Below are 57671 nucleotides of genomic sequence, written 5' to 3' on the forward strand. Positions count from 1 at the left end.
GGGGGAGAGGGGGAGAGGGGGAGAGGATTTGACAATTTTTGATTGTCATCAAAATATACAATGTTTATTTGCACAACAGCTTACCTAGTTTTGACAGCAAAATCCCAGCCAAACTGTGTTTAGCTGGGAAAAATTGAACATATTGAAAAGTAGTCGAAAAACTTGGCGCTGTTGCTTGAGGCAAATGTCTTTGCTTACCTCGCTAGAAACTATCCGATCGCCCGATCACGGGTCTTTTTGATTGCCTTTGGGTGGGGTACCTTCAAAAGGCTGAACTCCTGTATTGGGATAATCGTCATCGTTCCGTTTAAAAATTCTCATCGCCGCTTCGGAAACGTAACGCATCGCATCTGCCAAAGATTTAGAAAGATTCATTACATCCGCCTCTCTTGTCATTGCTTCTCATACTTTTTATATTACTATTAATTTCGGTCTTTGGGTTTCTTTAGCAATATTTGTTTGAATTACTTATTAGTCCGCAACATCGAAGCAACCTGAAGCTTTTAAGATAGTCCTAGACGCAAAAAACGCGGTTTCTCTGAAAAATAGTCGCTCGATCCGAGAAATGCTTGATTCAGAAACCGGGTTTTTGACCCCGCGTGCGTCCAGGAATGTAAAAATTGCGGAGCTTGGACGATCGCCCTCAAACCCCAAAAATACTTTCCAAAAAACTCCCGATCCACCCGCGCCCCTCTAACTCAACACGATCGCGCGCTGCACACCCTACAAACTCAAATTTGCTGTTTTTATTAAAAATACCATAATCTTAATCCGCAAATTAACCTGAAACCCTCTATGCAAGGGCGCAATCAAGAAAAAAGCAATATAGTATCAGCAATCTTTATCAAAGATTTACAAAAAGATATGGTGTTTATCACTATAATTAAATAAATAAGTTTGTCCGGGGTTTTTCGCTATGAAAACTGCGACAGAAAGCCTGCACCTCACAGGTTTTGAGAAAATCTTAGAAGACCAGGAACTCACCGTTTCCCCAGCAGATTACAGCCTGTTGACCGATCTCTACCAGCTAACGATGACGGCTTGTTATGTCGGGGAAGCGATCGACGATCGCCCTGCGAGTTTTGAATTATTCGCCCGCCGCCTACCAGAGAATTTTGGCTACGCGATCGCGATGGGCTTGGCTCAAGTTCTCGACTATCTGGAGAAATTTCGGTTTTCCCAGTCGCAAATTCAAGCTTTGCACTCCACCGGAATTTTTGCTGGCGCACCGGAGCGATTTTGGACACTGCTCGCCACAGCTCGCTTTACTGGCGATGTTTGGGCCGTTGCGGAGGGGACGGCGGTATTTGCTAACGAGCCTCTGCTGCGAATTGAGGCTCCTCTGTGGCAAGCTCAGTTGGTAGAAACTTATTTGTTGAATGCGATCAATTATCAAACTTTAATCGCGACGCGGGCGGCACGGCTCCGGGATGTGGCGGGCCCTGACGCTAAGTTGCTGGAATTCGGGACGCGCAGGGCTTTTGGGCCGCAAGCTGCTGTGTGGGCGGCGAGGGCTGCTCTGGCTGCTGGGTTCGATGGCACTTCTAATGTTTTGGCTGCTTTGAAGTTGGGCCGCAAACCTGTCGGTACTATGGCTCACGCTTTGGTGATGGCTGTGGCGGCTCTCGAAGGCAGCGAGAATCAGGCGTTTGCAGCATTTCACCGCTGTTTTCCTGGTGCGCCGCTATTAATCGATACTTACGATACTGTGGCGGCGGCGCGGATGTTGGCCGATCGAGTCAACAGCGGTGAAATGCTGTTGGAAGGGGTGCGGCTGGATTCGGGGGATTTGGTGGCGCTTTCTCGCGAAGTGCGATCGATCCTGCCTGGTGTGCCAATTATTGTGAGCGGCGATTTGGACGATCGAGAAATTGCTAAATTAAAAAATGCGGGCGCTTGCATTGACGGTTACGGTTTGGGAACCAAGTTGGTCAGCGGCTCGCCTGTAAACGGTGTTTATAAATTGGTGGAAATTGAAGGAATTCCGGTGATGAAGGAGGCAAGTGGCAAAGTAACATATCCGGGGAAAAAGCAAATTTTTAGACATCTCCAAAACGGACAAATTCTCGGAGATTGTTTGGCACTGTGTGGGGAAGAAAATCAACTTTCGGAATTTCATATACCATTAATGGAATTGGTTTTCAAGGATGGGAAACGAGTGCAGAAACCAGAAATTTTGGAAGATATTGCCAAACGAACTACGGCTTCTGTCGCCAGTTTGCCGGCCCAAACCCGCCAATTAGATAACCCGATTTCGCCTCCGGTGGAAATTTCTACAGATTTATTGAGTCTTACCCAAAAAACTAAAAAGAGTCATTAGTTATCAGTCATCAGTTATTAGTATCAACATCAGACTAACATCCATGATAAATCTCGCTTCTAGCTTAGCCTCGATCCCCCTAAATCCCCCTTGAGGAGACTAACTTTTGGAGCTGACAGTTACCCCTTTTTTAAGAGACATTTTGAGCGCTCCAGTTTCTGCTTTGTAGGACTTATATCGCTCTTTTCCTCCCCTTTTGTAGAGGAGTTAGGGGGGATAGAGAGGTCAACAATCAAGCAACTGGCTGGAACTACGTTTGATATTAAGTTGATACTAACAGTGATGAGTATGTAATTTAATTCCCAATGACTACTGACTAATGACTACTGACTACTGACTAATGACTACTGACTACCGACTACTGACTACTGACTACTGACTACCGACTAATTACTTATGCAGAAAATTGCCTTGTTTGGAACCAGTGCCGATCCGCCTACAGCAGGACACAAAACAATCCTGAGTTGGCTTTCCCAGCATTTTGATTGGGTAGCAGTTTGGGCGTCGGACAATCCTTTTAAGTCGCACTCCACATCCCTAGAACACCGATCGGCAATGCTGCTGTTAATCATTCAAGAAATTAATTCGCCCAGACACAATCTTTGTCTGCATCCAGAGCTCAGCAGTCCGAAAACGCTAGAAACTGTGGAACAAGCAAAATTGCATTGGCCGGATGCAGAGTTGACTCTGGTAATAGGTTCGGATTTGGTGGGACAACTGCCTCGCTGGTACAAATTTGAAGAATTGTTAACACAAGTGGAGTTGCTGATCGTACCGCGGCCTGGTTATCCGTCAGAACAGTTAGATTTGTGGCAGTTGAGGCGCAGCGGTGCAGAAGTGGCGATCGCATCTTTGAATGCTCCCAATGTTTCTTCTACCTCCTATCGCGAAACAGGAGACACCGAAGCCCTAACTCCGACCATTGAAGATTACATCAATCGGGAGCATTTGTACGCATGGCACGAGGCACAAAAAAGAGAGAAAGTTGCTCATTAGCTGACTTTAAAGTAGGAGTAGATAATGTGATTTTCTCCGTCGATACCGTGCAGAACCGCTTGTTGGTGCTGTTGGTAATGCGGCAAGACGAACCCTTTATCGACTGTTGGAGTCTTCCCGGTACTTTGGTGCGGCACGGAGAGTCTCTCGAACAAGCAGCTTACCGAATTTTGTCTGAAAAAATCCGGGTTAAAAATTTGTATTTGGAGCAACTGTATACTTTTGGAGAAGCGGGGCGCGATCCTCGGGAATTTACCAGGGGCGATCGCTATCTTTCGGTGAGTTATTTTGCTTTGGTTCGGTTTGAAGAAGCTGAATTAATTGCTGGGAGTGTAGTTGCCGGTGTCAGCCACCGCGTCGGCGGCATTGCTTGGTATCCCGTCCAACAAGTTCCTAAGCTAGCTTTCGATCACAATCAAATTCTCGAATACGGATACCGGCGACTGCGTAACAAACTTGAATACAGTCCCGTAGCTTTTGAAGTTTTGCCGGAGCTTTTTACCTTGAGCGATTTGTATCAACTCTATACTACTATTTTAGGAGAAAATTTTTCGGATTATTCTAATTTTAGAGCTAGATTGTTGAAATTGGGTTTTTTGTGCGATACCAAAGTTAAAGTTTCGCGGGGGGCCGGCCGCCCTGCTAGTTTGTACCGCTTTGATGCGGCAGCTTTTGCTCCTTTCAAAAATAAGCCACTGGTGTTTATCTAAATGTTTCTTGGATGACAAAGCCCAAAAACGACAGCCCCCGACTTATAGCCTTTTTCAAAAAGGTGAGAAGTATTTGTATGGTGTGTCGCTATCCAAAATTATGCCATTCGTAGTGCGGGCGACCGTCCGCACTACGAACCTTTATCAACCTTGCTGATTGCGGTCAATCGAACGGACAGGATATTACTTATCGGCAAGAATAAACGAGCCTAACAATTGTTTCGTTCCGCGATTTTTGAAAAATGACATTAATACTAATTTCATAAAGTAGTGCTAGATATTACCCCCCCAACCCCCCCGCGATTTCGGGGGGATAAGACTTCATCCATAGCACATATGAAAGAAAAATGGTATAAGTAGTGGAAAGCCCAATTTTCACTTCTTGTTCAATGTCCCAGATTCATCTATGGAATCAATCTAAAATTCTTCAATCTAAAATCTAAAATAGACTGACATTGGGGGATCGATTTAGTAAGATAAGAATAGAAGCTATTAAGGAGTGACGGTGATGAAAGACCCTGATGAATGCGCCAATATTCACGAAGTGCGGGAGGAAATCGATATCATCGATCGAGAAGTTATCGACGCTTTGAGCAAGAGATTTAAATACGTCATCGCAGCAGCCAGGTTCAAAACGAGTGAAGCTAACGTTAGAGCCGCCGATCGCTTTCATGATATGTTACAGCAGCGGCGCGAGTGGGCTAAAGAATCGGGTTTGAACCCTGATGTGGTTGAAAATATTTACCGCGATTTGGTAAATTATTATATTGAAGAAGAGTTGAAACATTACAAGTCTGACTAATCCTTCCCTAAATTCACATCTAGAACTATTAGAAAATTGAGTCCGCGCCGGCGGACTGTTAGCAATATTTATGAGGTGAATTGGTAATATGAAAATTGCGATCGCACAACTCAACCCTACTATTGGTGATATCTTGGGCAACTCCAATCTAATTCTGGAGTGTGCGAAAAAAGCCAGGGTGGAAGGTGCAAATTTATTGCTAACACCGGAACTTTCCCTGATTGGTTATCCGCCGCGCGATTTATTGATCGAACCGAGTTTTATTGCAGCCGCCGCCGCACAGTTGCAGCAACTGGCGCGGAATTTGCCGCCGGATTTGACGGTTGTAGTCGGTACTGTTGTACCTAATGCTCATGCTGTTCAATTAGGCGGAAAAGCATTGTTTAATAGCGCTGTTTTGTTGCAAGATGGTGCTATTAAACAAGTTTTTCATAAACGCTTGTTGCCTACTTATGATGTATTTGATGAAGATAGATATTTTGAACCGGGAGAAAGTAGCAATTACTTTACTGTTGGCGAGTTGAAAATTGGCGTGACAATTTGTGAAGATTTGTGGAACGATCGGGAGTTTTGGGGTAAACGCAGTTACGCGGGCGATCCGATTGCTGATTTGGCAAAAATGGAGGTGGATTTGGTGGTGAATTTGTCGGCATCGCCATATTCTGTCGGGAAGCGGAAAGTGCGATCGGCGATGTTGCAGCATAGTGTCATTCGCTGGGGAATACCGATTGTTTATGCTAATCAGGTAGGGGGAAATGATGATATTATTTTTGATGGCAGCAGTTTGGCGGTGAATCGAAAGGGTGATTTGATTCAGGTATTGAATTCTTTTGAAACGGATTTTGCCGTGCTGGAATATGACGAAAAAAAACAAGATTTAATTAGCAGCGGGAAGGGGCAAAATTCCGGTTTTGCAACTGATTTAAGTTTCGATCCGCCCTTGGAAGATCCAGAAATTTGGGCTGCTTTGGTTTTGGGAGTGCGAGATTATGTTCGCAAGTGCGGTTTTTCTAAGGTTGTACTCGGTTTGAGCGGCGGGATAGATTCGGCTTTGGTGGCGGCGATCGCCTGTTGCGCGATCGGGCCGGAAAATGTGCTGGGGGTATTAATGCCTTCTCCTTACAGTTCGGATCATTCGGTTAATGATGCTTTGGAATTAGCCCGAAATCTGGGTATGGCGATCGAATTGTTGCCGATCGGCGACTTGATGAAATCCTACGATCGCACTCTCGCCGATTTGTTTGTCAATACAACTTTCGGGATTGCTGAGGAAAATATTCAATCCCGGATTCGAGGTAATCTGTTGATGGCAATTTCTAATAAGTTCGGACATTTGCTGCTTTCCACTGGTAATAAATCAGAAATGTCGGTTGGTTACTGCACTCTCTACGGCGATATGAATGGCGGATTGGCGGTGATTTCTGACCTGCAGAAAAGTCAAGTTTATTCGCTTTGTCGGTGGCTGAATGCTGGCGGATATGCAGGGAAACTACCTCCGTCTCCTTCCCCTAATAAAAAAATAATTCCGGTTAATATTATTAGTAAAGCCCCTAGTGCTGAACTGAAACCGGGACAAGTTGACCGAGATTCTTTGCCGGATTATGATATTTTGGATGATATCTTGCAGCGATCGATCGAATATCACCAATCTGTCCCAGAAATTGTGGCGGCGGGACACGATGCAGCGGTGGTTAAATTTGTAGTAAAATTAGTCAGGCAATCGGAGTTTAAACGGCGACAAGCAGCCCCTGGCTTGAAAATTAGCGATCGAGCTTTTGGTACCGGTTGGCGAATGCCGATCGCCAAAGCTTCCTTTTATTAAAGCCATCATTAGAAACTAAATGGTTAACATAGGCGGTACTTTCGGCTTCGATTTTCTCCTAGGAAGCCCCAGCAGCGATACGATTACAGGATTTGCTGGTAATGACACTATTCAAGGTTTGGCGGGAAATGACCTGATTTTTGGCGGTAGCGACAACGACTTGCTCGCCGGAAATGAAGGCGCTGACACGCTCTCAGGAGGCCGGGGAAGCGATACAATCTATGGAGGACAAGATTCGGATTGGATTAATGGCGATCGGGGTAGCGATTTACTAATCGGCGGTGAAGGTAAGGATATCTTGACAGGAGGCGCGGGCGATGATTTATTTGTGATTGACACAACCTCCGCCGCACCTACTATTAATGAAGCTGATGTAATTACAGATTTTGGCAGCGGCAATGATAAAATTGTCTTGACTGATAACATAAAGTTTAGCGATTTGAACATTTTTGTTTCAGACAACCAAACTGTCATGCAAAATAAAAATTCTGGCAACTATTTAGGAGTTGTTTTGGGAAAACCTAACCTGACAGAAACCAACTTTATATCGCTGTTTGGCGGGATGGATATGGGTCAACTTTTGCCAATTTCTGCTAATACTATTGTGGGCGATCGCCCCTTGGGACTAGAAGTGGCGAAAACTCCCGAAGAACAAGCAATTGGCTTAATGTTTCGCACAGAATTGCCCGAAGACAGGGGAATGCTTTTCCCGATCGCCCCGGCGCGAAACGTGCGTTTCTGGATGAAAAACGTGTCAGTCGAACTCGATATGGTTTTTCTGCGCGAAGGCGTAGTGCAGGCGATAATTCCTAACGTACCGCCGTGTTTAAGCGACACCTGCCCCAACTACGGCCCGGATGTCCCCGTGGACGGAGTTATTGAACTCAAAGGCGGAAGGGCGGCTCAATTGGGATTGAAAGTGGGCGATATTATTCCCAATTTACCCTAAAAAGCATATTATTTTACAACAGCATTCAACATTATGTGCATCCCATGAATCCTATTGAATTAAAAATCATCCCCAATCAAACTCAAGACGGTTTAGCTTACCAACATTTGCGTTTGCGAATTGCCACTCAAGACGGTATTATCACACCCGATGATTTACAAGGTTTGAAAATTCCCGAAGGCGTTCAATTCAGCCAAGGAATTGTCATTGAAGGTAGAGGAGCGATTTGGCTGTACGGGTATTTAGTGCACGAATGTCATCCTGCAGCTTGGGTTGGATGTTACGATCCGCGATTGGAAGGTGCGGTGGTGGTAGCAACTCACAAGCACGAAGTATCAGTCGGACAGGTATTGAAATTGAGTTTGCCAAATTAATAAATTAGATAATGTTGGGTAAATTACCTGTAGTATTTATAGGGGCGGGTTTTACCAACAATCTTTCAATCACATCCACAATATTTATCAACCCGCCCCCTCTCCCCCACCTCATGTTAATTATTTGTAATAACTCACATCTTGCACCATTCTCCATAAGCTCTTAAAAACCGGGTTTCTGAACGAAAGATATAGGTTGTGACGCTAAATTGGTGGTCAGAAACCCGGTTTTTGCCACAGGTGCAACATCTCATACCATTTTTCTAAAGATGTGATATGGATGAAGTCTTAGCCCCCCCAAAGCATCGGGGGGGTTGGGGGGGTAATGTCTAGCGCTACTTTATGAAATTGGTATCAGTAATAGCCTACTGACTAAACTGCTGTAATTAAAATTTATCCTTTCACCGGCAAAACGATCGCAAATTCAGTCCCAACTCCGGCTTCCGCACTCACCTCAATGCTGCCGCCATGTTTTTCTACCGCAATCTGATGGGCAATGGTCAACCCTAATCCAGTGCCTTTTCCGACACATTTCGTCGTAAACAAATGGTCGAATATATACTTTTTAATTTCCTCTTGCATCCCAGTGCCGTTATCAGCAATTTTAATTTGAATCTGCCCTTCCCCCAGTACCTCAGTGCAAATAGTGATGCGGTTGGGATTGGTGGCAATTTCGCTAAAACTGCGTCCTAAGTTTGACTCTTCTAAGGCATCAATCGCATTGGCCAGCAGGTTCATAAAAACTTGATTTAATTGACCTGGGAAACATTGAATTTTAGGGAGATTGCCGTATTTAGTTATTACTTCGATTTGCGGGCGGTATTCGTTGGCTTTGAGGCGGTGTTTCAAAATCAAAATAGCGCTATTAATACCATCATGAATATTAAAAGGAACTTTGTAGTCTTTGTCTCCTCGGGAAAAGGTGCGGAGGCTGGTACTGATGCTAGAAATGCGATCGCACCCGACTTGCATTGAATCGATCATCTTCGGTAAATCTTCCAAAAGATAATCGATGTCTATCTCTTCAGCATGATTAGCCATCTCCGATTTTGGTGCATCGGATCGATACAATTCTAAATGTTCTATAACATCTGCCAAGCTTCTTTTAGCTTCGCTTAAATTGCCAGAAATAAATCCAATTGGATTGTTGATTTCGTGGGCGACTCCGGCGACTAAATTGCCCAAAGCCGACATTTTCTCGCTTTGCACTATTTGCAGTTGCGCTTGCTGCAAATCTTTTAAAGTTTGTTCTAGTTGTTGATTTTGCTTTTGCAAAAGTTCATCTGCTTGCTTGCGATCCGTGGCATCAACACCCAAACCAATAATCCCAACCGTCTCGCCTTGGGAATTTTTTAACTGCACTTTCGTGACTTCTATATAGTGTTGTTTGCCGTCAACTAATGTGAGAGTCTCGCTGGAGTAATGCGGCGAATCTTGGGCAAGACAGGCGGCATCTGAAACCAAACAGTTTGCTGCATTTTCCCCCAGTATATCCTTGTAATGCTCGGCAGCTAAAAAAGCGCTTAGAGGCGAGCCCACATCTTTGCAAAAGGTATTGTTAAAAAAATGTACTTTACCCTTTGGATTCACCATCCAAATCCAAATCGGAGCGACATCAAGTATCGCTTGTAACATTTGTTTCTGCTCGGCAAGCTGATTTTCAGTACGGCTAAATTTTGTTAGCAATCGCTCTAATTGTTGACCGTAATCTTGAGATTTTTGATAAAGTATAGCGTTTGATAAACTGATTGCTGCTTGGGAACACAGGAGATTGAGAAATTGCAAGCGATCGCGCGTAAAAACTCCTGCAGTTAACCGATTTTCTAGATACAAGATGCCGACTAAGTTGTCTCGCTCGAGAATCGGCCAACATAACAGGCTCTGCGGTTGGTATTTCTGGATGTAGGAGTCGGAATCGCGATCGCCATTTTCAGCAATGTTCCGCACAATCACAGGTTTCAACAAGTTTTTAACGCAGTCAACAATTTTTAGGGGCAGGATATCGCTGTTTTTATCGAGTGCTGCTGATGGTAAGCCGATCGCCCTTTCGACGCCCAAACTGTCGATCGCGCTTGCTGCAGCCACTTCCCATTTACTGCCGTTTGGTAACAGCAGCGCTACTTTGTCAGCTTCTATATTTGCGATCGCCAGTTGCATCAGTTTGGCAATCAGTCGATCGAGTTCAATTTCACTAGAAAGCGCTTGACAAGCTTTTAGCAGAGTTGAAAAAACTCCGAAATCCGAAAGTTGACGCGACACAGATGAATGAATAAATGGATGCACCGAGTGATTTTGATTAGGAGGTATGACGGCAGTTGCTAATGGATTTGCAGCGACTGTTGCTGGTGGCAAAATCGGCGATAACAATTGAGGATAGCGTTTTTTTAAGTCTTCAATTTTGACTGCATCTCCGCAGCGAGCATAGCAATCGCAGGCATCTATCATGTAGACTAGGGCAATTTTTTCTCTACCGTGGGAGAGGTAAAACTTAGCAGCGAGTTCGCAGGCGAGAGCTTCTTCATTAACATATTCGTTAGCTTTAGCTCCAGTAATAGCTCGATCGTACAATTCCATTGCTTCTGCTTTCTGCCCCAAAAGGCCCCGCAATTCTGCCTCAACCAGATCGAACTTGTGCTGGTAATCGATCGGGGTAAGGTGCGCGGATTCTTTGAGTTTTTTCTGACTCGTCTCAACGCGCTTCAGGATTTGTTGGCGCTCCGTCGGTGCGGCATCTGTATAGGTTGCCAAATGTGCCAGCGCATCGTAAAAGTCGTGCATCATTGTTACTAGCATCACAACAAAATTTTCCAAATAAAGTTTGTCTGCATCCCCCTATCGATCTGCTTCAGATTGCGCCGACAATATATCGCGCATCTTTCGCATTTTTTAAACCGATTTTATACCGCTCTATCTGGCTGAAAACAGTCAAGATAAATTGAAATATTTGGAGAGTTTATAGATTAGTAAATAACTCTGATTGTTTCTAGTTAGTCGAGAATGTCTGTTCGCTTAAGGACTATTTTGAGCAATGCAATTAACAACTGCGATGCAACTCAGTTTTGCATTGATAGTCAGAACACTTCAAGAATTCGCGTATTTTACAGATTGCGAGATCCCGAGGGCACTGTAAAAAAATGCTTCTTGCAAAACACAGATGCTCCCGTTTGCTGCTAGCCGGTTGCGAGTGTTTTTCGGGTGCCGCCGAGACAGCAGCCGATCGACAATCGGCGTATAATTGCGCGATCGGGCAATCTCCAGGCCTTACTGTCAAATTTACTACCTCTACTGTTGCAGCCATTTTGGCCGATCCCAGTGGAGAGTTTAACTTGACAATAGTTAATGTATCTATCTTAGGGTATAAACAGCATAATTTTCTAGTTGCCGATCGCAAATTATAGTTATCTACCAAACAACATTTTATACTTAGGCGATCGAATTGAGAGTCTTTTACTTACGTGTAAATTGCTGCGTTTAATCTCAAATGCAGTTAAATTAATGCCAAATTCAGTAGAATCATGTAAAAATTGTGTCTCAAAGAATACTCTATATAATTAAGTAATTTAATATAGCTCGATCGTGAAACCAGTAAAATGGCTCCTGCAAAAAGATACAGCGTATCCCAGGTTTATATGAGGTGTACATCATAAACCTGGAACACGCTGTATATTGCTGGTTCTTTGCGAACAACGAAGCAATGCCAAAAAATAATATTGCTTCGTTTCTCAACGTTATTTGAAATTAGTCGATCGCATCTGCTGCTCTTTCTGCTGCTCGTTGAGTTCTGTCAATATCCCGATTCACTTTCGAGCGAAAATTGTCCGAGGCATCTTCAGCGTTCTATTTTGCATTTCGCGCTGCATCTGTGACATTTTCTTGGCCGCCGCTGGTATTATATCTCAGAGACTCAGTACCCTCTGCTGCTCTTTCTTTTGCTCCCTCGGTGGCTTCTTTAACAATTTCTTTTGCTCCCTTCAAGCCGTCGCGAGTGTTTTCTTTAAGGTTAGCAAAGCCTTCCTTGGTTTTGTCGCCAAAGTTATCAGCTTTGCGCTGAACCGTGCGAGAATTCTCATTCACCTTGTCGCCAATTTCGTCAAGTTTGTCGGACGCATCTTCTTTTACCCGCCGCACATTTTCGCCCACATCGCTGCTAGATTTGGTGTCGATGCGGCGCTGGGCTCGATCTTTGAGAAGCTGAGCTTTTGCTTCTGCTGCTGTAACAGTTGTGTTTCTTGGATCGTCATCGCTGTATTGATTCTGGCCGCCTTTATATACCGAAGTTACAGCCTCAGAAGGCACTTCTTCTCTAATTTGGTCGGAGGTTTTTGCTGCCATCACATCAGTTTTTGTTGCGCTCATATCCGTTTTTGTTGCGCTCACATCAGGGCGACTGCAGGCCGTACTCACTAATACTAAAATGCCAGCCAGAAACACTGTTAAAATTTGTACAGCTCGAATTTTTTTCAGAAATGCAGTTAGTCTGTTCATAAAAATGATCCTTTCTATTTCTATTGTGATATGCTCTAATTCCTGGTAGTTGTGTAGATGGCTAGCATTACAAACTAGAGGAACTTAAACACTTTTTAAAATATATAAATAATAACAGGAGCTTTTCATCTACCTCAAGTTAGATTCCTCAAGTTGTACCAGGTATAGATGGAAAAAGGAAGATGGAAGATGGAAGAGTGGACAGCAAACTGCAAATAGCAAACAGTTGATAACTTGCCCGAAAAGCCCGTCGTTAGGTTGACAGTAGATTGATACAAGAAGGAAGATGGAACAAAAAACGGACAATCCTCCATCTCATACCAATTTTTATTAACAATCGTCGTAGTTGTGTGCGCCGGATACGGCAATGCCTTTTCCCTGCTTGGCTGAGCGTTTGGCGGGAAGTGCGCGCCCTGGGTTGAAAGGTTTTGCGTTTTGGGAGCAAAAAAAACCTTCCGGTCAAGAACCAGAAGGAAGGAGGTGTTTGATCTCAAGTACAACAAAGTCTTTAATCCCAATTGTGGCGACACGGGGCGATCGCCCGCATCTGTCTAATGGCTGAAAGTATTTGCACAGTTGCTATCATTGAATCGCTGTTTTTAAGCTCTTGCAGAATTCGCCTACCGCTGCTAAACCCTCTTCTGGAGTGCCTTGGGCCAAGCGTTTAACAAAAGCACTGCCAACAATCACAGCGTCTGCACCCCATTCTTTGACTTGTCGAGCGTGTTCCGGTGTCGAGATACCAAAACCGACACCGATGGGTTTGTCGGTGATGCTGCGAATTTCTTGCAGCAACTCTTTTGCTCGCGTTTCTAAGCCTTCGCGCACTCCCGTAACCCCGGTTACGCTGACTAAGTAAATAAATCCTTGAGACTGGCGGGCGATCGCTTCTATGCGATTTTTGGGACTTGTCGGAGCAACTAATAATGTTAGTTCAATCCCTAATTTGTTGGCAGGTTGGATGAGACTGTCGGCTTCTTCTAAGGGCAAATCGGGTACAACCAATCCCTGAACTCCAGCACTTTTGATTTGCTGCAAGAAGGTTTCTATACCTCTGTACAAAATCGGGTTGTAGTAGGTGAATAGAATAATGGGCGATCGCAAATTTGGACTAACTTTGGCTACCATTTCCAGCACCGGATCTAACCGCGTTCCCCGCTGCAGGGCCCTAGTAGCGGCGGCTTGAATCACCGGCCCGTCAGCTAGCGGGTCAGAATAGGGAACACCAAGCTCGATCGCGTCAGCACCGCTATCATCCAAAACTTGCAGTGCTTTAGCCGTTGTCTCCAAATCTGGGTCGCCAGCAGTAATAAAAGGAATTAATGCACATTTGTTGCTCTTACGCAACGTTTCAAAACAATTAGAAATAGTCATTAGTTATTAGTCATTGGTCATTGGTCATTAGTCATCAGTCAATAGTCATTGGTCAATAGTCATTAGTCATCAGTGCTGTCATCGCTCGCGAACCTTGTCATTAGTGCGAGATTAAGAACTCGCTTTCCATCCTCAATCATTAGTCATCAGTCGTCAGTTGCCCGAAGCGAGCGACATCCTCGCACGCCTAAAAAACACTAATAACTAATGACTGTTGACTAATGACTATTGACTAATTATCTTTTTCCTGCTCAATTTCGGCTTGAAGTTTGGCTAACTCTTCAGGAGTGAGTGCATCAAGCTGCTTCTGCAAGACAGCATCTTTGTACTCTTTCAGTTGCTCGCTGTAGGTCATACTTTGAGTCAGGGCTCGAAATAAATAAGTCACCAGCCAGCCAATCAAGCCAGCAACCAAAAATAACTGACTCCAAATCCCTGCATTCATGCTGTCGAGTCCGGCGAATTGCAGTAGCAAGTAGACTATGCCACCTGCTACAAAAAAGCCGAGACTGATTCCAATTACGTCAATACGTCGCATTTAGGCTTCTATCTGCCGCCGTTTGGGGCGAAAATTCAAAAAGGGAGCTAGGAGAAACATACCGGGGAAGAAGAAGAACATCAAGAAGTACATGAAGCCGCGCTCAAAAGAGGTTGCCACGTACCAGCGGCTGTTCAGGTAAGCGTAGGTGGCGGCGGGTACTACGAGGAGGTAGGCTCCTGCTAACACGGCGTAAAGAAGCAAGGTAATATACATAGATTTGCTTTAGGGGAATAATAACAACGGTAAGGGGGCACAGACGCTCCGCTAGCTGGTTAACTATTGTACCCCTTGGCGAGATGCAGCGCGAGTTTTGAGAATTTTTAGATTAGGGGTTGCGTAAATTGGGGTTTTGGTTGTAGAATAAAAGGCTGTTGCTGTCAGTGAATCAAATCCACAGCAATTTGACTAAAGGGGGGTGTGGCGGAATGGTAGACGCTACGGACTTAAAATCCGTTGACCCGAAACGGTCGTGTGGGTTCAAGTCCCTCCACCCCCATCAAATTTAGGTTGAAAGTGCGATACACACCGATTCTCGACTTGTGAAAAAAATCGTGAATTTGTGTGTATCGTGTTTTAGGCAGCCACAAGCAAAGCAATCACAAATTCCGTACCCTGTCCGATTTGGGGATGGATCTCAATTTTGCCTTGATGCTGGGCAAGAATTGCAGAGGAAAGGGATAAAAAATTTTACGTGGCAATTAGTATTTTCGCTTAATTCGGGGCTGTGGGCCCAACTATGGGCTGACCTTGTTTTTCGGTTTCTGCCAGTTCTAGGTTCAATTCCAGCAGTTTTGCTAAAATATCGTCGCTGTCAGTAAATCCGTAAGCTGCATTACATTCGCGATCGAGCGCTTCATGGAGTTTATAAAGTTGACTTGTTGGTTCTTCAAAAAATTTATTGTAAAGTTGAGTAATTCCCCACTGTTTGACTAGCGTTTGTTGAGTGCGGTAAAGTGAAGTAGTAATACCATTTTTCTAAAGATGTGCTATGGATGAAGTCTTAGCCCCCCCCTTAATAAGGGGGGGGTAATATCTAGCGCTACTTTATAAAATTGGTATAAGATGAAGCGCCATAGCCTTTCTCATTCCTAAACATTTTCCGTTTTAATACTGTAACAACAGGTTTTAATCATGGTAAAGTCTCAGTATGAGGGATATTCCGCCGACGAGCAACACACAGTCGCACGCGGAGAGAACTTTGGAACTGCCAAAGTGTATGCACAAAATGCACAGTCATTGCTCAACAAAGCGACTGGATTTATCAGCGCTTACGATTTCACGCTGAATCCTTATCGCGGCTGTCAGTACGGATGCAGTTATTGTTATGCTGCTGCTTTTAGCCCTAATTCACAGATGCGCCAGGATTGGGGGAATTGGGTAATTATAAAGCAAAATGCAGCGGAAATTTTAAAGAAAGATTTGCATATTTGGTACAAGAAAAACCCCGAACGACCACCTAGCATTTACATGAGTAGTGTCACAGATCCGTATCAGCCCATTGAATCTAAAAAACTATTAACTAGGTACTTGTTACCAGTGATGCTTCCCTATCAGCCGACGCTGGTTATCCAAACTCGCAGTCCTATGATAACTAGAGATATCGATATTTTACAGCAATTTCAGCGGTTGCGAATTAACATGAGCATTCCCACTGGTAGCGAAAAAGTGAGGAAAGATTTTGAACCAAAATCGCCGAGTATTCCTGCAAGACTCAAAGCTATGGCAAAATTAAGAGATAGTTTTCCTTACCGAGAAAATTGCGAAGTCAGATTTTCTATAACTGTGACGCCACTACTTCCTACATTACCGGAAGATGAAGCTAATTTTATTAGCAAGCTGGAAGTTGTAGATCGAGTGGTGATTCAGGATTTTCATGCCAGCAACGGGCGATCGCTAATTGCGTCAACTCGCGAGGAAGCATTAGCTCTCAAACAAAAATACGCTTGGTGGTACAATAGCGAACAAGACAGTTATCGCAAGTTTAAAAATAAATTAATTGCGATGCTCCCGGATGTTGAAATTATGGAAGGTAAAGAGGGATTTGGCTATGAGTAATCTGCTAGTAAATTGGTGGCGTTCCCATAAGTTTAATGAAGCCGTTAAGAGTCAAAATAATCGACTTGCCAAACAACTGTTAAAACAAATAGAAAATTCCGGGGCAAAACTCTCATGGCAGCAGAAGCTATTTAAAGAACGTCTACAGCTTGAGAAGTTATTGCAGAAAAAAAATGACCGGATCAAAGAAGGCGATCGGCATTTAGCAGAATTAGAAATACAACTAAGCTTCGGGCAACTTGACGATTCTCTGGCGCGGATGGATGAATCAACCTTGTTTCCCGACACAAAGTTGATTGAATATATTTCCAAAGCTTTCAAGTTGATAGAATGTGATGCAAGTATGATTCAATGCACTGGCATTGATGAGAAAGTTTTTAATAAGTTTGAACAACATCTGGCGGGCTTTATCAAGAACGAAATTAATAAGTTAACCCGCGAAAAAACCAATATTGATTATTTACTTAAACAAGCTGTTGACGACATACAAAAACTGAAAGAAGGACAAGATCCTCAATACAGTTTTGAGCTAAGTCCTCACATCTATTTAATGAGATATTTCCTAGATAACGTCTATTGTGCATATCTAGCTTGGTTCCTGGTTTACAAAGCAGGGTTGTTGCCAACTAAACTTAATATCCTCGATATTGCGGCGGGGCCGGGTACTGTTGCTTACGGACTTGGTTTGTTGCTACAAAGCAGTAGCGACTTTTTTTCAATGCCACCAATGCACATATCCTACTACTCTCTGGAACAGCAAAAAGCTTTTCAATATCGCGGACTCCAGTTTTGGCGGCAGTACATGGAACCCCAGGCGATGAATGCTTACTTTCGTTTTGACACTTCTAGTATCTTTGATGGGGAAAATCAATCTAAAAGACTGCCCAAAAAATTTTTTGATTTTATAGTGATTTCTCACTGTTTTTTTAACGATGAGGAGAGAAGAGAAAAATCCCTTCAAATTTACAAGGATATATTTACAAGCACCCTGAATGATTCGGGTTGCGTTTTGCTAATTATTCAAGAAAAAAAGTTGCTGATACCGTACAATGTTAGTCGAGTTGATGATTGCCAACAAGAGCTAAGTGTAGTACAACAATTTGTTGATGAGCTGGGCTTAAACTTAGTTTGGTATAAATATTTAAGTTCAACTGGTATCAGGACATCCCATCCTAATTATGCAAAGTTTGCTAGAAAAAATCTACCTGTCAAGGAATTTATTAGTCCACTTTTTCGCCAGCACTTTAAGTTACATTATGACTCCAATTATGCACTTGATGACTATGTGATATTGGCAAAAAAATGAGGAATGTACATCTTAAAAAACTTGAGAGACGTTTCAAATTTAACACTTAATTATAAAAATCTGTGATTCAAAACTCGACTGAAAAACCTACAAATAACATTCAAACTGGATGGCACGGCAGCCTCAATTTAGTCTACGCCAACCGCAGCGGCGCAACTCAAATCATCCACAATCAAATGCAAGCGCCCCTCAAGGTGCAGCGCCCGTTTTATCCTGAAGGGAAAGAGGTTTGTCACAGCGTCATTTTGCACACGGCTGGGGGAGTTGTCGGGGGCGATCGCCTTTCCAGCAATTTTCACCTCCAACCCAACACCAAAGCCTTGATTACCAGCGCCGCTGCTAGTAAAATCTATCGCAGCAGCGGACTAAAATCACAACAAAATATCGATATCAAACTAGAATCTGGCGCTAATTTAGAATGGCTACCGCAGGAAACAATCGTTTTTGACGGCGCAATTTATCAGCAAAATATGCGGGTAGAATTAGCACCGACAGCGAGGATTTTGCTGTGGGAAATTACGCGGTTCGGACGCAGTGCTAGGGGCGAAAAGTTCTTATCGGGAGAATGGATCTCGCACACCGAAGTCTGGCAACAAAACAGCCCTCTGTGGATTGACAGACAATTGCTCAAAGGTGGCTCAGAAATGCTCGAAAGTCCTCACGGTTTAGCAGGAAAACCCGTAGTTGCTACCCTCGCTTGGATCGGCGAACCAGTTACTACAGAAATAGTAAAAAAAGTGCGAAATTTACCCTCTGAGGCAACAATTTATCCGGGTAATTCCACCGTCGGCGTGACTCGTATTCCTAACGGTTTGCTGTGCCGATATCGCGGTTCATCAACCACCGCAGCGAGAGACTGGTTTGTCAGCATTTGGCACTTGCTGCGCTTATCTTTTTCCGAACGCCCTTGCTGTTTGCCCAGAGTTTGGATAAAATAGGATGATATTTGAGTTTCAATGTATAGTTGCCATCCTAACTAGATTATTCATCTCTCTCTTCTCTGACTCTGCGCCCTCTGCGCCCTTTGCGGTTCAATCATTCACCAACAACCGTAAACGATATCACAACCAAATAATGCGATCGCCCTTACCAGAATAAAAATGCAACTCACCCCCCAAGAAAAAGACAAACTGCTGATTTTCACCGCTGCCCTCGTAGCAGAGCGCCGGAAACAAAGAGGCTTAAAATTAAACTATCCAGAAGCACTAGCCTACATTTCCGCCGCGATTTTAGAAGGAGCTAGAGACGGCCTCACCGTCGCAGATTTAATGAGCTACGGGACAACTCTCCTGACGCGGGAAGATGTCATGGAAGGGATACCGGAAATGGTGCACGAAGTGCAGGTTGAGGCGACTTTTCCCGACGGCACTAAGTTGGTGACAGTCCACGATCCGATTCGTTAAATATTCCGCCGTAACAACTCGCAGGAGATAGATATGATTCCGGGAGAAATGATTGTTTCAGCAGGCGAAATTGAATTAAATGCAGGGCGTAAAACAGTGCGTTTGCTAGTAGGCAATACGGGCGATCGACCGATTCAAATCGGTTCCCACTATCACTTTTATGAAGCGAACGAAGCCTTGGCATTTAATCGAGAACAAGCAAAAGGAATGCGGCTGGATATCCCGGCGGGAACAGCAGTCCGATTTGAACCCGGAGATGAAAGGGAAGTGCAATTAGTACCGTTTGTCGGCAGTCGTGAAGTCTACGGCTTTAATGGGAAAGTGAACGGTAAGTTAGATGGATGAGAGACTGTTTGAGTATTATCGACAATATTGCGTGAACAATAAATAATCAAGTAAGGAGCTAATTAATATGAGTTACAGAATGGATCGTCGCGCTTACGCGGAAACTTTCGGGCCGACTGTGGGCGATCGCGTCCGGTTAGCCGATACAGAATTATTCATTGAAGTTGAACAAGACTTCACCACCTACGGAGATGAAGTTAAATTTGGCGGCGGCAAAGTTATTCGCGATGGCATGGGACAGTCGCCTATTTCTAATGCTGACGGTGCTGTTGACACGGTAATTACTAATGCTTTAATATTGGATTGGTGGGGAATTGTTAAAGCAGATGTCGGGCTTCAAGACGGCAAAATTTACAAAATTGGTAAAGCCGGAAATCCTTACATTCAAGATAGGGTTGATATTATTATCGGGCCGGGTACAGAAGTTATTGCCGGTGAAGGAATGATTCTCACGGCTGGGGGAATTGACTCTCACATTCACTTTATTTGCCCGCAACAAATAGAAGTGGCGATCGCCTCTGGAATCACGACAATGATCGGCGGCGGCACTGGCCCTGCAACGGGTACAAACGCCACAACTTGCACTCCCGGCCCTTGGCATATGTACAGAATGCTGCAAGCAGCCGACGCTTTCCCGGTGAATTTGGGATTTTTAGGTAAAGGAAATAGCAGTCAACCTCAAGGATTAGTCGAACAAATATTCGCCGGTGCAATGGGTTTGAAACTCCACGAAGATTGGGGAACTACGCCATCGACGATCGACAATTGTTTGAGTGTGGCTGACGAGTACGACGTGCAAGTTGCAATTCACACCGATACTCTCAATGAAGCGGGATTTGTGGAAGCGACAATTGCGGCTTTTAAAAATCGGGCAATCCACACTTACCACACTGAAGGTGCTGGCGGCGGACACGCACCGGATATTATTAAAGTCTGCGGCCAAGCTAATGTTTTGCCTTCGTCTACTAACCCGACTCGCCCTTACACTGTCAATACTTTGGAAGAACATTTAGATATGTTGATGGTTTGTCACCATTTGGATCGGGGGATTCCTGAAGATGTGGCTTTTGCTGAGTCGAGAATTAGAAGGGAGACAATTGCTGCTGAGGATATTTTGCACGATTTAGGTGCGTTTAGCATGATTTCTTCTGACTCGCAGGCGATGGGAAGGGTTGGGGAAGTGATTATTCGGACTTGGCAAACGGCTCATAAAATGAAGGTGCAAAGGGGGAATTTACCCCCCCTAACCCCCCCTTACCAAGGGGGGGGAATAAGAGGGATAACCCCCCCTTACCAAGGGGGGGGAACAAGAGGGATAACCCCCCCTTACCAAGGGGGGGGAACAAGAGGGATAACCCCCCCTTATCAAGGGGGGGGAACAAGAGGGATAACCCCCCCTTATCAAGGGGAAATAGAGGGGGGAAATGACAATTTTCGGGCGAAGCGGTACATTGCAAAATATACAATTAATCCGGCGATTACTCATGGAATCAGTCAGTATGTGGGTTCGGTGGAAGAGGGGAAATTGGCGGATTTGTGTTTGTGGCGGCCGGCGTTTTTTGGGGTGAAACCGGAACTGGTAATTAAGGGAGGGGCGATCGCCTACGGGCAGATGGGAGATGCTAACGCTAGCATTCCCACGCCGCAGCCGGTGCATATGCGGCCGATGTTTGGCAGCTTTGGGGGGGCGATTGGGGCGACTTGTTTGACGTTTGTAAGTCAGGCGGCGCGCGATCGAGATATTGCCGCACAGCTCGGTTTGCAAAAGCCCACTGTAGCAGTTTCGGGCACGCGGCAAATTAGTAAAATAGATATGAAACTGAACGATTATTTGCCGCAGATGGAAGTCGATCCAGAAACCTATGAAGTGAGGGCGGATGGGGAATTGTTAACTTGCGAACCGGCAACTGTTTTGCCAATGGCGCAGCGATATTTTCTGTTTTAACTGACAGAAGAGCACCATTGTCAGCAAGCTCTTAAAAACCGGGTTTATGAACTTCAGATATAGGTTTTGATGCTAAATTTGCGGTCATAAACCCGGTTTTTGCCACAGGTGCAAGATATCAGTTTTAACCGATTATACAATCATGTAGGGGCGGGTTTTACCAACAATGTTTGCCAAAAACCGACAATCTCAAAAACCAGCCCCCACACCTTCATTTTGGATTTGATTTATTGTTATAAAAATCGATCGCACGATCGAACCCTGACACACAAACCAAAAATAAAGTGCAATATTAATCCCGCTCAACAGCTTGGGGATTCCCTCCAACAAGCTCGAAACAATCTCGTTTTTTAAAGGCAGCACTTCTGCACAAAAGGCAACAAATAACAACCCAACGCCGCTCAACAGTAAAGGATAGGGAGTTAATTTAATTTGCTTCCTAAAAGCTAACCCGTATGCAATTGCCAGCACAAGGTAAAATATGACAATTGTCACTTTCGGAAAACCAGCACGTCCCAGATGAACGTGGGTGCGAAAAACTTCATTGAACAGAAAGCAACCTGCAAACATTGCCGAATATAAAATAAATCGATTTTCCGGGCGATTTGGCTGAAGAATTCTCAGCAATCCCAAGGTAAAAGCACACACCATTACTGATAAATAAAATAACATTTGAAACGCCAAGAAAAAGAAACCAGCACCCGGATACGTGGCAGAGCAAGGCGGCAAAAATAATCCTTTTACCGAGGAACCGAATAAACTCAGACACGCCGTCACTAGCCCAACTAATAGTAAGGTTAGGCTGTTGAACAAAAAAACTGTTTTATAATTTCCCATGACTCATGAGTGAAAACTACTGTCAAGCTCAGCTACTGTGGATTTAAATTGCACCTTGCAGGATGCGTCAGCTAGCTGTTTGACAGCATTGATAAACTAATCGCTGAGCCACCCTAAAAATTACCAATTCCCCTTACCAATTCCCAATTACTATCCGTGCAATTCTCCACTTGGCATAATTGTACTGCGCCACTGAGCTCCCGCTAAATTAGCAGTGGTCAAATCGGCTCTCATCAAATTTGTGCGGTGCAAAATTGCCTCCCGCAAATCTGTTCTAGCCAGGTAAGCATCAGTCAGATCGGTTTCAGTCAAATTTGCTTGATTAAAATTAGCTCGACTTAAATCTGCCCTCACCAAATTAGCTCGACTCAAATCAGCCATAACTAAATTAGCATTGCTCAATTTAACATCAGGAAGAAATGCACCGCGCAAATTAGCACCAGCCAATTCAGCATCAATTAATATAGCTCTTTCTAACTTAGCATTTGTCATAACAGCCCAAGAAAAATTTGTTTCTACCAAAGTTGCTTCAGTCAAAAATGTGCCATTTAAAATAGCTTCGCTCAAGTTCGCCTGAGTCAAATTTGCTTCCCGCAGAGATGCTTCAGTCAAATTCGCTTGACTGAGATTAGCTTTAGTCAAATCTGCACCTAGCAAATTGACGCCCCGCAAATCTGCACCTTGCAAATTTGCACTCCGCAAATTTGCACCCTCAAAAATTCGCGGCTCCTTACGCAAATTTGCACCGCGCAAGCAAGCGCCTCGCAAGTCTGTAGCTTGCAAATTGACTCCTCGCATATCTGCATCGCTCAAATTTGCATCGATAAAAATTGCTAAAGAGATGTTGGCTTTGCGAAAGTCTGCACCTTGCAAAGTCGCTCCGTGGAAGTCTGCATCGGACAAATTTGCTCCGCTCAAGTTGGCCTGATTTAAGTTAGCACCGCACAACTTGGCATTAGTTAAATTTGCGCTCTGAAGGTTAATTCTGCTCAGGTAGGACATCGTTAAGTTTGCACCCCAGAGGTCAGCACTGCTTAAATTTACGCCAATTAAATCCGCGCCGCTGAGGTATACGCCTCTGAGGTTCATACCTTGAAAATCTAGTTCTCCTGATGTATATCGCCTTAAAATTTCGCTGGCATTCATATTTGTTTTGAATCTGAGTAAAATATGCTATTACTTGAATTTTTGAATTTCAGTCTTTGTCTTGCAAACTTAGTTTTTGTGGCCGCAAACTTCTGTCGGGAGCATCTCAGTTTAGCCTTTTATAGTGCGAGCATCCCCGATCGGGGACGCTCGCAGGCTCAACAAAAAAACGCTTTTTGCCAAACTGAGATGCTTCGATTCTGTCGAGGGAATGTAATGAGTTTAATTCACAAATTCTTGAGTCCAAGCGACTGTTTTGTTACCTACCTGTCGCCCGTGAATTTTCACGCGAGTCAGATATTTTGATTTTAAAGTACACAGTTTTTTGTGAATGTATGTAGCTGTAGTCTCTTGGTTTGGTGATTCGGCAGACTCCAAAATAACGTGGAGCCAACCGTCTTTAAATCCGGCTATAGCGGTAATTCCTTTAGGCTTTAGCAATTGATTGATCAATAGGGCGATCGCCTTTGGCTTGCCTTGTTGTGCCATTTCCACAAGCTGATACTGATTTAATTTCTCTGGGGAATTTGGCGGCTCTGTTGCTGAACTGTGTTCGGCAATATTTTCCGAGGTTTCAGAAGGAGAGTACCCGCTTTCTTTTGACTCTACTTCCTTCAGGATTTCAATTAATTTGTCGGTAAATCCCTGAACTTGTTCTACATAATCTCTGAGATTTTTATATTTCAAATACAAACGTTCCTCTGGACTTTCCGTAGAAAATTTGCCGTTCAAGGCAGCTTCTAACTCGCTGAAGATCTTTTCTATTTGATCCGTTGCTGAGTTAGCGCTTTGACTGACCAATCCTGTCATTTCTTCTTCCAATCCCAACTTACGCTTGATGGAATCGCTAATATTGATAGTAACTGGAACGGTCGGATCGTAAATTTCGATAACTGTCGGGGTTTCGGAAACTGGTAAAGTTTCTACCAAGTCTTTTCCGAAATTTGCCGTAGAATTATTGCTGCTGGTTTCGGGTTGTTTAAACTTGGTATTTTCTGCCGTGTCTGGCACTAAGCAAGTCTGCTCTGGGTCATAATAATAGTGAGTGGGAGCCGCTTGAATGATGTGAGTAATATCGCCAGACTCAAAATAATCGTTGTCCCTGTCAACCGGCTCGTTTTCTTGATAAAAGCTGTTGTTTAAATGGGTTCGATCGTAATCTTCGGTAACGGAATCTTCGGCTCTATCGTGTTCTTTCTGTGGAAATTTTGCGTAACAATAATTCATCGCTTTGATAATCACGCTAGCCACTTGGTCGGATTCGTCTGTGTTGTCTAGACTGCCGGCCGTTCTGTACAACTGAGATTCGAGTTCGGGCAGGCTGCTGCAGACTTTAAACAGTTGTCGCAGCAGATTGTCAAGTTCTTGGCTTTTTAGCAGCATCCAGTCGCGCTCGCTAAAAGTGAACTGGTGATAAAGAGTAGAAAAAATGAGGATTTTCGCCCTCAGCGGATTTGTTTGCTGTAAAATTTTTTGTCGGACATCAAATAGATCTCCGGGGTCTCTTTCATTCAACTCCTCTGGTGGCAGTTCCGAACTAAAGTGTTCGTCAAATGCAGGTGCTTCGTAACCGCCAAAATTAGATATGTTTGTTTCTAATTTTGTGAAGTCTTGGTATTCGTAAAGCCTGCTCAGTTGGCAGACGATTTGATCTGCCATTAAAGCGTACTCGGTTTTTTTATTTACCTTGGCAACTAGACTGCTTAAAACTGCTTCAATATCTTCTAACTTGTTGTATTTAGCGCAGAGTTCTTGGATTAAACTCTTTACATCGGCGCTGGCGAGTTTGGTCGAATCGTTTTCCCAACACTCTTTACAAGCAAAAAATATAATTTTTTTTATGCGCGAGAGATTGATGTCTTGTTCTAATTCGCGAACAACTTCATCTAAAATAGATAAAGCTTGCATAGTTTTCCTCTCCAAAAAATACCCTGTCAGTCGATTTGAGCTTTGAGATTTGAGATTTGAGATTTACTTGCATTGCCAGTGATTCACCGGCACCCCAACTTGAGTCTAAAATTTTAGGAGTTCCACGACTATCCTGCGGGGGCTGCCGTTTTTGGGCGGGTCAAGATGCAGTGGATTTTCCATTTTAGATTTTTCGACTTGGCGAGCGTACAAGTTTGAGATTTTGGATTGACTTGCAGCTTTGCGAATCACCGGATTTCAGCAAGGGTCTAAAATTTTGCGATAATTCACTACTTATAGCAGTTCTCACTCTCGATGAGGTATCGATAGATCCCTCAATCTAAAATCTCAAATCTAAGCCTTTTGCTCACCTTTTTGAAATAGGCTATAAGTCGGGGCTTGTACTTGTTTCTTGCGGGTCAGCAATAAATAATACAATTATACCACATTTGATAAATGCAAGACTTTGATGCGATCGTAATTGGTAGCGGTATTGGCGGCTTAGTCGCAGGCTCGATGCTTTCTCGCTACGGGAAGCGGGTACTCGTCTGCGAGAGCCACACCATAGCGGGCGGGGCGGCTCACAGCTTTTGGCGCGGGGGATTTCACTTTGATTCTGGGCCTTCTTTTTATTGCGGTTTGAGCGATTCGCAGTCGCTCAATCCTTTGTCGCAAGTCTTGAATGTGTTGGAGGAATCGATCGCAGTAATTGCCTACGATCCGCTGGGCCATTACCATTTCCCTGAAGGAAGTTTGCCAGTTTATGCTAATGCGAGAAATTACTTAGATGCTGTAGCTCAATTCACACCGCAAGGCGCTATAGAATTGCAGCAATTTCAACAAAATCTATTAGTTGTGTATGACGCTTTGCGTGGAATTCCGGCTTTGGCGCTGAGATCGGACTGGCAGTTGATACCTGTGTTGCTGTCTCGGTACTCGCCTGCTTTGCTGAAGCTGTTACCGTCCGCCGGGGCGATCGGCAGTTCGGCTGGTACATTAATGGATAGAGACGTGCGCGATCCTTGGGTGCGGCGTTTGATAGATTTGGAATGCTTTTTGCTGTCGGGCTTGAAAGCCCACGAAACTGTCGCGCCAGAAATTGCTTTTATGATTGGCGAACGATCGCGAGTGGCGATCGAATATCCTGTAGGAGGCAGCGGTGCGATCGTCGATGCCTTAGTTCGAGGCTTGCAGCGGTGGGGAGGAAAATTGCGATTGGGAACACCAGTCGAGCAAATATTAGTTGAATCCGGCAAAACCACGGGCATTCGCTTGAAAAACGGCGAAATTATCCGCGCCCCAATTGTCATTTCAAATGCCACCGTTTGGGATACTTATACAAAGTTACTGCGGCCTGAAGATTTGCCAGGGAACTACCGAAAAACGGCTTTGTCGGTGCCAGCAATAAACAGTTTTATGCACCTGCATTTAGGCATTAAAGCCGACAAACTCGAAGGATTGACCGGCCACCACGTCGTCGTTCACGACAGTACAATTGACATTACAGTACCCGGAAATACCTGCATGATTTCAATTCCGACAGTGTGGGATAAAACTCTAGCGCCGCCCGGACATCATGCCATTCACGCTTATACATTGGAACCTTACGCAGGTTGGGAATACGGCGGCGGTTATCAGGAAAAGAAACAAGGGCGATCGCAATCTCTGTTCAAAGCTTTAGAAAAAATTATACCGGATTTGCGATCGCGAATAGTCTTAGAGTCGATCGGCACACCGCTAACCCACGCCCGATATTTGCGCCGATATCAAGGAACCTACGGGCCTGCAATCGCCGCCGGAAAAGGCACATTTCCCGGGCCGCAAACCCCAGTCAAAGGCTTGTATCGGGTGGGAGACAGCACCATGCCGGGAATTGGCGTTCCCGCCGTCGCAGCATCGGGTATTTTGTGCGCCAACACCCTGGTAAATTCCGATATTACTGCACAATTTTTGTAAACTAGCAGCAACAAATTTGTAGTGAAGACTTTAGTCCTCTTTAAAATTATCAGAGGACTAAAATCTGCAGGATCGAACACTTTATCCACCAGCGGCAAAACTGCCCATAATTGCGATCGACAAAGCCAAACCTGGCAACAGCAGCACTACTAACATCAAAGCATCGTGCGAACTCATAACTTTCTCCTGATACCAACGTTCGACATCCTATCACAAGCGCCCAGATTTCGCCACGTCCTTAACAATTAAAACCGACATATAGATTCAGGATTGACAGGACAAATCTTATTCACAATCGGATTTCCGCGCAAGTCAAGCGCCGTCAACCTTTGCAAATATTGCAGCCAACCGATTTCAGAAATTTGATTATTGTACAAATCGAGCAAAAATAAATTATTCAAAGCTTGTAGCGCCCCAGCCTCCGAAATCCGATTGTTGAACAGATAAAGTTGAGTCAAATTAGTTAACGATTTCAGCGGACTGATGTCTGATATTTGATTGTTACCTAGGTTTAGTTCAACTAAAGCAGTTAAATCTGCCAAAGGACTAATATCAGATATTTGATTTTGGAATAAAACTAATCTTTTTAAATTAGTTAAAGCTTGTAGCGGAGTTAAATCAGATACTTTATTCTCGAACAAAAATAGCGTGTGTAGATTTTTCAAAGAAGCCAGCGGGCTGATGTCTGAGATTTTGTTTTGGTAAAGATAGAGGATTTTGAGTTCAGTTAAATTTGCTAAAGGAGCGAGATTATTAATTTGATTTGTGTAGATAATTAGCGTTTTTAACTTAGTTAAATTTTCCAAGGAACTGATATCGGATATTTGATTGTCAAACAAGACAAGTTCCGTAAGATTAGTTAAAGCAGCTAGGGGAGTGATGTCTGATATTTGATTGGTATCTAGAACGAGTCTAGTCAGATTAGTAAGAGATGAAAGTGCGCTGATATCTGATATATGATTGACATCCATTACCAGAGTTTTCAGTTTAGTTAAAAATTGCAGGGGAGTGATGTCAGATATTTGATTGCTGTCGAGTATGAGACTCGTAAGTTGAGTGAAAGATGAAAGGGGACTGATATCGGTAATTTGAAGTTGTTTGAGGTTGAGTTCTGTTATACTAGAAAGCAGTTCGTTAGCTCGATCGCATTCGGCAGTATCTGATATTTGCAACAGTATATCTACGGTATGTTTCGCACCGGGAGAAAGATTTTCTTTATGCTTGCACCAATCAGGAAAATTACTATAAGTTGTTGTCATGAAATTTGATATAGCAATCCTTGCAGGAGTCGTCAATATTTTTACCCCACCCCAACCCTCCCCGCGAGTTCGGGGAGGGAGTAAGAAATTCACAAATGATTTAGGATTGCTATATAGCCTTTCTGAGAAAGATGAGGTACTATCCGGGATAGGGCATAGGGGATAGGGCATAGGGAATAGGGCATAGGGGATACTTCACCACGCTTGAGAACCGCTAGATTTCGGATTTTAGATGTCATTCCTAAACGCATCAGCACCTTCCAAATATAGTTTTCTAAGGTTCGTAGTGCGGTTAATCGATCGCACATGACATAAGTCTTAGATTTGGGATCAGTATAGCAACTATTTTTAATTTGTGAATTAAATTTTTGGCATATTTTGATAATTTTTAGCAAAAATTGTGTAAAGTAATCTTAACAGTCTTGATTCTATCGCATTTTGCAGGAGCAAATACCAAACTATGACACCAGAACTAATTTTCGATGCGGGTAATCTGTTTGTTTTACCTTTTTGGGCAATTATGATTTTATTACCCAACTGGGGAATTACCAGAAAAGTAATGAATTCCTTTATTCCGTTTGTGGTGCTCGCCCTCTTGTACATATATTTATTTGGTAGCAGTCTGACGGCGGAAAATGCGGCGGCTTTGTCCAATCCAAAACTAGCAGATATTGCTAAATTTTTGGGAGAAGAAACGGCGGCGGCTACGGGATGGATTCATTTTTTAGTGATGGATTTGTTTGTCGGGCGATGGATTTATTTGGAAGGACAGCGGACAGGAGTTTGGACGGTTCATTCTTTGGCTTTGTGTTTGTTTGCAGGGCCGATGGGATTGCTTTCCCATATTGTAACTGCTTGGATTACTGCCAAGTTTTTTCCGAATTCTGAGGCGGCGGCAAGTGTTATATCAAATCCGTTAGCATCGGAATAGTAAATTCAGGCGTTGACTGTTGACTGTTGACTGTTAACAGTCAACTTCATGAGGATTGCAACCGGAATTGATATCACTTCACAGGACATTATCTGCGTTTATCGGTGTTGCATCTACCTGACATCTGCGGTTGCTGTATCAATCCCGTGATTTATGCAATTGTTCGTTTATTCAACAGTAGACACAAGGCGCGCCCTAGGAAGTCAACAGAATTTTAAGAAGTGGCTAGGGGCAGGACTAAGCGGGCGACAATTGCATTATTTTCTAACCTTTCTAAGGAAAATTCTCCCCCCATTAAGCGTACCACTCGCTGACAAATTAAAAGATTTTGGACGATCGACCTATGTGACGAAACGGCCAGTATATCGTGGTGGGAACCGCCGTTGAAAGCAGCAATTAACTGTCGATCGCACTTTCGACCGCTATCGAGCACAGACACCTCTAACAAATCTTCCCCCAACAGTACAGAACGAATCTCAATCTTGTCACCAACTCCAGAGCGCCTGCAAGCCAACGCCAGCAATTCGCACAGGATCAAATCCAGCTTGATGCTGTCAGCGCGAACGCTCAAAGTCTTGCCCGCAGACACCGACACAGCAGCCTCCGTGTTGACTTCCAGCAAGACTTGCGACTGTTTGATACCGGCGGCCGCGCGATCGAGCGATCGCCTCAACCAAGCGCTCACAGACACCGCATCTTGTGCAAATTGCAGCCGCCACTGTTCGTGCTTCAACATCAAATGAGTTGACCCCAAAGCATTGCCCATTTGTCGCAAAACCTGTTGGTAGCGCAAAGTTTTCAGAGCATCCTTTTGTTCCTTCGCCGACTGCAAAATCGACTGGCTCAACTCCCCCAACTCCTTCATCCCCGCTCCCACAGTGCGGTAAAAATCCTCGAAACGGCGCAGCTTGTACCAGTTGAGCATTTCCAGATCCAATCGCTGCGACTCAGTGGCAGATTGCACCGCCAAATACCTGTGCCACCAAGCCAACTGAGACACCATCGAACTCAGTAAATTCACCGACAACTCAGACCACTGGCGGCCCTGAGCGTCGGCAACCACCACAATGCCCGTCGGAGCGTGTTCTGGGGCTGTCTGCAGTGCCACCGCCATAATTTCGCCAATTCCCGGACTGCGGAGCCACCGCTTCGTCGCCAGCGGGACTTGGCTCAAGTTCAGTTGCAGCAACCCTCTTTGCGCCAGGGTTTGCTGGATCAAAGCATCCGTTTGCACGGGAATCTCGGCATCGGGATTGAGGGCAAATACGGGATTGGCCGCTACCGCTGCAGAGATTGAGCCCAACTCCTGGCCCGGATGCCAAGTAATGATGGCTACTAAAGGACAGGAAATTATCTGGGAAATTTGTTGAGCAAAGTTACCGTCGAGCTTTTGCAGCGGCAACTCTGGGAAAATTACAGGCGAAGCAGATTTCTGTTGCCCGAATTGCACCTCGCCAGAATGCTGCAAAACCGCTAACCCAGATTTGAGCGATCGCGAGAATTGCTGATATTTATCGATTTGGGAACTTTGCTGCCAAGAGTGCAAGATTAATCCTAGCTGTTGGCTGACTATTTCAACTAATTCTCGCTCCGCGCGCTTCCAAGTACGAGTGGCGCTGTGCCCAACAACCAGCAAACCCTCGATCGATTTTTGATTTTCGACGGGCGATTTGGGATCGCTGTTTTCGGACTTTGCCGTTTTCCCCCTAGTGTTCGATGCCAAAAGCGATCGCACCCCCGACTCCGCCAGCACTTCCCGCCAAGCTCCCAACCGCCCGTCTTCCTCCCAATTTTCAATCCCCAGAGGTTCCCCGCACTCTTGCAGCAGCAGCCTGTCAGCCGCATCGAGAGCTTTGAGCGGCGAAGGCACTGGCCTGCGGTTGCGGGGCAGATTTTGGGAGACAATTTCAAAGCAATTTTGTTCTTCACCGTACAGCAACAGCAAAAAATATTCGCATTTGAGCCGAGAGCACAACTTTTCGGCAGTATTTTTCAAAGTCGCCTCCCAGTCAGCATCGCTGTAGATGGCGCGAGCAATGCCGGCAGTTAAATCTCGATCGAGCTGTGTTTGCTCAATTTTCTCCTCCATCTCCGACAGAGGAGCAGTCAAAGCCACCAACTCCGCCACTCCCCGCAAGTAATGTTTTTCATTGTCTTGCCAAATCCGCGCCTCCGTCGCTTCCACGGCCAGAAATCCCAACAATTCGCCTTCGGAAACAATCGGCGCAGCCAACAGAGAGCGAGCGCGGATTTGCTGCATCAACCGCCCAGTCAGCTCAGTTTTCAAAGAACTGTGAGATTCACCGATCCAAACCATTTGTTCTGCAGTCAAAGCCTGATAAAATTCGCCCAAGTCTTGCACCGTGATGCCCGAAGCCGGTCGCTGGGGGCCCAAACCCGGAGACACTTGGCGGTTGCTGACTCTGCGCCAAAAATAGCGCCGCTCTGCCTCGAACCAATAAACATTAGTCCGCGCCGGCTCGATAAATTCATGGGCCTGTTCTACTACCGCTTGCAAGTATTGATCGAGCGATCGCAATTCCCGCAACTGCGAAATCAGCGCTAATAGAGACTCATCCGGGTGTTTGACTTGTTCTCGCTGCCAATCTTTTTCTATTTGATAAAGAGCAGTTGCCAGCGCTCCAAATACGATCGCCAACTGCGTTTTTTCCTCCGACTTTGGCGACGCTCCCCACTGATCCGTCCCCAGCAAAATCACGCCGTAGCAGCGGTCTTTGTAGCGCAGCGGAAACAGAGTCGTGCCTTGAACGTTGAAAGTTTGAGCTGCCTTGCGCCATTCTCCCGCTCTATTTTCCGATCGCAAATCCGGGACTCCCACCGGGCGCAGTTGAATCACCACTTGTTCGAGCAAATCCCCCGGATTCAGGGCAAACCGCTGTTTGAGAAAAGACAAGTCGCCGTTAGGAGTCATGCCGCCTTTCCCGAACAATCGGTGAGCTTGTCGATCGTACAACCCGATCCAAATCAACCGCCAATCAAATTCCGCCTGCAAGTAACCCAGAGTGGTTTCCAGCAACACTTCCACATTCTCCTCTTCTCGCAGAGTTTGGAGAACGCGCTCCAGGCCCGCCATTTGTTCGTCTAAATCCTTCGATCTTTGCTCATGCCCCATTTTCCAACTTCCCCACACCTTTGTCCAATTTCAAATTACCAACTTAAAAAAATTAAAAATTAAAATTAAAAACAATCAACCTATAATATAATCGTCTCAATTATGATTCAATCTCAAACATTAGATAAAGTCGATCGCAAGTTGAAGTAAAAATCTTCGCTTCATTGTCGTCGGCTTTTGAATATTTTTATTTCCCTTCTAATTTCTCATTTGTCAAGTGCCCCAGGACAAGTCATTGGATATCTATCAATCTAGCGTGCGCCCGCTGTTGTTTTCCGTATTGAAAACCGACGCCGAGTGGCTGCACAACCGCACTCTCCAAATTCTCGAACTCGCAGCCAGAACCCAGTCAAACCCAGCAACCAGCCAAATGCTCTGGCGATTGCAAAAATCTTTGGGAGTGCAAGATTCTCGCCTCGAACAATCGAAGTGGGGAATAAGCTTCAAAAACCCTGTCGGTTTGGCCGCCGGATTTGATAAAAACGGCCAAGCAGCAGACATTTGGGCAAATTTTGGCTTTGGCTTTGCCGAGATGGGTACAGTCACCAGCCAAGCGCAGCCGGGAAACCCCCAACCTCGCTTGTTTCGCTTAGAGGCTGACAGCGCAGCCCTCAACCGCATGGGCTTTAACAATCAAGGAGCCGCAGCAATGGCCGCCCGGTTTGAAGCTTCCCAGAAACACTCAAAATCCGAGGCATCGCGTTCCATGCCTCAGTCACCTTACCCGATCGGCATCAATCTCGGTAAATCTAAGGTAACACCGTTAGAGCAGGCAGCCGCCGATTATTTGGAGAGTTTTAAGCTGCTCAAAGATTGGGGGGATTATTTTGTAGTCAACGTTTCATCTCCAAATACGCCTGGATTGCGATCGCTCCAAGATGCTGCGGGGCTTAGCACAATTTTGGAAATTTTGCAACAAGAAAACCGGGGAATCAAGCCAATTTTAGTCAAAATTGCGCCGGATTTGGAGATGGAGGATATCGCATCAATCCTCGACATCGCCAAAACCTACCAACTAGCAGGAATTATCGCCACAAACACCACCATCCGGCGCGACGGATTGACAACCCAAATATTGCCAGAAACCGGCAAACCAATCACCGAAGAAGCCGGCGGAATTAGCGGAATACCAGTGCGGGGGCGATCGACAGAAATCATCCGATTTATCTGGCAATATACAAAAGGCGAACTACCCATAATAGGAGTTGGCGGCATTTTCACCGCCCAAGATGCTTGGGAAAAAATCGCCGCCGGCGCGAGTTTAATTCAAGTCTACACCGGCTGGGTATACGAAGGCCCTTGGATGGTGCGCCGAATTTTGGAAGGTTTGCTGCAAAAATTAGATGAAAAAGGATTTAATTCAATTTCCGAAGCCGTTGGTTGCGAAAATATTAAATAATTCCTCGTTACCAGGCTCTAGCTGATAATGCAGATAGGCAAGGCTCTGCCTCTATTTGCCGGATACAATATCAATTTTCTGCATCTTATTAAAATCAGAAAAATAATTATGAACACACAAGAAACTGGAGTTCCCCGAAACACCATGTCAGGCAGCTTGTTGCTGGCTAAAAACTTAGGTTTTGAGCCTAAAACAGTCATAGATGTCGGTGCAGCATTGGGAACTTTTAACCTCTACGAAACCTTCCCGAATTCGCGACACTTACTAATTGAACCCATCGCCGAAAATGAACCTTATCTCGCCAAAATTTGCCGGAAACTCCCAAGTGCAGAATATATTATTGCTGCCGCCACCAAAAAATCGGGAGTTTTCACACTCAATGTCAGTCCCGATATGGTGCACTCTTCAATTTCCGAAAATCGCGTTACCGACAGCAGCAATCCTTATTTGAGAAACATACCTGCAATTACGCTGGACGGAATATGCAGAGAAAGAAATTTACCAGGCCCGTATTTAATTAAAGTCGATGTAGACGGACAGGAATTAGATGTTTTAGCGGGAGCAACGGAAATTTTGCAGCAGACTGAATATGTAATTATTGAAGTTACTTTATTTGGTCAAATGTATGATGTCATGAGTTTTATGAAGTCCCAAGGATTCGCAGCTTACGATATTGTTGATTTGGGATATCGTCCGATTGATGCAGCATTGTGGCAAGTTGACATGGCTTTTGTCAAAGAATCTGGTCGCTTTAGAAGAGATAGTCATTACGCGACAGGAGAGCAGGATATCGAACAAGTTAACTCGTATCTCAAAGCTTATCGGGAAAATTTCATCAAGCATATTGAAACTAATTACAGCGATGCTGTAGAGCCGGAACCGCAGGTGAGTCAAGCTGTTTTGAGCGATGAATATGTAATCATTTAACTCAAGTTTCTCGGAATGGGGAATTAATATCATTTCCGGTTGAATCGGCATTGTTCAAACAGCCAACAGCCAACAATCAACAGTCAACAGTCAACAATCAACAGTCAACAGCTTACAAACTTAAAAAAGGTATATTGACTACTTCTCCGGCAATTTCTCCTAATTGCACTTTTAGCCCTGGACCGCCCGCTTTTGTGCGGATGTAAGCAAGACCAAAAAAACCGGATTCGGTTTGCACAAAACTGGTGAGTTTGCCGACTTTTTCTTCTGCGATTGTGATGACTGTTCCGGGTGCAACTGCGCCGCTCAATTCCACGCCCCAAAGTTCCTGTTTTACTCCTTTGTAGGTGTTCAATCTGGCAATTGTTTCTTGACCGATGTAGCAACCTTTGTCGTAGGAAATGGTGTTTGACAAACGGGCTTCTAGGGGGTTGTAATCGCCGGTGAGTTCAAAATCGGGGGCGGGGCGGCCTTGTTCGATTCGCAGTTGTTCCCACACGCGATCGCCCATCGGTACGGCCCCAGCTTTGACCAATGCTTTCCACAAGTGGGCTGCATCGCTGGCTGGCGCAATTAATGTGTATCCGGGAGTGGCTAAACCGCTACCAACAGCAACTCGAACGCCTCCTCGATCTCCCTCTTGGTAAGGGGGAGAAAGAGGGGAGTTTTTGATCGTTTTGTGAGTAGCGTAGGGTTGATTTTCCAGTTCGCTAACTCCGAGTTTTTCTAATAGTTGAGTGCTTTCCGGGCCGAGGAGACTGAAAGCGATTGTTGTATCGGTTAAATCTGTTAATTCTACGCTATCCATTGGGAAAATGTAGCGATCGAGCAATTCGAGGAGTTGGCGGCGGCGGTTGGCTGAAACTAGCAGCAGTACAGCATCTTCTGTAGCATAGGCGGTGGCGAGGTCGATCGTCCGGGCGGTGGATGTGAGGAAAACGGTGTCGCAACCTTGACCGGGTTTGAGTATGTTAAAGTTATTGGTGCTTTGATTGTGCAGGAATCGCAGGCGATCGCTATCTGAGATTTGAATGCGTCCCCAGTGAGTGCGATCGTACAAAGCCGCACCTTGTTTTGTTGCTGCGATGGCGGCTGCGTCGTTACCAAAACTGACGGGGACTGTTTCTGCGGTTGTTAATTCTGCAAATGTAGCGCCGGCTGCGGCTTGAATGTCGTGCAATTCTTGAATCATAAGATTTTGTTTGTTGGCTGTTGACTGTTGGCTGTTAAGAGGGCGGGCACGGGGGCACAGCCCCTACTGGCTAATGACTACTGACTACTGACTACTGACTACTGACTACTGACTACTGACTCAAATTAGCGAAGATTTCTTGTATTAATTGACTGGCTTTGGTATCAAGACGATTCCAATCTACATCGCCAGTGTCTTCTTCAATCAAGCTAGTATCAATGACAACTTCTTGGCTTTGCATTGGAGTGTGGCCTGGTGGGTAGTTGACAAAACAGATTTGATAGCAAAGTTCCCAAATATCGACGGATTTTTGCTCGCCTTGATGCTCTAAAATTAGTTGATAGCCGGGAATTGGAACTTCCACGTTTTGATAAGTTCCCGTCCAGGGGGACTCCTCTAATTGTTTGCGGATGTTGTCGAGGACTCGGATCATGGCGGGCTGCATGAGAAGTTCAGCTTGCTTCCAGGCGATCGGGCTAGTTATTTTAGGCTTCATATACATCGTTCTAAAAAAATTTATAAATTAATTTTCCTGCATTGGGTACTAAATTCTGGGACATCTGCCACAAAATGTTAAATTCACTTTAATACAAAAGACAGGGCTGTTGAAACTGCGTTTATCACAACAAAACCCACCTGCTGTGGGTTGAATGCGATCGCCCTTAAAATTACGTTACTCTCTTTACACCGCGACTGAAGGTTCGGCGATCGAGCGTAGCCGAAGCAAGTAGAAAGGTCGATTCGCGAACCAAAGTTTCTGTAAACCAGGTTTCAACAGCCGTTTTATCTTCTTTTCAATTGGGTATGGGCGATGTAGGATTTGAACCTACGGCATCCTGCGTGTAAAGCAGGCGCTCTACCACTGAGCTAATCGCCCAATTGCGCTTACAGGGATTTATCATATCACAGTATCCCAGAAAGATCAACTAAAAAAATCATAAACTTTCAATGCCCTCTGGCCGCACGCACGATCGAATCACTCTATGGAGTTTGCCCTTGGTGGCAGCCCTCACCTTTGGCCATACTCAGAGCAGCAACCTGACTTTGCTCGTTTCCGGCAGCTTTTTATTCGGCGGGCTGATGTTTGGCCCCGACTTGGATATCTACTCCTGCCAGTATCAGCGCTGGGGATGGTTCAAGCCGATTTGGCTCCCCTACCAAAAAAGCTTGCGCCACCGCTCTTTTTTGTCCCACGGGCCTCTAATCGGCACTGCTTTGCGAATCTTGTATCTCGCGATTTGGATCGCGGTTTTCGGAGTGTTGGGATTGGTAATTGCTGAAAAAATTGGAAATTTAGCCGGAAATTGGCAGTCAGCGGTTTTGGGTTACGGGCGATCGATCTCGGAACACTACATCGAAATTTTAGCAGTTTACATCGGTCTCGAATTGGGCGCGATGAGTCACTATTTGAGCGATTGGGGCGGCTCGGCTTACAAAAGATTCAAAAAAAAAGGATTGAGCGGGTTGCGCCCTCCTAAGACGATTAAAAGGCGCAAAATCAAAGCTCCCCGCCGCACATCTAGCAAATCTAACAGGTGAACAAGTAAATCCACTTATAGATTAAACGTAAAATATGGCTAGCGCTCAAGCTTGCTGTCTTCCGTCTTCCGTCTTCCGTCTTCCTTCTTCCTTCTTCCCTCGGACTTCTTCCGACGGACTTACATCCGTGACATCCGTGACATCCGTGACATCCCGTACATTGCTCGTTGCCGAACTTCCTTCTTCCGTCTTCCTTCTTCCATCTTCCATCTTCCATCTTCCTTCTTCCTTCTTCCTTCTTCCATCTTCCTTCTACTTAAGGTAAATTTTAATGTCTAATTCCCACAGTCGATCGCTCGCTGCACTCGAAAACTTGATAGAAGTTGTGGCGGCGTTGCGATCGCCCGACGGCGGATGTCCTTGGGATTTAGCCCAAACTCCCCAAACCCTAATTCCTCACATCATCGAAGAAGCCTATGAAACCGCCGACGCGATTCGCAAAGGAGATCGAGAGGCGATCGTCGAAGAATTGGGCGACTTGCTGTTGCAGGTAATTCTGCAAGCTCAAATTGCCAGCGAATCCCATCAATTTACCTTCGCCGAAATCGCTGGGGGAATTACCGAAAAACTGATTCGGCGACATCCCCACGTTTTCGGGGATGTAGAAGTTAACAGCGTGGATGAAGTTAACGAAAACTGGGAAAAAATCAAAGCAGCAGAAAAAGGCACAAATTCGGAAAAGCCACCAACCTTAGCCTCGAAAATGAGCCGTTATGCTAGCACTTTGCCTCCCATCGCCGCTGCGGCAAAAATCTCTCAAAAAGCTGCGGAAGTGAGTTTTGATTGGGACGATGTAGACGGTGTTTGGGATAAGTTTCATGAAGAAATGGCAGAATTTGAACACGCTCTCAAACACGAGGACAAGGCAGCACAGGAGTCGGAATTGGGAGATATTATGTTTGTGTTGATTCAATTGGCTCGCTGGCACAATTTAGATGCGTCGGCTGCTTTGCACGGAACGAGCGATCGCTTCGTGCAGCGGTTTGCTAAAGTTGAGGCTGCGTGCGATCGACCTTTGTCGGATTATCCACCCGAAGAGTTAGACGCTTTGTGGCAGCAAGCTAAGGCAATTCTGGCGAAACAAAAGGGCCAGAGGTAATCAATCACCGCAGATAAACACAGATCAAATGACATCAGCGTTCATCCGCTAATATCTGCGGTTCAAAACTCCCCATCTCAATAATTTGGTTGCATCAGTTCAGATGTCAGCAATCAACTACTCATAAAGCTTTGCATCGTTGTACGGCGGATGTTCGCACGCAATGTAAAGCGCGTTTGTGGGTTCTAGCGCTTCCGCTGTCACCGGATCGATCGGCTTGAGGACAAAGCATAACAGAGAGAGCGATCGCCAATCCAAACTTTCTAACTTCCCGCGTTCGTAGCGACTAACAGTAGCATTACTAATACCGACATCTTTTGGTACAGGATCTCCTGCTGTCCGAAACAGAGCGGCCTCATATTCTTTTGTGACCATTTCTGTTTCAATAATTGACCAGCCCCGAATCTCTCTAGCTGCTTTCAGAAGTTTGCCCAATCTACCGAGTCCTGTATCTGTAAATCGCACAGGGCGCAGTTTTTCCCGATCGACGACAGCCTTAAAGTCAAGAAATCCTGGCATTTTACAGATCCAATTTAACTATTATGTCAATCCTACGCCTCGACGTTTGGGTCCCAAAATTCAGTTCCGACCAAAAGTAAGTCTTCTAGAGTAAGCAACCGCTTTTCAACCGGGTGAACTGGTTCGAGAACATCGAGGAACAGCCACAAAAGATCGGGTGCAGGCTTGTTGTAATAGCCATTTTCGATTCTCGAAATGCCTGCAATGCTGACCCCCAAAACTTTCGGCAAAGGCTCTCCCCCTAGATTGTAAAATTGAGCCTCATGCTGCTTGGTCTTTTCGCTCAGTTCGTGAACGCTCCACCCCCTAGCTTCCCGCCACGAACGCAGGAATTTACCCAACCGCCGCAGGCCGGTATCAGTAAATCTCCGTCTCAAGTATTCTTTTTCTCGCTTAGCTTCTGCTACAACCATCAGTCATCACCTATCTGCATAAAGCTAAGCTATCACGCCTGACTTTCTAGTTTCATTTTTTAAGTTTGCAAGTAAAGCATATTGTGTTACAATGTTGGAACAAAGATAAATAGACAGCCATGACAGCATTATTTCGCCGCATCCAACCCTCGAAAAAGCTCCGGATCACCGTCAGGTCGCTCGCCCAATTCCTCAAAATCAACCACAATCTGATTAAGCGAGTCGAATCCTGGGCTTATGTGGTGTTTGTGCATCGGCGAGACAAAGGCGGACTATTTATTTCGTACCGCAGGCTGGAAGAGTGGCAAAATGCGATCGCCCACCAAATCCAAACTTGCCCCACCCTTTCGCAACTTTCACAGCTCAAAACTTCGATTCAGTACGACACCCGGAAATTCAAAAAACAATACCTTCAAAAAACCCTTGACTTTTTGAATCAGATGTGTGTTGAAAGACAAGACGTTCTCGAAATGTGGGAAAGCTCAAACAGCATTGCTTCGTAGCAGAAATCAGGCAGATTCCCTAACAATAGCAACCGCGCCCAACGGTGAAGACGGTGTTAATTGCTCAAACCATTGCGTTCGATTCCTTCTTCCCTCGGACTTCTTCCGACGGACTTACATCCGTTACATCCGTTACATCCCGTACATTGCTCGTTGCCGAACTTCCCTCGGACTTCTTCCCTCGGACTTCTTCCCTCGGACTTCTTCCTTCTTCCCTCTTCCTTCTGCAAAAACAAAAGCGAAACATTTGCGAGCAATTGCGAGATAAAATCACCCCAAAAATCACCCGCAAACGATCCGCTACATCGATCGCGATTTCGATCGGCAAAGCAATTAAGACATCGCTTGAGCGATATAATCAAAATAAGGAGCAGCTTCCTTAGCATCATCTTGATTTAGCAAAGCCAAAGCAGCTTCCTTCAAACAGCGGATAGCTTCCACCATGCCAGGAACAGGAACGCCCAGAGAATTGTACATTTCCCGAACGCCAATCAAACCAATACTTTCGATTGGCTCTTTGTCACCTGCCAAGATACCGTAGGTAATCAGGCGCAAGTACCAGCCGTAGTCGCGCAGACACAAAGCCCGTTCGCGCTGGCCGTAAGCATTACCACCGGGAGAGATAAAATCAGGGCGTTTTTTCCAGAGTTTTTTGCTAGCTTCTTCAACAATTTTTTTCTCACTGTCAGACAGCGCAGTAGCAATACGCACCCGCTGTTCTCCCGTCTTAAAAAAATCATTGATGCTTTGGAGTTCGCCGGTACTGGGATAACGAAGTTCGTCATCGGCTTGGAGAATTAATTGGCTAACTACGCTCATTGTTATTCAAATTTGAGGATATTTGAGAAAAACATTCATTGACATTCCCATCTTTTTAAGATGAGATTCCTACTGAGGATACTTACCTTGCTGCTAACATTTATCAATCTTAGAAGTAGGCGGTAAATCTCAGTAAGCGTTATGCTTAGTGACTAAGCCAGTTTCCTTGTGTCCCAAGGTACTGTGGGAAAAATTCAAAAACTGCGATTGAGAGTTTGAATGCCGGCAGACATTTAGACTGTTTGACGAGTTTTGGCTGCTTGGCCCTAATAGCATATCGCACAGGTTCGATCGAGGGCAATCTACCGGCGTTACAGCAGCCGGGGCTCGGAAGCAGGAATACACTCTGCAATTGAGCTTGAGTGCGATGGCTTACTTCAATCTGAGACAGCGATCGTGCGTTACTATCTGAAATTTTACCACGACTGCTTCTAACGGCTTCCAAAACTACTCAGGTATTTGTTAATGACCAAATCTAAATTTTCCACGCGCAACTCGACGAAAGTGGCCAACCCTTGTCAGCAAGGTCAACTGGTTGAGATAGAAATTACCGACTTGACAGACACCGGCGACGGCGTTGGCCGAAGCGGCGAACTCGTGGTGTTTGTGCCCGATACCGTGACGGGCGATCGCATCCTAGCGCGCCTCGTGCAAGTCAAATCCACCTATGCTACAGGTAAGCTGGACACACTTCTGGAAGCATCCGAACACCGAATCCGAGCCAACTGCATTGTCGCAGATAAGTGCGGCGGCTGTCAGTGGCAGCACGTAGACTATGAATATCAGCTTGCAGCCAAGCAAAATCAAATTATTCAAGCCTTAGAACGGATTGGCGGATTTAGCAATCTGCAAGTCGATGAAATATTAACGGGAAAAATCGAAGGATTTCCCCAATTTTTGGGATACCGCAACAAAGCAACTTATCCGGTAGCAATTTCTGCCACAGGTCAAGTGCAAGCAGGTTACTATCAAAAAAGCACGCACAAATTAGTCAATCTCAATCAGTGTCCGGTGCAAGACCCGCGCCTCAATCCGTTATTAAAAGAAGTCAAAGAAGACATACACTGGAGAGATTGGCCAGTCTACGACGAAAAGAAACATACAGGAGAACTGCGTCATTTGTCCTTGCGAATCGGACGGCGCACGGGAGAAATGCTGCTAACTTTAATAGTTCGCACGGGAGACTTGCCGGGAATTGAAGCACAAGCGGCTGAGTGGCTGAAACAGTATCCTCAACTTGTAGGTGTTTGTTTGAATGTGAATTCAGCTCAAACTAATGTAATTTTTGGTGCGGAAACTCGCTGCATTGCCGGTCAGTCCGATCTGCGAGAAAAATTTGCGGGTTTGAACTTTCAACTAAGGGCAGATACTTTTTTCCAGGTAAATACTGAGGCGGCCGAAGGGTTGTTGCAGGTGATTGTCGGGGAATTGAATTTGCAGGGAAATGAGGTTTTGGTTGATGCTTACTGCGGAATTGGGACTTTTACTTTACCGCTGGCCAAACAAGTCAAAATAGCGATCGGTTTAGAAGTGCAACCTGTGGCGATCGAGCAAGCTAAGCTAAATGCTGAATTAAATGATGTGAAAAATGTCGATTTTCAGGTGGGAACTGTAGAGAGTTTGCTGCCTGCTTTGGGATTGATACCGGATATTGTGTTGTTAGATCCGCCGCGTAAAGGGTGCGATCGCGCGGTGTTGGAAACAATTAAGGAAATCAAGCCAAATCGGATTGTGTATGTTAGCTGCAAGCCTGCTACTTTGGCTCGCGACCTGAAGATTTTGTGCGAAAATGGGGATTATAAGTTAGCGCGGGTGCAGCCGGCGGATTTCTTTCCTCAGACTTCTCATGTGGAGTGTGCGGCGTTTTTGGTGAGGTGAATGAAAGGGCGATCGTTTTTTAGTTAAATTCAATCATCAGCATCGGTGAACAGGGCTGACAAATCTCGATAACCACTGACTACTCGAAAAATCTCTACATCTGGTCCGATCGGCATATAGAGGATGAGATAGTTGTCTGTAGAGAGACTGCGAAGCAAGGGTAAAATTTCGTTTCTTTGTCGTCCAATATTGGGAAATTGAGCAATTTTGGCGAATTTAGCGTCAAGATTGCTTAAAAAGCGATCGGCTCGATCGAGTCCCGATCGACTAGCGATGTAGTCTGCAATTTGCTCAATGTCTTGAATTGCGGGTTGGGTGAGGCTTGCATTGTGGACTCATGCTTCTGAGGAAGTGTAACGCGAACGCAAATTAGCTCGAATTTGTGCCATTGCGGTTGCACCGTCTACGACTTCACCGTGTTGAGATGCTTGCTGACCAATCAGTGCGTCTTGTTGGAGTTCTTGCAGTCGTCCTTGATAAATGTCTTGCTGTTGTTCGAGTAGTTTAATGGCTGCGAGGATAACGTCGATCGCACTGTTGTATTTACCAGTCGTGAGTTGGCGCTGCACTAGGGCTTCGGCTTCAGGTGGCAAAACAATTTGCATGGTGTTTGAGATGAGGGGTGTTTATTTTATTGTAGGCGATCGCCCTTCAGTTAGATTGGTTTGTTGAGGGGCGATCTTTTGTATCCATGTCTTCTGTCATTGTTGCTTCTGAAAGCGAAGGTAATGTTAGTTGGAGGTGAATGTCAATTGTTATGGTATGAGTTTGATTATTCAAACCTATGTTAACTATGTTTACTAACGGAATTTGGGGTGAATAATTGCTTGAGTGAGATTTAACAGAGGGCATAGTTTTATATCCAGCTTCCTCTAGCCAGTTATGAATATTTCTCCAGTTGCTTACCTTTTCGTTAGGTACATCTGTAATTTTTTTGAAGTATTGATATAAAGTTTTAGATACATAAACCTCAACACCTTTACGACTTTGATGGAGTTGGCTAGCTATTTCCGCAGGACTGTGACCGCAGAGCAAACCTCGGAGAAAAAGCTTTTCTCGTTCTGTAAGTCCCTTTCTGGCACGAGGAGATACTTGCCACTTGGCTTCTGCCATAGCTTTGTAGAGCCTTTCCAAGTCCCAGTTATTCGCAGCTTCGGCAAACATCTCGTCGCTGGATGTCATCGCAGTATGTCTCGCTTAGTTGATAGCTAAAGCCTAACTAAAATTATAGCTTTGGCTAGTTGCTATCTGAGTATAACTTAGTTTATCATTGCTGAAACCGGTGTGGCGATCGCTCTGCTGTAAAAAGAGCGGGCTATGTGTCAAGAGTTTAGGGTGCAGATACAGCAGCGGTTAATGGGCTAGTGTAAAGATTTGTAACAATACGCCAAATTCTGCGTAAAAATTCGGGATTGAAGCCGAATACATATATAGGAGGAAGATTTTGCTTGGTGCGGGACTGAGTTGGTACTGGATGCTTAGGCGTTGCGGTATCTATTTGGGGTGAGTGCGATCGGGCAATACACGCTTTTCTGTATCAAAAATTGAACGGATAGTAATATGAATAATTATGATGACCATATACAATTTGCCGAGAATGTAATTGAGCGATCGCAACTTCCCCAATCTCAAAGAGATGGGTTACGTCAGCTAATCCAGCGCATTCAGCAAAGACAAAACGATCCAAATCTTTATTTAGCAGTGATTGGAGAATTTTCTAGTGGTAAGAGTACCTTTATCAATGCCTTACTCCGTGATAATTTGCTGAAAACATCAGCTTTAGTGACAACTGCTGCTGCTACTAGATTACGCTATGGTCAAGAAATTAACATAGAAATAAATTTTAGGCAAGTTCCAGAAATAATTAAACCCAGAAGATTTTGGGCTAGAAATGCGATATCAGCTATTATTAGATTTCTCGATAGTTTAGGTTTAGACTTTGACATAATAACTGCTATTGAAGTTTTTTTTAATGATGTCGTTGCTTTTTTATTCAGCCTTTTTAACATATCAAATAATCTTACAAATATAATTACATCTGAAGACATTAGGGCTAAGGGTATAGATATTAGGGAGTTTATTCACAAAGTTACGTCTGAAGAAGAGATAGCTAAAGAAGTTATTGATGTTAATATTAATCATCCAGCCACTTTTCTACAAAATAATATCGTGATTATTGACCTACCTGGTACTAATGCTACCAATACCAGACACGCACAAATTACACGAGAAATTGTAGAAAATGAAGCTGATGTTGCTATTGTTATAATTCCTGCTACACAACCTGTAAGTGACACTTTGGCGGAATTTTTGAGCTCGACAATACAATCTTCGCTAGATCGCTGTATATTTGTTGTTAGCCGCATGGATCAAATTCGCCAGAGAGAACATAATAGAATGTTGGCTAATGTGAGAGAGAGATTGGTAGATCAGCTAGAAGTTAATCCTAATAAATTGTATTCATGTTCTGCTCAGGTTGTTATAGATGATGTCACAGGAGAGCAGCAAGCAGTAAATAACCCGGAATTTTGGATCGAGCAATTTACGCAAATGCAGGTTGAAATCATAGAACGCTTAAAAGCTGAACGGAACGCAATTATTAGTGAAAATATCCAAGGTTTATTTGGTCAGCTATTTAATCAAATCAAAAGTTATTTACAATCTCAATGGAATCAATACAAGGAAAAAGAATCTAAAATTCAGAAAGAAACGATTCAAGACATTGAATTTTTTAAAAATCAACAATATAGAGAGTGTATTAATATGATCGATAGAACTGCTAGTCGCTCGGAAAATAAAATCAACGATCATGTTGACACTTTTAGAGATCGAACTACTGCTAAAGTAAAAGAAGCTATTTTTGGCGCAAGTGATTGGGACGGTCTCAAGTATGTTGTTAATACTAAGGTTGCGACAATTTTACGAGATCAACAAAACTTACTAAGTGATAGTATTCAAAATGAATGCCATAATCTTTCTCAGTCTGCACAGGAAGTTGGGCAATATTTTGATAAAAAATTTACTGAAGTCTATCGAAGCTTACAAGCATTAGGTGGGCGTGTTGAAACTAATTCGGTGTTCGCCAGTAGTAATATTTCAATCAATACATATTCAGTTATTTCTTCTGCACAACAACTCAATAGTTCAAATTTTGGTAATGCAATGGCAGGCTTTTTTTCTCATGTATTTCGTGGTTTACTTGACGATCGCAAGCAAAAGATTTGGAATGAAATTCGACCTAAAATTTATAACTGTTTTGCTGAAATCAAACAACAGGTGCAACCAACAGTAAAGAAAGATGCAGACAATCTGAAGACAGCCATCAATCAGCGGATTAATGCTTACATTACTCACTACAAATCTGTTGTAGATGGTATGTTGAACGAACAAAAAATGGAATTGCAGCGATTGACACAGTTGCAAGCGACCATTCAAGCTGACTTAGCGGAGATTGAGCGAAGGCAACTGCAAATAAAAGTCAATTTACGTTGATGTATTAAATCAGTTACCTAACTCAATCTCTCTAATCTCACTGGCTAACTCTATCTAATAGTCAAAAGGAGACTACTATGAACTCTAACGATCGACAATATCAGTTATTTCAACAAAAACGTAACGCCCTAGCTGTTTTAGTAAAGCAGCAAATAGATGTGTTACATTCTCTTAACATGACCGAAACAGAAGCAAATATTTGTAAGCTAGAGGAGCGAATTTTAACCGATGGCTTCAAAGTGCTTGTAGTGGGTGAGTTTAAGCGGGGAAAAAGCACTTTTATTAATGCTTTGTTGCGACAAGAAGTGCTACCTGCTTATTCAACCCCAACTACTGCAATCATCAATGAAGTTAAATGGGGAGATAAGCAGAAAGCGATGCTATATCACAAAAAGCCTGCTTCTGGTTCACCGCGACCGCCCCAGGAAATACCTGTGGACAAAATTGAGGAGTATGTTGTTATTAAAGACTCTGGTAAAAAAGAAGGCCAAGAAAGCCCCTATGAAAAGGTGGAATTATTTTGGCCTTTAGAACTTTGTCGCAATGGTGTAGAAATTATTGATTCTCCCGGACTCAATGAAAATGAAGTACGCCAGCAAGTCACGGTAGATTACTTGTCAAGAGTCGATGCTGTGCTTTTTGTTCTGTCTTGCGAACAACTTGGTCCTTCAATTTCTGAACAGAAGATGATTGAACTGTTGAGTAATTGCGGTCATGAGGATATCTTTTTTATCTGCAATCGCTTCAATGATATTCGCAGAAAAGAAGAGCAAGAGCGAGTCAGACAACACGGCTTATCTCAGTTTAGTAATCTAACCAAACAAGGAACCAAGGGTATCTTTTTCATCACGGCTGTGGATGCTTTGGAAGGTTATTTAGAGAACGATGTGAACCGGATTAAGGCTTCTGGTATAGAACTTGTAGAGCAAGCACTAGCAACATTTTTAGCTAAGGAAAGAGGGCGGGTAAAAATTGTTCGTTCAGAAAAGATTTTCCGAATGTCTGTTGAGGAATCCAGAAAAATTATTCCTCAGCGAGAATCGATGCTGAGAACTGATTTGCAAACTTTGGAAAAACGCTATGCTGATGCTCAAGAGTCATTGCGATCCCTAGAAAAGGAGCGTGAAAGCATAGTTAGACGGATATCGAACTTCCGCGAAGATATTAAAGAGTTAGTTCGGGGTAAAGCTCGCGAGCTTCTCAATAAAGTCAATGAAAAACTTGATGACTGGGTGAGTGAATATACAATCCAAGAAAGCGTAAAACTATTCTCTAAAGATATCTTCAACATGGAAGCGGCAGCTAAAAGAGTTGTCGAAGAGGTAACTCAATATCTTTCTAGCAAAGTAGAGAAAGAGTTTACCCAATGGCAACGTCACGAGTTACAGCCTTTTTTGGGAAGCCGTTTGGACGATCTATTCCGAGAATTAGAAGACAAGGCAGGTAATTTTTTCTCCGATTTAGATCGAGTGCGTGTTGAGGTTTCTGGAACTAAGATATCAAAACTAGATGTAGAAGTAGAAGACACTAAAATTTCTCCTATTAATCGCATTCTCTCTGGTATTGCTGGTTTTGTATTCATGGACTATGGTTCAGCCGCGATAGGAGGGTTATTTGGCTACAAAGAAATGCTCAAGAGTCTGATTCCTCAAATTGCTACCGTTGCAGTAACAATAGCGTTTGCTGGACTCAATCCTTGGGTATTAATTCCAGCAATATTTGGTAGTAGTACACTACAAGCCTTTATTAAGGTTAACGGAATTAACGATAAGGTTAAACAACAAGTAGGCAAAGAATATGGATCTACATTGCAAGCATCAAACCAGCCAAATGAAGTAGCTAATGCTGTTGCAGCTAAGATTAAAGAAATTGAGGACGGTGTAGATGGAGGACTTGGTAGCGAGATTCAAAGTGTTCGGACTCAAGTTAACTCAATTTTGGCTGAAAAGCAAAAAGGTCAAGTCAATGTTGACCAAAAGATTCAGGAGTTAAAATTGCTCTCGGAGCAATTAAATGCTATTGATGGGGAACTGAATGAGTTGATGAGACAAGTTGCTCAGATGTAGCAGTTTTTTGTTTTTCCCAGAGCGATAGCCCCTCTCCCCTCCTCAATCTTAAAGTGCGATCGCCCTTATTTTCCGAAAGTGCGATCGCCTTAAAATCATGTCAAATATATTCAATCCTCCCCATCATTTCTTCAGGCGCATACACTTCATAAATTAAAATAAAACTACGGATAATCTCGCCAACAAAACGAGAATTAGGAGGACAATAGACAATCCCCGGATAATCTGTGGTATCGCTTGCCATAATTAAAAAATCGTCATTGTGAGTTAATATCACGCGCTGCTCTTCGCGAATAAACGCTAGGTGTGACTCATCGCTTTTAGTACGCAACCCTGCATCAACTGTTGTCGTCACATCTATCCCGTAACGACGTAAACCGCGCGCAATATTAGAGTCAATATGTTCGTCTAAATGAAAACGAATTTGCTCACTCACCTCTAATTGCCCTCAATTTTTCTTGTAACGGAGATGGTGGACTATTACGCTTTAATTCTTCCACAATAGCTCGACTTTCAGCAGTGTGACGATCGATTTCTTCTCGACGATCGTAATAATAGGTCATTGCTGCATGAACTGAGGCAAGTGGTAAGTCATACTTGCCGGCAATTTCTTCTATAGAAATTCCCATTTTCAGATACATTTCGGCGATGTGTGCTACAGCAATTCGATGACCAGCAATGCGTGGCTTACCACCAAGTACCCCAGGCGTAATTTCGATATGTTCTGTGATGACGGATTCCTTAGACATTATAGTTAAAGGCTATTAATTGGTAATTTTTAAGCTCTTTAATATTAGCACAAATAGTCACAGTTAAACCAAATTGTAGGGTGCGTTAGACATTAATTCTTTCGATTTCAACCGGTTTGAAGGATCTGACGCACCCTACGAACAGTATTTCGATCGCCCTCACCACCAACTAGATGCAAACTAGATCCAGTCCGGCCTGAATCGGGGGGAGTCCAGAAGTATAGAATAGAGGTTGCCGAACCGGCACACCGCCCGATCGCTCGCCGCCAGCAATTTGTTACCCTAAAAATAGAATCAAACCTCCCTCAACTCCCTGTCATGAACAACGCCTCTCCCCTAATTCAAACCGTCACACCCGAACGCTGGGCCGGGTTTAGTATGGACTTTATCGGGGCGGGTTACACGGGGCTGTTGGTCAAAAACGGCCGCGCCGTGCGTACCCTGAAATCCGGGCGGCATTTCAGCTTCGCCCTTCCCCTGCTGGAACAGTGTCAAATTGTCATCGTAGACACCAAACTCCGCAATTTGGATGTACAGTCGCACGGAGATTTTTTGTCTAAGGATAGATTTTTAATTGATGCGACTCTGACTGTTATTTATCAAGTTATAGATCCGAAACGAGTAGCTTTGGAATTGTCCGATCCTCTAGCTGTTTTAGCAAGTGCAGTTAAGGATTGTATGGGATTAGCGATCGGGCAAATACCCCTACAACAGCTTATCACCCAAGGCCGGCTCTTGCTGCGCCAAAATTTGCTCGATCGCGTTCAAGACTTTTATACACTGGGTTTTAACTTAGAAGACGTGCGAATTGGCGATGTCAGCTTTCCCGAAACCAACGGAGTTATTCGCCAAGTTGAGGGAATGAGTGCTCGACAGGAAGCAGAAAATGCCGCCGCCCTGCAAATGAGAATTGCCGAAGCCGGCCGCCCGATCGCGCCTCAAGCGCCAGTACAGCAGTTAAACTTAATTTCAGGTCATTCTCCCGCGAGTCTTCCAGCTTCTGACACAGCAGCAGCATTCGATCGCGATTTACAACAACTGACAGAACAACTCGCCCAAAACAGTCTCCCACCTGCGAGAAATTCACCTTCACTTGCACCGACGATACTCGCCAGCAGCGATCGCAAAAACACCGCATATTTAATCTACAAATTTTCGGGACAGGCGATCGGTCTAACGGCAAATCCTTTTACAATTGGACGCGAACCAACTAACACTTTAGTATTGCAAGATCCGCAAAGTTCGCGCTACCACGCCCAGATTCGCAGGGCCACTGACGAAGTTGGCAAACAGCGATATCAACTTGTCGATAGCGGCAGTTCCAACGGCACTTTTGTGGGCGGACAGAGGTTGGCTGCTAACGACCCTTTTTGGTTAGCGAACGGTTGCGAAATTGCGATCGGCGACCAAAAATGGGTGTTTCAAGATTCGTGATTGAAAGATATGAAGATTTGTTTAAACTGCAGATAAACACAGATAAATCCCATCAGCGTTCATCTGTGTTTATCTGTTAATATCTGCTGTTTAAAAATCCCAATCTAAGTAACTTGCTTTAATCACGATATACAATTAATAGATGAAGATTTGTTTAAACAGCAGATCGACGCAGATCAACACAGATTAATTCCATCGCCTTTCATCTGTCAGGTTTCTGTAGGGGCGTTGTCAAGAGTCCCCGCCTTTCGGACAAAGATTGACAAATTGTCCCTCCCCAATTCCCTGTACTCCCAGGTAGAAGTCTCTTCCCAATCTTAGGGGGGATATCTCCACAAGCGTTTCGAGCGATAATTTGTCAAGATTGAAAATATAACGAGAGGACAACCCCATGAACTTTTCTATACAATCTGTTTACAACTGGTATCGCGACACGCTCCGCAACCCCAAGTACCGCTGGTGGATTATTCTGGGAACGTTGGCATATCTAGTAAGCCCGATCGACATTGCGCCCGATTTTCTCCCCGTAATCGGACAAATTGACGACTTGGCGATCGCAGTATTGCTGATTTCGGAAGTCTCGCAAATGGCTACCGACTATTTTAAATCCCGCCAAACAGAGACAGCCACAGCATCCCAAGCCACCGGCAGCCCTTCTGAAGCCAAAGGCAGCACCGTTGACGTAGATGCAGTTTCTGTACAATAATTGCCCAAAACAATCGATCCCTGCAACCTCGATTTCTGTCAGAAGTCGGGGTTTTTGTTTTTTCAATGCCAACTGCTCGGATCGTGCTCCAAAGCTGGTACTTTTAACTATGATCCATCTGTGTTAACAACAAATTTTTATAAATGAAGTTTAGCGAAATAGTAGAAAAACTGAATTTAGCCAACAACCACAGCCTCAAATTCTCCAGCGCGGACGATCGAGAAATTACAGGCCCCGCCCCAGTTGATGAAGCTGCACCCGGTACGATCGGTTACATAGAAGGAGCTAAATTTGCGCGTCATACAGCCACTACAAACGCTTCCGCCTTAATTTTACCCTTAGACGAAAACCTGCAAGCTCAATGCAGCGATCGCAACATCGCTTGGATAGCCGCAGCAGATCCCCGATTGTTATTTGCTCAAACCATCGCCCTTTTCTATCAACCGTTTCGCCCAGCATCCGAAATACATCCCTCAGCCGTCGTTCACCCCTCCGCAGAAATTGGTGAAAATGTTTATATCGGGCCCCACAGCGTAATTCAAGCCAAAGTCAAAATTGGCAGCAACGCTTGCATTCACCCAAATGTCGTAATTTACCCGGATGCGGAAATAGGCGAAAACACTGTTTTACACGCTAACTGCGTGATTCACGAACGTACTCGCATCGGGGCAAATTGCGTGATTCACAGCGGTGCGGCGATCGGCAGCGAAGGTTTTGGGTTCGTGCCGACAGCCACAGGATGGGTGAAAATGGAGCAGTCTGGCTGCACCGTATTAGAAGAGGGCGTTGAGGTTGGCTGCAACAGCACGATCGACCGGCCCGCCGTCGGAGAAACCCGCATCGGCCAGAATACAAAAATCGACAATTTAGTACAGGTAGGTCACGGCTGTCAAGTCGGGAAAAATTGCGCGTTTGCCGCTCACGTCGGCATGGCTGGCGGGGTGAAAATTGGCAACAATGTAATTTTGGCAGGTCAAGTTGGCATTGCCAATCAAGCTAAAATCGGAGATGGGGCGATCGCCACAGCCAAAGCCGGAATTCACAACGACGTACCCGCAGGTGCGATCGTCACCGGCACTCCAGCAATTCCCCACAAACTATTTCTCAAAGCCACAGCTATTTACAACCGTTTGCCCGAAATGTACCAGTCTCTAAGGCAAATTCAGCGCAAGATCGATCGGTAGTCAGTAGTCAGTTGGCAGTTGGCAGTTGGCAGTTGGCAGTTGGCAGTAGTTGTTGGGAATTTGTTAGTAGTTGTTGGGAATTTGTTAGTAGTTATTGGTTATTGGTTATTGGTTACTTGCTACGAATTCCCAATTGCCAATTCTCGATCCCCAATAACAACTAACAACTAACAGTTAACAGTTAACAGTCAACAGTCAACAGTCAACCATCAACAATCAAAAATCAAAAGTATTATAGTTGCAACCCATTAAATGTGGAATAGTATCAACAACCTGCGACTGATGTCGCCATCAATACCAGCAATTATCAAAATAATCTTGTTTTTCGCAACTTGGATTGCTGTGTGGCTACCCGTAGCAACGGTGGTGGCGATCGCCCTCAAATGGCATCCGCCCCAACCCCTGGGAAACAAAAAACTACCTTTACTCGCCTCCCTATACCTGATTGTACCCTTCATTTTGTGGGCGACAAGTTGGATCGAAAACACATCTTTTGCTAGCTGGGGTTGGGATTGGCAACCCGCAGTTTTGATGTCATTACTGGAGGGATTAGGATTAGGAATAATCAGCTTAGTAATTTTATTCGGTCTACAATTAACCGCAGGCTGGATCGAGTTAAAAAAAAGTGAAACTTCCACCGAAACAGGCGAAAACAACATTAATTTCTGGGCATTAATCATTAATCCTGCTAGTCTGCTGACTCTGTTATTAGGACTGTGGATTAGTGCCACAGAAGAGTTAATCTTTCGCGGCTGCTTGCAAACAATCCTCCAGCAAGATTACTCAATATTAATAGCAGGTGCGATCGCCAGTTTCATTTTCGCGATCGCCCACCTAATTTGGGCCGCCAAAGAAACCCTACCGCAACTGCCCGGATTGTGGCTGATGGGCATGGTTTTAACCTTAGCCCGCATCGCCGACAATGGTAGTTTAGGATTGGCGACGGGCATTCACGCAGCTTGGATTTGGGGTATAACTACCGTAGATACAGAAGGCGCAATTAAACCAACTTCTAAGGTACCGGAATGGATTACAGGAATTGCCGCAAAACCTCTAGCCGGTGCAGCCGGAATATTGCTACTGCTAGCAACAGCAGCCGTACTTTTGTTAATTAAAAATTAAAACCTAATACCCCCAACCCCTTTAAAATTACCTATTCTCTTCCTCTGCGCCCTCTGCGCCCTCTGCGGTAAAAAAAAGATTAGATTCAATCAAGCGGGAACAAAAACTACAACCAAAACATAGATAACACAGCCATTAATCTGCGGTTAAAAATCAGACATTAATTCAAATGTCGATCGATAGTCACAATCGAAATTGGATTCAGCGCCTCAAAACGAGTCAAACTGCCCGCAGAAATAGAACGCGACAACTGCACTTGCAGAATTCGGTAACTCCAGTGCGGTTCCCGGCGCACCCGATCGCCAATCCAGCTCAAAACAGTAGCAATATCCTCAAAAACATCCAAAGCTAGGACGATCGAGCCTCCAGCGAGCAGCCGCAGGGCGCAAACGCCCAAAATTTTGGTCAGCCCTTCACCGCAGCAGCCAATAAAAATCCGGTGCGGCGGGCGCAAGCGGTGCAAAATTTCCGGTGCCCTGCCATGAATCGAAAGCACGTTTTGCAGCTCAAAACGACTACAATTAAGTTCGATCGCAGAAGTACCAGAAACCGTTTGTTCGATCGCGTATACCTCAGACTGCGGGAATAAACGAGCAATCTCGATCGACACAGAACCGTTACCAGCACCCACATCCCAGACAACTTGTTCCGGCCGCAAAGCCAACTGTGCCAGCACCAACACCCGCACCTCCCGTTCCACCGTCAAACCAAGCCTGTCGCCGCCACCGATAAAAGCTGCATCGGGAATCCCCAACGAAGGCAAACTTGCCAAATCCAAAGCTTCTGCAGGCGGGAACACCCTCTGCATTACAACCACGCTCAGAAGTGAAAAAGACTCTCGCAGCAAAGCTTCTAGAGAATACAAGCCAACCTTCTCCTCTGGAGAACCCAAATTTTCGCAAACCCAAAACTGATAGCGTGCCGGCAAATCTAGAGCTTTCACCAAATTTGCTAAAGCCGCCGGAGTGAGAGTTTCGTCCGCGAGCACGGCAATTTTTTCCACACCTAACTTAAGTTTTGCCGTCAGTTCCTCAAAATAACGTCCCTGGGAGGCCACAAAATGAGCATCCTGCCACGGGATTTGCAAGCGGTTGAAGGCCAGTTGCACCGAGCTCACATGGGGGTGAAATGTCAATTTATCTGGCGGAATTTGCGAAATTAGTAACTTTCCCCAGCCGTGGAACATGGGGTCGCCGGCTACTAAAATGACGATCGAACCTCGGCCCCTTTCCACAGTTTCCGCATCCGCCTCTAACTGCGGTACTTCCGCCAGCTGGCGCCGAATTTCGAGAATTGCTTCGGTTAAATCTTCCAACACCCAGCGCTCTCGGCCGCGATCGGGAAAATAGCTCAAATGTCGATCGCTCCCTACCAGCAGAGCAGCCGTTCCTACAACCTGCCGCGCCGATTCGCTCAGCCCAGCAGCTCCATCTAAACCAATACCAACAACGTGTACAGTCACTATTTAAGCAAAAAGTAAAAAACCAGAATTACTGATTTTTCCGGGTTTATCATAAATTTTTTGCTTGATTTTGTTACCAAGCCAGAATAATTAAAGCATTTAATATCGCCTTTCAAGCGAAAGATGAGGCACTATCCGGCATCGGGCATGGGGCATCGGGCATGGGGCATCGGGCATGGGGCATCGGGCATCGGGCATCGGGCATCGGGCATACCTCACTTTTGTGAGAACCGCTATAGGCAGTATCCTGACCCTTGAAACAGAGGAGATGGGAGAGGCGGAGAAGGGGAGAATGGAGAGTGGGGAGAATGGAGAGTGGGGAGAATTTTCCTTGATTGAGTCCTCTGAATTCTGACTTGTATCCGTTAAATTCCCTACCTAGCTCGTTGCCGAACTTCCCTCTTCCCTCTTCCCTCTTCCTTCTTCCTTCTTCCCTCTTCCTTCTTCCTTCTCCCCTCTTGCTTCCTTAAAATTCAAAAACAGGCCAATCCGGTTGCCGCACGTAGCTAGTCATGTCGTCAAACTTCCGCAGTTCGGCTCGGTGCACGCACAGTTCTTGTGGGGTGTCAAGCCATTGGTCGTTTAACTCAGACATCACGGCGGCCAAACGATCGCGGTCTAAATTCGGCCCGGTGTCCCCAAAATAAGCCAGAGTAATGTGTGCCGTCAAATGATATTGCTGTTCAATTCCTAAAGCAATTAAATCGGGATTTTGATAGATCGATCGCCGAAACTCTAGAATTTGCTTGTAAGAGTTTTCGTCAGTCGGTGCCAAACAAACACCCACAGCCCTAGTCATCACCATCAACCCCAGCACAGTCCAGCGAATCTCCGGGCCGCCCGCCAAGGGTTTGCAGGTGGCAAAACACTCTTTCATTCGATCGCGCAGTTGCTTCTCAAATTCTGGATTGTTCTCAGAAGCATCTTGAAAAGCGCTGCTCCAAATCAGATCTGCCACGGTTAAATGGAAGCTATCAGGAGGCAGTGCTACGATCGCACCGTCCGCGATTTCCTGCAATAGCCGTTGTTGGACTGACTGCAAATTACTATAAAGAGCAGTATTTTCTGCATCTTCCCCCGCAGGTGGCGTAATCACCGAATAACCCGGAAAAGGTACAGGATTTCTGTGACCGGCTTCATCAGGCTTAAATTTTGGAGATTCCTGGATGTGTTCCATCTGGGACTTATAGGAGTCCAGCAGCGTCATTCGCGCCACCCGGTTTACGTAAGCTTGATAAGTATCATCCAATCTTGATTTCCTCGCGGTGAAATACTCCCACACCAAATTTTATATTATGGTGCGGGCTTCCAACAGTCGGATTCAGGATATGTTGGACAAGCCGACGATCGTGCGACTCAAATTTTTTCCTGTACAGAGCTTTAAATATGCAGTTTTACCTATTTTGGGGGGAAGACGACTTTGCGATCGCGCAAGCAGTCACAAAATTGCGCCAAACAGTCCTCGACCCCAACTGGGCTAGTTTTAACTATGACAAGATAATTGCCGATCGGCCCGAAGCAGTGATCGAAGGACTCGATCGAGCCTTAACACCCCCCTTCGGTACCGGCAGCCGTTTTGTCTGGCTGACAAATACGACTCTCACCCAGCAGTGCCCTCCAGAACTCTTGGCCCAATTGGAACGGACGCTGCCGGTGATTCCCCCTACAACAGTTTTGCTGCTGACATCCGTCAAAAAACCCGACAGCCGGCTCAAATCTACCAAGCTACTCAACAAGTCCGGCGAATTTCGCGAATTTTCACCGATTCCGCCTTGGAATGACAAGGAATTAGCCCAGCGGGCGCGCCAAGTTGCCGGCGAAATGAACGTCAAATTGACCGCCACGGCGATCGAACTTTTGGCCGAATCCATCGGTAGCGATACCCGTCAGCTATACAGCGAATTAGAAAAATTACGGCTCTTTGCCGGCAACCGCAGCCAACCTCTCAACCCGGAGGAAGTAGCCGCATTAGTGCACTGTCACGCCCAGAATACCTTCCAACTAGCCGATGCAATTCGCGAGGGCAATACGGGAGGCGCTTTGGAGTTATTGGCGGGCTTAGCGGCAAAAAACGAGCCTGGTTTGAGGATTGTGGCAGGCTTGACTGGTAAGTTTCGGATTTGGCTGTGGGTAAAGGCAATGATCCAAGCGGGCGAGGGCGACGATAAAATTGCTCGATCTTTAGACCTCGGCAATCCCAAACGCATATACTATTTTCGTCAAGAAGTCAAGAACGCCAGCTTAGAAAAACTGCAAAAAAGTTTGCCTTTGCTCCTAGAATTAGAAGCTTCTTTAAAACGGGGCCGGGAAGAAATCTCAACTCTGCAAACCAAAGTTATAGAACTTTCTAGCTTGTTTCGCTGATGTCTTATTTTCCCTGCATCTGCAGCCCGAAGCGTCGTTTTTAGATTTTAGATTTTCAATGCACTCGACAGATGGATCGCCGGAGCTTGCAGGAGATACTAAAATTTGGGGCTGCGGCGACTCTGTGACAGCAAATATCCGTGTTGGGCGGGATTACTGTAAAGTTTTACAACAAATTTTGCTGGCGCGTAGGTGCTTGATGCCCGA

General features: G+C 44.9%; 54 protein-coding genes, 2 tRNA genes and 1 pseudogene. 31 read left to right on the forward strand and 26 right to left on the reverse strand.

Going from position 1 to position 57671, the window contains the following annotated elements:
* Window positions 1-225 precede the first annotated feature (225 nt).
* A complete protein-coding gene (locus AACV78_RS06005; RefSeq protein WP_194013070.1) occupies window positions 226-375 on the reverse strand; it encodes an isochorismate synthase in 150 nt (49 codons plus the stop codon).
* Between the two features lie 541 nt (window positions 376-916).
* On the opposite strand from AACV78_RS06005, the gene AACV78_RS06010 reads away from it, so the two are divergent.
* From AACV78_RS06010 to crn3, 7 genes are all read left to right on the forward strand, one after another.
* Window positions 917-2320: a nicotinate phosphoribosyltransferase gene (locus AACV78_RS06010; protein ID WP_194013069.1), complete on the forward strand. Its 1404-nt coding sequence runs from the start codon at window positions 917-919 to the stop codon at window positions 2318-2320.
* Window positions 2321-2716: 396 nt separating this feature from the next.
* A complete protein-coding gene (locus tag AACV78_RS06015; protein ID WP_194013068.1) occupies window positions 2717-3316 on the forward strand; it encodes a nicotinate-nucleotide adenylyltransferase in 600 nt (199 codons plus the stop codon).
* Window positions 3277-4026, forward strand: coding sequence for an NUDIX hydrolase (locus AACV78_RS06020; protein ID WP_194013067.1), 750 nt, complete (start codon window positions 3277-3279; stop codon window positions 4024-4026). The genes AACV78_RS06015 and AACV78_RS06020 overlap by 40 nt, the downstream gene beginning before the upstream one ends.
* Window positions 4027-4534: 508 nt before the next feature.
* A complete protein-coding gene (locus AACV78_RS06025; RefSeq protein WP_194012145.1) occupies window positions 4535-4828 on the forward strand; it encodes an isochorismate lyase in 294 nt (97 codons plus the stop codon).
* Between the two features lie 88 nt (window positions 4829-4916).
* A complete protein-coding gene (locus tag AACV78_RS06030) occupies window positions 4917-6650 on the forward strand; it encodes an NAD+ synthase (RefSeq protein ID WP_194012146.1) in 1734 nt (577 codons plus the stop codon).
* 19 nt (window positions 6651-6669) lie between these two features.
* Window positions 6670-7599 carry a DUF192 domain-containing protein gene (locus AACV78_RS06035; RefSeq protein ID WP_194012147.1) on the forward strand — a complete coding sequence of 310 codons (930 nt, stop codon included), beginning with the start codon at window positions 6670-6672 and terminating at the stop codon, window positions 7597-7599.
* Window positions 7600-7643: 44 nt separating this feature from the next.
* A complete protein-coding gene (crn3, locus tag AACV78_RS06040; protein ID WP_194012148.1) occupies window positions 7644-7973 on the forward strand; it encodes a CRISPR-associated ring nuclease Crn3/Csx3 in 330 nt (109 codons plus the stop codon).
* Between the two features lie 393 nt (window positions 7974-8366).
* Here crn3 and AACV78_RS06045 read toward each other — a convergent pair whose 3' ends face one another.
* Window positions 8367-10766, reverse strand: coding sequence for an ATP-binding protein (locus tag AACV78_RS06045; RefSeq protein WP_194012159.1), 2400 nt, complete (start codon window positions 10764-10766; stop codon window positions 8367-8369).
* Window positions 10767-11107: 341 nt separating this feature from the next.
* Between AACV78_RS06045 and AACV78_RS06050 the strand changes: the two genes are divergently transcribed.
* Window positions 11108-11371: a hypothetical protein gene (locus AACV78_RS06050; RefSeq protein ID WP_194012149.1), complete on the forward strand. Its 264-nt coding sequence runs from the start codon at window positions 11108-11110 to the stop codon at window positions 11369-11371.
* A 439-nt stretch (window positions 11372-11810) separates the two neighbouring features.
* Here the strand turns inward: AACV78_RS06050 and AACV78_RS06055 are convergent, their stop codons facing one another.
* The gene (locus tag AACV78_RS06055; RefSeq protein WP_194012150.1) at window positions 11811-12458 is read right to left on the reverse strand and encodes a DUF6658 family protein; all 648 of its coding nucleotides are present in this window, start codon (window positions 12456-12458) and stop codon (window positions 11811-11813) included.
* Window positions 12459-12825: 367 nt separating this feature from the next.
* Here AACV78_RS06055 and AACV78_RS06060 point away from each other — a divergent pair, with 367 nt between their 5' ends.
* Entirely contained in the window at window positions 12826-13020 is a 195-nt protein-coding gene (locus tag AACV78_RS06060; RefSeq protein WP_194012151.1) for a hypothetical protein, read from the forward strand.
* 20 nt (window positions 13021-13040) lie between these two features.
* Here the strand turns inward: AACV78_RS06060 and trpA are convergent, their stop codons facing one another.
* From trpA to ndhL, 3 genes are all read right to left on the reverse strand, one after another.
* On the reverse strand, window positions 13041-13832 hold the full coding sequence (trpA, locus tag AACV78_RS06065) for a tryptophan synthase subunit alpha (RefSeq protein ID WP_194012152.1): 792 nt from the start codon (window positions 13830-13832) through the stop codon (window positions 13041-13043).
* Between the two features lie 232 nt (window positions 13833-14064).
* Window positions 14065-14370, reverse strand: a complete 306-nt coding sequence (locus tag AACV78_RS06070) for a DUF3007 family protein (RefSeq protein ID WP_194012153.1) — start codon at window positions 14368-14370, stop codon at window positions 14065-14067.
* A complete protein-coding gene (ndhL, locus tag AACV78_RS06075) occupies window positions 14371-14586 on the reverse strand; it encodes an NAD(P)H-quinone oxidoreductase subunit L (RefSeq protein WP_193972727.1) in 216 nt (71 codons plus the stop codon).
* Window positions 14587-14784: 198 nt separating this feature from the next.
* Between ndhL and AACV78_RS06080 the strand changes: the two genes are divergently transcribed.
* From AACV78_RS06080 to ureC, 7 genes are all read left to right on the forward strand, one after another.
* Window positions 14785-14869 (forward strand) — tRNA-Leu (locus AACV78_RS06080).
* A 635-nt stretch (window positions 14870-15504) separates the two neighbouring features.
* On the forward strand, window positions 15505-16428 hold the full coding sequence (locus tag AACV78_RS06085) for an SPL family radical SAM protein (RefSeq protein WP_194012154.1): 924 nt from the start codon (window positions 15505-15507) through the stop codon (window positions 16426-16428).
* A complete protein-coding gene (locus AACV78_RS06090; protein ID WP_194012155.1) occupies window positions 16421-17734 on the forward strand; it encodes a photosystem II assembly protein in 1314 nt (437 codons plus the stop codon). Before AACV78_RS06085 ends, AACV78_RS06090 begins: the two co-directional genes overlap by 8 nt.
* 62 nt (window positions 17735-17796) lie before the next feature.
* The gene (locus AACV78_RS06095) at window positions 17797-18672 is read left to right on the forward strand and encodes an urease accessory protein UreD (RefSeq protein WP_194012156.1); all 876 of its coding nucleotides are present in this window, start codon (window positions 17797-17799) and stop codon (window positions 18670-18672) included.
* A 162-nt stretch (window positions 18673-18834) separates the two neighbouring features.
* Entirely contained in the window at window positions 18835-19137 is a 303-nt protein-coding gene (gene ureA / locus AACV78_RS06100) for an urease subunit gamma (RefSeq protein WP_015179363.1), read from the forward strand.
* Between the two features lie 33 nt (window positions 19138-19170).
* Window positions 19171-19482 carry an urease subunit beta gene (locus tag AACV78_RS06105; RefSeq protein ID WP_194012157.1) on the forward strand — a complete coding sequence of 104 codons (312 nt, stop codon included), beginning with the start codon at window positions 19171-19173 and terminating at the stop codon, window positions 19480-19482.
* A 67-nt stretch (window positions 19483-19549) separates the two neighbouring features.
* Window positions 19550-21427 carry an urease subunit alpha gene (ureC, locus tag AACV78_RS06110; RefSeq protein WP_194074275.1) on the forward strand — a complete coding sequence of 626 codons (1878 nt, stop codon included), beginning with the start codon at window positions 19550-19552 and terminating at the stop codon, window positions 21425-21427.
* 189 nt (window positions 21428-21616) lie between these two features.
* Here ureC and AACV78_RS06115 read toward each other — a convergent pair whose 3' ends face one another.
* The 3 genes from AACV78_RS06115 to AACV78_RS06125 all read right to left on the reverse strand — a co-directional run bounded on the left by AACV78_RS06115 (window position 21617) and on the right by AACV78_RS06125 (window position 25318).
* Window positions 21617-22264, reverse strand: a complete 648-nt coding sequence (locus AACV78_RS06115; protein ID WP_194012844.1) for a hypothetical protein — start codon at window positions 22262-22264, stop codon at window positions 21617-21619.
* Between the two features lie 150 nt (window positions 22265-22414).
* Window positions 22415-23410, reverse strand: coding sequence for a pentapeptide repeat-containing protein (locus AACV78_RS06120; RefSeq protein WP_194012843.1), 996 nt, complete (start codon window positions 23408-23410; stop codon window positions 22415-22417).
* Between the two features lie 222 nt (window positions 23411-23632).
* Complete coding sequence (locus AACV78_RS06125; RefSeq protein WP_194012842.1) at window positions 23633-25318, reverse strand: hypothetical protein; 1686 nt, start codon at window positions 25316-25318, stop codon at window positions 23633-23635.
* Between the two features lie 456 nt (window positions 25319-25774).
* On the opposite strand from AACV78_RS06125, the gene AACV78_RS06130 reads away from it, so the two are divergent.
* Window positions 25775-27274, forward strand: coding sequence for a phytoene desaturase family protein (locus AACV78_RS06130; RefSeq protein WP_194012841.1), 1500 nt, complete (start codon window positions 25775-25777; stop codon window positions 27272-27274).
* Between the two features lie 245 nt (window positions 27275-27519).
* Here the strand turns inward: AACV78_RS06130 and AACV78_RS06135 are convergent, their stop codons facing one another.
* Window positions 27520-28533, reverse strand: a complete 1014-nt coding sequence (locus tag AACV78_RS06135; protein ID WP_194012840.1) for a leucine-rich repeat domain-containing protein — start codon at window positions 28531-28533, stop codon at window positions 27520-27522.
* A 460-nt stretch (window positions 28534-28993) separates the two neighbouring features.
* Here AACV78_RS06135 and AACV78_RS06140 point away from each other — a divergent pair, with 460 nt between their 5' ends.
* Entirely contained in the window at window positions 28994-29464 is a 471-nt protein-coding gene (locus AACV78_RS06140) for an ABA4-like family protein (protein ID WP_194011248.1), read from the forward strand.
* Window positions 29465-29678: 214 nt separating this feature from the next.
* Here AACV78_RS06140 and AACV78_RS06145 read toward each other — a convergent pair whose 3' ends face one another.
* Entirely contained in the window at window positions 29679-32597 is a 2919-nt protein-coding gene (locus tag AACV78_RS06145; protein ID WP_194011249.1) for a sensor histidine kinase, read from the reverse strand.
* Between the two features lie 235 nt (window positions 32598-32832).
* On the opposite strand from AACV78_RS06145, the gene AACV78_RS06150 reads away from it, so the two are divergent.
* Together AACV78_RS06150 and AACV78_RS06155 are read left to right on the forward strand one after the other, a co-directional pair.
* Window positions 32833-33996, forward strand: coding sequence for a quinone-dependent dihydroorotate dehydrogenase (locus AACV78_RS06150; protein WP_194011250.1), 1164 nt, complete (start codon window positions 32833-32835; stop codon window positions 33994-33996).
* Window positions 33997-34104: 108 nt separating this feature from the next.
* A complete protein-coding gene (locus AACV78_RS06155; protein ID WP_194011251.1) occupies window positions 34105-34923 on the forward strand; it encodes an FkbM family methyltransferase in 819 nt (272 codons plus the stop codon).
* Window positions 34924-35035: 112 nt separating this feature from the next.
* On the opposite strand, the gene ygfZ is transcribed toward AACV78_RS06155, so the two are convergent.
* The 3 genes from ygfZ to AACV78_RS06170 form a co-directional block, all read right to left on the reverse strand.
* The gene (gene ygfZ, locus AACV78_RS06160) at window positions 35036-36115 is read right to left on the reverse strand and encodes a CAF17-like 4Fe-4S cluster assembly/insertion protein YgfZ (RefSeq protein ID WP_194011252.1); all 1080 of its coding nucleotides are present in this window, start codon (window positions 36113-36115) and stop codon (window positions 35036-35038) included.
* 112 nt (window positions 36116-36227) lie between these two features.
* The gene (locus tag AACV78_RS06165; protein WP_194011253.1) at window positions 36228-36611 is read right to left on the reverse strand and encodes a hypothetical protein; all 384 of its coding nucleotides are present in this window, start codon (window positions 36609-36611) and stop codon (window positions 36228-36230) included.
* Window positions 36612-36920: 309 nt separating this feature from the next.
* Window positions 36921-36992 (reverse strand) — tRNA-Val (locus AACV78_RS06170).
* A gap of 71 nt (window positions 36993-37063) precedes the next feature.
* Between AACV78_RS06170 and AACV78_RS06175 the strand changes: the two genes are divergently transcribed.
* Window positions 37064-37654, forward strand: coding sequence for a metal-binding protein (locus tag AACV78_RS06175; RefSeq protein WP_194011254.1), 591 nt, complete (start codon window positions 37064-37066; stop codon window positions 37652-37654).
* Window positions 37655-37699: 45 nt separating this feature from the next.
* Here the strand turns inward: AACV78_RS06175 and AACV78_RS06180 are convergent, their stop codons facing one another.
* Window positions 37700-37864 carry a hypothetical protein gene (locus AACV78_RS06180; RefSeq protein ID WP_194011255.1) on the reverse strand — a complete coding sequence of 55 codons (165 nt, stop codon included), beginning with the start codon at window positions 37862-37864 and terminating at the stop codon, window positions 37700-37702.
* A 61-nt stretch (window positions 37865-37925) separates the two neighbouring features.
* Here AACV78_RS06180 and mazG point away from each other — a divergent pair, with 61 nt between their 5' ends.
* Window positions 37926-38753 carry a nucleoside triphosphate pyrophosphohydrolase gene (gene mazG / locus AACV78_RS06185; RefSeq protein WP_194011256.1) on the forward strand — a complete coding sequence of 276 codons (828 nt, stop codon included), beginning with the start codon at window positions 37926-37928 and terminating at the stop codon, window positions 38751-38753.
* Window positions 38754-38870: 117 nt separating this feature from the next.
* On the opposite strand, the gene AACV78_RS06190 is transcribed toward mazG, so the two are convergent.
* Together AACV78_RS06190 and AACV78_RS06195 are read right to left on the reverse strand one after the other, a co-directional pair.
* Window positions 38871-39272 carry a helix-turn-helix transcriptional regulator gene (locus AACV78_RS06190; protein WP_194011257.1) on the reverse strand — a complete coding sequence of 134 codons (402 nt, stop codon included), beginning with the start codon at window positions 39270-39272 and terminating at the stop codon, window positions 38871-38873.
* A 32-nt stretch (window positions 39273-39304) separates the two neighbouring features.
* A complete protein-coding gene (locus AACV78_RS06195; RefSeq protein ID WP_194011258.1) occupies window positions 39305-39685 on the reverse strand; it encodes a helix-turn-helix domain-containing protein in 381 nt (126 codons plus the stop codon).
* Between the two features lie 119 nt (window positions 39686-39804).
* Between AACV78_RS06195 and AACV78_RS06200 the strand changes: the two genes are divergently transcribed.
* Window positions 39805-40188 carry a hypothetical protein gene (locus AACV78_RS06200; RefSeq protein ID WP_194011259.1) on the forward strand — a complete coding sequence of 128 codons (384 nt, stop codon included), beginning with the start codon at window positions 39805-39807 and terminating at the stop codon, window positions 40186-40188.
* Between the two features lie 64 nt (window positions 40189-40252).
* Here AACV78_RS06200 and AACV78_RS06205 read toward each other — a convergent pair whose 3' ends face one another.
* Both AACV78_RS06205 and apcD read right to left on the reverse strand, forming a co-directional pair.
* Window positions 40253-40516: a hypothetical protein gene (locus tag AACV78_RS06205; protein WP_194011260.1), complete on the reverse strand. Its 264-nt coding sequence runs from the start codon at window positions 40514-40516 to the stop codon at window positions 40253-40255.
* Window positions 40517-40521: 5 nt separating this feature from the next.
* A complete protein-coding gene (apcD, locus tag AACV78_RS06210; RefSeq protein ID WP_194011261.1) occupies window positions 40522-41007 on the reverse strand; it encodes an allophycocyanin subunit alpha-B in 486 nt (161 codons plus the stop codon).
* Between the two features lie 465 nt (window positions 41008-41472).
* Here apcD and rlmD point away from each other — a divergent pair, with 465 nt between their 5' ends.
* On the forward strand, window positions 41473-42885 hold the full coding sequence (gene rlmD / locus AACV78_RS06215; RefSeq protein WP_194011262.1) for a 23S rRNA (uracil(1939)-C(5))-methyltransferase RlmD: 1413 nt from the start codon (window positions 41473-41475) through the stop codon (window positions 42883-42885).
* A 29-nt stretch (window positions 42886-42914) separates the two neighbouring features.
* Here rlmD and AACV78_RS06220 read toward each other — a convergent pair.
* The 3 genes and pseudogenes from AACV78_RS06220 to AACV78_RS06230 form a co-directional block, all read right to left on the reverse strand.
* Window positions 42915-43193: pseudogene (locus AACV78_RS06220) on the reverse strand (type II toxin-antitoxin system RelE/ParE family toxin); the annotation flags it as partial.
* A 27-nt stretch (window positions 43194-43220) separates the two neighbouring features.
* Entirely contained in the window at window positions 43221-43490 is a 270-nt protein-coding gene (locus AACV78_RS06225; RefSeq protein ID WP_194011263.1) for a ribbon-helix-helix domain-containing protein, read from the reverse strand.
* Between the two features lie 46 nt (window positions 43491-43536).
* A complete protein-coding gene (locus tag AACV78_RS06230) occupies window positions 43537-44067 on the reverse strand; it encodes a helix-turn-helix transcriptional regulator (protein WP_015178787.1) in 531 nt (176 codons plus the stop codon).
* 378 nt (window positions 44068-44445) lie between these two features.
* On the opposite strand from AACV78_RS06230, the gene AACV78_RS06235 reads away from it, so the two are divergent.
* Together AACV78_RS06235 and AACV78_RS06240 are read left to right on the forward strand one after the other, a co-directional pair.
* Entirely contained in the window at window positions 44446-46377 is a 1932-nt protein-coding gene (locus AACV78_RS06235; RefSeq protein ID WP_015178788.1) for a dynamin family protein, read from the forward strand.
* Between the two features lie 77 nt (window positions 46378-46454).
* Window positions 46455-48443 (forward strand): dynamin family protein, encoded by a 1989-nt coding sequence (locus AACV78_RS06240; RefSeq protein ID WP_015178789.1) that lies wholly within the window; start codon window positions 46455-46457, stop codon window positions 48441-48443.
* A gap of 100 nt (window positions 48444-48543) precedes the next feature.
* Here AACV78_RS06240 and AACV78_RS06245 read toward each other — a convergent pair whose 3' ends face one another.
* Together AACV78_RS06245 and AACV78_RS06250 are read right to left on the reverse strand one after the other, a co-directional pair.
* Window positions 48544-48879: a DUF5615 family PIN-like protein gene (locus AACV78_RS06245; RefSeq protein WP_015178790.1), complete on the reverse strand. Its 336-nt coding sequence runs from the start codon at window positions 48877-48879 to the stop codon at window positions 48544-48546.
* Window positions 48872-49192 carry a DUF433 domain-containing protein gene (locus AACV78_RS06250; RefSeq protein ID WP_015178791.1) on the reverse strand — a complete coding sequence of 107 codons (321 nt, stop codon included), beginning with the start codon at window positions 49190-49192 and terminating at the stop codon, window positions 48872-48874. Before AACV78_RS06250 ends, AACV78_RS06245 begins: the two co-directional genes overlap by 8 nt.
* 318 nt (window positions 49193-49510) lie before the next feature.
* Here AACV78_RS06250 and AACV78_RS06255 point away from each other — a divergent pair, with 318 nt between their 5' ends.
* The 4 genes from AACV78_RS06255 (at window position 49511) to AACV78_RS06270 (ending at window position 53638) form a co-directional block, all read left to right on the forward strand.
* On the forward strand, window positions 49511-50626 hold the full coding sequence (locus AACV78_RS06255) for an SPFH domain-containing protein (protein WP_194011264.1): 1116 nt from the start codon (window positions 49511-49513) through the stop codon (window positions 50624-50626).
* Between the two features lie 391 nt (window positions 50627-51017).
* A complete protein-coding gene (locus tag AACV78_RS06260) occupies window positions 51018-51332 on the forward strand; it encodes a YkvA family protein (protein WP_194011265.1) in 315 nt (104 codons plus the stop codon).
* Between the two features lie 143 nt (window positions 51333-51475).
* Entirely contained in the window at window positions 51476-52516 is a 1041-nt protein-coding gene (gene lpxD / locus AACV78_RS06265; RefSeq protein WP_194011266.1) for a UDP-3-O-(3-hydroxymyristoyl)glucosamine N-acyltransferase, read from the forward strand.
* A 252-nt stretch (window positions 52517-52768) separates the two neighbouring features.
* Complete coding sequence (locus AACV78_RS06270) at window positions 52769-53638, forward strand: CPBP family intramembrane glutamic endopeptidase (RefSeq protein ID WP_194011267.1); 870 nt, start codon at window positions 52769-52771, stop codon at window positions 53636-53638.
* Window positions 53639-53798: 160 nt separating this feature from the next.
* On the opposite strand, the gene cbiE is transcribed toward AACV78_RS06270, so the two are convergent.
* The gene (cbiE, locus tag AACV78_RS06275; protein WP_194011268.1) at window positions 53799-55100 is read right to left on the reverse strand and encodes a precorrin-6y C5,15-methyltransferase (decarboxylating) subunit CbiE; all 1302 of its coding nucleotides are present in this window, start codon (window positions 55098-55100) and stop codon (window positions 53799-53801) included.
* 466 nt (window positions 55101-55566) lie between these two features.
* Complete coding sequence (locus AACV78_RS06280) at window positions 55567-56307, reverse strand: DUF1868 domain-containing protein (protein ID WP_194010020.1); 741 nt, start codon at window positions 56305-56307, stop codon at window positions 55567-55569.
* 179 nt (window positions 56308-56486) lie between these two features.
* Here AACV78_RS06280 and holA point away from each other — a divergent pair, with 179 nt between their 5' ends.
* Window positions 56487-57464: a DNA polymerase III subunit delta gene (holA, locus tag AACV78_RS06285; protein ID WP_194009992.1), complete on the forward strand. Its 978-nt coding sequence runs from the start codon at window positions 56487-56489 to the stop codon at window positions 57462-57464.
* Window positions 57465-57671: the final 207 nt, after the last annotated feature.

It is taken from the genome of Tychonema sp. LEGE 07196 (assembly GCF_963890365.1).
GTDB lineage: Bacteria > Cyanobacteriota > Cyanobacteriia > Cyanobacteriales > Microcoleaceae > Microcoleus.

What these genes read in the sequence shown, in the direction of transcription:
- AACV78_RS06005 (WP_194013070.1), bottom strand. Translation starts at nt 375, where the DNA reads ATGAATCTTTCTAAATCTTTGGCAGATGCGATGCGTTACGTTTCCGAA.
- AACV78_RS06010 (WP_194013069.1), top strand. Translation starts at nt 917, where the DNA reads ATGAAAACTGCGACAGAAAGCCTGCACCTCACAGGTTTTGAGAAAATC.
- AACV78_RS06015 (WP_194013068.1), top strand. Translation starts at nt 2,717, where the DNA reads ATGCAGAAAATTGCCTTGTTTGGAACCAGTGCCGATCCGCCTACAGCA.
- AACV78_RS06020 (WP_194013067.1), top strand. Translation starts at nt 3,277, where the DNA reads ATGGCACGAGGCACAAAAAAGAGAGAAAGTTGCTCATTAGCTGACTTT.
- AACV78_RS06025 (WP_194012145.1), top strand. Translation starts at nt 4,535, where the DNA reads ATGAAAGACCCTGATGAATGCGCCAATATTCACGAAGTGCGGGAGGAA.
- AACV78_RS06030 (WP_194012146.1), top strand. Translation starts at nt 4,917, where the DNA reads ATGAAAATTGCGATCGCACAACTCAACCCTACTATTGGTGATATCTTG.
- AACV78_RS06035 (WP_194012147.1), top strand. Translation starts at nt 6,670, where the DNA reads ATGGTTAACATAGGCGGTACTTTCGGCTTCGATTTTCTCCTAGGAAGC.
- crn3 (WP_194012148.1), top strand. Translation starts at nt 7,644, where the DNA reads ATGAATCCTATTGAATTAAAAATCATCCCCAATCAAACTCAAGACGGT.
- AACV78_RS06045 (WP_194012159.1), bottom strand. Translation starts at nt 10,766, where the DNA reads ATGCTAGTAACAATGATGCACGACTTTTACGATGCGCTGGCACATTTG.
- AACV78_RS06050 (WP_194012149.1), top strand. Translation starts at nt 11,108, where the DNA reads ATGCTTCTTGCAAAACACAGATGCTCCCGTTTGCTGCTAGCCGGTTGC.
- AACV78_RS06055 (WP_194012150.1), bottom strand. Translation starts at nt 12,458, where the DNA reads ATGAACAGACTAACTGCATTTCTGAAAAAAATTCGAGCTGTACAAATT.
- AACV78_RS06060 (WP_194012151.1), top strand. Translation starts at nt 12,826, where the DNA reads ATGCCTTTTCCCTGCTTGGCTGAGCGTTTGGCGGGAAGTGCGCGCCCT.
- trpA (WP_194012152.1), bottom strand. Translation starts at nt 13,832, where the DNA reads ATGACTATTTCTAATTGTTTTGAAACGTTGCGTAAGAGCAACAAATGT.
- AACV78_RS06070 (WP_194012153.1), bottom strand. Translation starts at nt 14,370, where the DNA reads ATGCGACGTATTGACGTAATTGGAATCAGTCTCGGCTTTTTTGTAGCA.
- ndhL (WP_193972727.1), bottom strand. Translation starts at nt 14,586, where the DNA reads ATGTATATTACCTTGCTTCTTTACGCCGTGTTAGCAGGAGCCTACCTC.
- AACV78_RS06085 (WP_194012154.1), top strand. Translation starts at nt 15,505, where the DNA reads ATGGTAAAGTCTCAGTATGAGGGATATTCCGCCGACGAGCAACACACA.
- AACV78_RS06090 (WP_194012155.1), top strand. Translation starts at nt 16,421, where the DNA reads ATGAGTAATCTGCTAGTAAATTGGTGGCGTTCCCATAAGTTTAATGAA.
- ureA (WP_015179363.1), top strand. Translation starts at nt 18,835, where the DNA reads ATGCAACTCACCCCCCAAGAAAAAGACAAACTGCTGATTTTCACCGCT.
- AACV78_RS06105 (WP_194012157.1), top strand. Translation starts at nt 19,171, where the DNA reads ATGATTCCGGGAGAAATGATTGTTTCAGCAGGCGAAATTGAATTAAAT.
- ureC (WP_194074275.1), top strand. Translation starts at nt 19,550, where the DNA reads ATGAGTTACAGAATGGATCGTCGCGCTTACGCGGAAACTTTCGGGCCG.
- AACV78_RS06115 (WP_194012844.1), bottom strand. Translation starts at nt 22,264, where the DNA reads ATGGGAAATTATAAAACAGTTTTTTTGTTCAACAGCCTAACCTTACTA.
- AACV78_RS06120 (WP_194012843.1), bottom strand. Translation starts at nt 23,410, where the DNA reads ATGAATGCCAGCGAAATTTTAAGGCGATATACATCAGGAGAACTAGAT.
- AACV78_RS06125 (WP_194012842.1), bottom strand. Translation starts at nt 25,318, where the DNA reads ATGCAAGCTTTATCTATTTTAGATGAAGTTGTTCGCGAATTAGAACAA.
- AACV78_RS06130 (WP_194012841.1), top strand. Translation starts at nt 25,775, where the DNA reads ATGCAAGACTTTGATGCGATCGTAATTGGTAGCGGTATTGGCGGCTTA.
- AACV78_RS06135 (WP_194012840.1), bottom strand. Translation starts at nt 28,533, where the DNA reads ATGACAACAACTTATAGTAATTTTCCTGATTGGTGCAAGCATAAAGAA.
- AACV78_RS06140 (WP_194011248.1), top strand. Translation starts at nt 28,994, where the DNA reads ATGACACCAGAACTAATTTTCGATGCGGGTAATCTGTTTGTTTTACCT.
- AACV78_RS06145 (WP_194011249.1), bottom strand. Translation starts at nt 32,597, where the DNA reads ATGGGGCATGAGCAAAGATCGAAGGATTTAGACGAACAAATGGCGGGC.
- AACV78_RS06155 (WP_194011251.1), top strand. Translation starts at nt 34,105, where the DNA reads ATGAACACACAAGAAACTGGAGTTCCCCGAAACACCATGTCAGGCAGC.
- ygfZ (WP_194011252.1), bottom strand. Translation starts at nt 36,115, where the DNA reads ATGATTCAAGAATTGCACGACATTCAAGCCGCAGCCGGCGCTACATTT.
- AACV78_RS06165 (WP_194011253.1), bottom strand. Translation starts at nt 36,611, where the DNA reads ATGAAGCCTAAAATAACTAGCCCGATCGCCTGGAAGCAAGCTGAACTT.
- AACV78_RS06175 (WP_194011254.1), top strand. Translation starts at nt 37,064, where the DNA reads ATGCCCTCTGGCCGCACGCACGATCGAATCACTCTATGGAGTTTGCCC.
- AACV78_RS06180 (WP_194011255.1), bottom strand. Translation starts at nt 37,864, where the DNA reads ATGGAAGATGGAAGAAGGAAGACGGAAGAAGGAAGTTCGGCAACGAGC.
- mazG (WP_194011256.1), top strand. Translation starts at nt 37,926, where the DNA reads ATGTCTAATTCCCACAGTCGATCGCTCGCTGCACTCGAAAACTTGATA.
- AACV78_RS06190 (WP_194011257.1), bottom strand. Translation starts at nt 39,272, where the DNA reads ATGCCAGGATTTCTTGACTTTAAGGCTGTCGTCGATCGGGAAAAACTG.
- AACV78_RS06195 (WP_194011258.1), bottom strand. Translation starts at nt 39,685, where the DNA reads ATGGTTGTAGCAGAAGCTAAGCGAGAAAAAGAATACTTGAGACGGAGA.
- AACV78_RS06200 (WP_194011259.1), top strand. Translation starts at nt 39,805, where the DNA reads ATGACAGCATTATTTCGCCGCATCCAACCCTCGAAAAAGCTCCGGATC.
- apcD (WP_194011261.1), bottom strand. Translation starts at nt 41,007, where the DNA reads ATGAGCGTAGTTAGCCAATTAATTCTCCAAGCCGATGACGAACTTCGT.
- rlmD (WP_194011262.1), top strand. Translation starts at nt 41,473, where the DNA reads ATGACCAAATCTAAATTTTCCACGCGCAACTCGACGAAAGTGGCCAAC.
- AACV78_RS06225 (WP_194011263.1), bottom strand. Translation starts at nt 43,490, where the DNA reads ATGCAAATTGTTTTGCCACCTGAAGCCGAAGCCCTAGTGCAGCGCCAA.
- AACV78_RS06230 (WP_015178787.1), bottom strand. Translation starts at nt 44,067, where the DNA reads ATGACATCCAGCGACGAGATGTTTGCCGAAGCTGCGAATAACTGGGAC.
- AACV78_RS06235 (WP_015178788.1), top strand. Translation starts at nt 44,446, where the DNA reads ATGAATAATTATGATGACCATATACAATTTGCCGAGAATGTAATTGAG.
- AACV78_RS06240 (WP_015178789.1), top strand. Translation starts at nt 46,455, where the DNA reads ATGAACTCTAACGATCGACAATATCAGTTATTTCAACAAAAACGTAAC.
- AACV78_RS06250 (WP_015178791.1), bottom strand. Translation starts at nt 49,192, where the DNA reads ATGTCTAAGGAATCCGTCATCACAGAACATATCGAAATTACGCCTGGG.
- AACV78_RS06255 (WP_194011264.1), top strand. Translation starts at nt 49,511, where the DNA reads ATGAACAACGCCTCTCCCCTAATTCAAACCGTCACACCCGAACGCTGG.
- AACV78_RS06260 (WP_194011265.1), top strand. Translation starts at nt 51,018, where the DNA reads ATGAACTTTTCTATACAATCTGTTTACAACTGGTATCGCGACACGCTC.
- lpxD (WP_194011266.1), top strand. Translation starts at nt 51,476, where the DNA reads ATGAAGTTTAGCGAAATAGTAGAAAAACTGAATTTAGCCAACAACCAC.
- AACV78_RS06270 (WP_194011267.1), top strand. Translation starts at nt 52,769, where the DNA reads ATGTGGAATAGTATCAACAACCTGCGACTGATGTCGCCATCAATACCA.
- AACV78_RS06280 (WP_194010020.1), bottom strand. Translation starts at nt 56,307, where the DNA reads ATGACGCTGCTGGACTCCTATAAGTCCCAGATGGAACACATCCAGGAA.
- holA (WP_194009992.1), top strand. Translation starts at nt 56,487, where the DNA reads ATGCAGTTTTACCTATTTTGGGGGGAAGACGACTTTGCGATCGCGCAA.